The organism is Acinetobacter sp. ANC_7682 (genome assembly GCF_056779795.1).
Genome location: NZ_JBWYIQ010000021.1, coordinates 1 through 50,423, shown reverse-complemented (window position 1 = coordinate 50,423; position 50,423 = coordinate 1). Strand labels below are relative to the sequence as shown.

44 protein-coding genes, 1 tRNA gene, 1 pseudogene and 1 other annotated feature are annotated in these 50,423 nt (G+C 39.7%); of the genes and pseudogenes, 30 read left to right on the top strand and 16 right to left on the bottom strand.

What is annotated here, in order from left to right; all coding sequences use genetic code 11:
- Positions 1 to 220: pseudogene (locus AC1M9D_RS09590) on the top strand (hypothetical protein); the annotation flags it as partial.
- A 141-nt stretch (positions 221 to 361) separates the two neighbouring features.
- Here AC1M9D_RS09590 and AC1M9D_RS09585 read toward each other — a convergent pair.
- The 7 genes from AC1M9D_RS09585 to AC1M9D_RS09555 all read right to left on the bottom strand — a co-directional run bounded on the left by AC1M9D_RS09585 (position 362) and on the right by AC1M9D_RS09555 (position 10,148).
- Positions 362 to 1,777: an efflux transporter outer membrane subunit gene (locus AC1M9D_RS09585; protein WP_481612038.1), complete on the bottom strand. Its 1,416-nt coding sequence runs from the start codon at positions 1,775 to 1,777 to the stop codon at positions 362 to 364.
- A gap of 12 nt (positions 1,778 to 1,789) precedes the next feature.
- On the bottom strand, positions 1,790 to 3,766 hold the full coding sequence (locus tag AC1M9D_RS09580) for a MacB family efflux pump subunit (RefSeq protein WP_481610172.1): 1,977 nt from the start codon (positions 3,764 to 3,766) through the stop codon (positions 1,790 to 1,792).
- A 2-nt stretch (positions 3,767 to 3,768) separates the two neighbouring features.
- Entirely contained in the window at positions 3,769 to 5,121 is a 1,353-nt protein-coding gene (locus AC1M9D_RS09575) for a MacA family efflux pump subunit (protein ID WP_481612037.1), read from the bottom strand.
- A gap of 123 nt (positions 5,122 to 5,244) precedes the next feature.
- Positions 5,245 to 6,231 (bottom strand): DNA polymerase III subunit delta, encoded by a 987-nt coding sequence (gene holA, locus AC1M9D_RS09570; protein ID WP_035270157.1) that lies wholly within the window; start codon positions 6,229 to 6,231, stop codon positions 5,245 to 5,247.
- A gap of 6 nt (positions 6,232 to 6,237) precedes the next feature.
- Complete coding sequence (locus AC1M9D_RS09565; protein WP_035270158.1) at positions 6,238 to 6,801, bottom strand: LPS-assembly lipoprotein LptE; 564 nt, start codon at positions 6,799 to 6,801, stop codon at positions 6,238 to 6,240.
- 243 nt (positions 6,802 to 7,044) lie between these two features.
- A complete protein-coding gene (gene leuS, locus AC1M9D_RS09560; protein WP_481612036.1) occupies positions 7,045 to 9,666 on the bottom strand; it encodes a leucine--tRNA ligase in 2,622 nt (873 codons plus the stop codon).
- A gap of 122 nt (positions 9,667 to 9,788) precedes the next feature.
- Positions 9,789 to 10,148, bottom strand: a complete 360-nt coding sequence (locus AC1M9D_RS09555; RefSeq protein ID WP_180000565.1) for a DUF4124 domain-containing protein — start codon at positions 10,146 to 10,148, stop codon at positions 9,789 to 9,791.
- Positions 10,149 to 10,702: 554 nt separating this feature from the next.
- Between AC1M9D_RS09555 and AC1M9D_RS09550 the strand changes: the two genes are divergently transcribed.
- From AC1M9D_RS09550 to AC1M9D_RS09535, 4 genes are all read left to right on the top strand, one after another.
- Entirely contained in the window at positions 10,703 to 12,430 is a 1,728-nt protein-coding gene (locus AC1M9D_RS09550; protein ID WP_035265632.1) for an acetolactate synthase 3 large subunit, read from the top strand.
- Positions 12,427 to 12,918 carry an acetolactate synthase small subunit gene (ilvN, locus tag AC1M9D_RS09545; RefSeq protein WP_035265631.1) on the top strand — a complete coding sequence of 164 codons (492 nt, stop codon included), beginning with the start codon at positions 12,427 to 12,429 and terminating at the stop codon, positions 12,916 to 12,918. The genes AC1M9D_RS09550 and ilvN overlap by 4 nt, the downstream gene beginning before the upstream one ends.
- A 104-nt stretch (positions 12,919 to 13,022) precedes the next feature.
- Complete coding sequence (gene ilvC / locus AC1M9D_RS09540) at positions 13,023 to 14,039, top strand: ketol-acid reductoisomerase (protein WP_035265630.1); 1,017 nt, start codon at positions 13,023 to 13,025, stop codon at positions 14,037 to 14,039.
- Between the two features lie 73 nt (positions 14,040 to 14,112).
- Entirely contained in the window at positions 14,113 to 14,772 is a 660-nt protein-coding gene (locus AC1M9D_RS09535; protein WP_481612035.1) for a DUF2971 domain-containing protein, read from the top strand.
- Here the strand turns inward: AC1M9D_RS09535 and AC1M9D_RS09530 are convergent.
- A protein-coding gene (locus AC1M9D_RS09530; protein WP_481612034.1) for an IS3 family transposase occupies positions 14,769 to 15,988 on the bottom strand; the annotation gives its coding sequence in 2 pieces (ribosomal slippage) (positions 14,769 to 15,712 and positions 15,712 to 15,988; 1,221 coding nt in all). The genes AC1M9D_RS09535 and AC1M9D_RS09530 overlap by 4 nt on opposite strands.
- Positions 15,597 to 15,713 (bottom strand) — a sequence feature (AL1L pseudoknot). (Overlaps the previous gene by 117 nt.)
- A 100-nt stretch (positions 15,989 to 16,088) precedes the next feature.
- Here AC1M9D_RS09530 and AC1M9D_RS09525 point away from each other — a divergent pair.
- From AC1M9D_RS09525 to AC1M9D_RS09455, 15 genes are all read left to right on the top strand, one after another.
- The gene (locus AC1M9D_RS09525) at positions 16,089 to 16,544 is read left to right on the top strand and encodes a hypothetical protein (protein WP_481612033.1); all 456 of its coding nucleotides are present in this window, start codon (positions 16,089 to 16,091) and stop codon (positions 16,542 to 16,544) included.
- 159 nt (positions 16,545 to 16,703) lie between these two features.
- Positions 16,704 to 17,981 carry a glycosyltransferase family 4 protein gene (locus AC1M9D_RS09520; protein ID WP_481612032.1) on the top strand — a complete coding sequence of 426 codons (1,278 nt, stop codon included), beginning with the start codon at positions 16,704 to 16,706 and terminating at the stop codon, positions 17,979 to 17,981.
- Positions 17,982 to 18,136: 155 nt separating this feature from the next.
- Complete coding sequence (locus AC1M9D_RS09515; RefSeq protein ID WP_481612031.1) at positions 18,137 to 19,408, top strand: glycosyltransferase family 4 protein; 1,272 nt, start codon at positions 18,137 to 18,139, stop codon at positions 19,406 to 19,408.
- Between the two features lie 19 nt (positions 19,409 to 19,427).
- A complete protein-coding gene (locus AC1M9D_RS09510; protein ID WP_035265627.1) occupies positions 19,428 to 19,979 on the top strand; it encodes a phosphatase PAP2 family protein in 552 nt (183 codons plus the stop codon).
- Between the two features lie 111 nt (positions 19,980 to 20,090).
- Positions 20,091 to 20,291: a Fe-S cluster assembly protein IscX gene (gene iscX / locus AC1M9D_RS09505; RefSeq protein ID WP_035265625.1), complete on the top strand. Its 201-nt coding sequence runs from the start codon at positions 20,091 to 20,093 to the stop codon at positions 20,289 to 20,291.
- A gap of 109 nt (positions 20,292 to 20,400) precedes the next feature.
- Positions 20,401 to 20,832 carry a nucleoside-diphosphate kinase gene (gene ndk, locus AC1M9D_RS09500; protein WP_035265623.1) on the top strand — a complete coding sequence of 144 codons (432 nt, stop codon included), beginning with the start codon at positions 20,401 to 20,403 and terminating at the stop codon, positions 20,830 to 20,832.
- 122 nt (positions 20,833 to 20,954) lie between these two features.
- Positions 20,955 to 22,190, top strand: a complete 1,236-nt coding sequence (gene rlmN / locus AC1M9D_RS09495; RefSeq protein WP_035265621.1) for a dual-specificity RNA methyltransferase RlmN — start codon at positions 20,955 to 20,957, stop codon at positions 22,188 to 22,190.
- 56 nt (positions 22,191 to 22,246) lie between these two features.
- The gene (pilW, locus tag AC1M9D_RS09490; protein WP_481612030.1) at positions 22,247 to 23,047 is read left to right on the top strand and encodes a type IV pilus biogenesis/stability protein PilW; all 801 of its coding nucleotides are present in this window, start codon (positions 22,247 to 22,249) and stop codon (positions 23,045 to 23,047) included.
- A complete protein-coding gene (locus AC1M9D_RS09485) occupies positions 23,038 to 23,838 on the top strand; it encodes a helix-turn-helix domain-containing protein (RefSeq protein WP_481612029.1) in 801 nt (266 codons plus the stop codon). The genes pilW and AC1M9D_RS09485 overlap by 10 nt, the downstream gene beginning before the upstream one ends.
- Positions 23,839 to 23,856: 18 nt before the next feature.
- Positions 23,857 to 24,978, top strand: coding sequence for a flavodoxin-dependent (E)-4-hydroxy-3-methylbut-2-enyl-diphosphate synthase (ispG, locus tag AC1M9D_RS09480; RefSeq protein WP_092767631.1), 1,122 nt, complete (start codon positions 23,857 to 23,859; stop codon positions 24,976 to 24,978).
- 3 nt (positions 24,979 to 24,981) lie between these two features.
- Entirely contained in the window at positions 24,982 to 26,277 is a 1,296-nt protein-coding gene (gene hisS / locus AC1M9D_RS09475) for a histidine--tRNA ligase (protein ID WP_481612028.1), read from the top strand.
- 29 nt (positions 26,278 to 26,306) lie between these two features.
- Positions 26,307 to 27,008, top strand: a complete 702-nt coding sequence (locus tag AC1M9D_RS09470; protein WP_481612027.1) for a YfgM family protein — start codon at positions 26,307 to 26,309, stop codon at positions 27,006 to 27,008.
- Positions 27,008 to 28,156, top strand: a complete 1,149-nt coding sequence (gene bamB / locus AC1M9D_RS09465; protein WP_481595120.1) for an outer membrane protein assembly factor BamB — start codon at positions 27,008 to 27,010, stop codon at positions 28,154 to 28,156. The genes AC1M9D_RS09470 and bamB overlap by 1 nt, the downstream gene beginning before the upstream one ends.
- Positions 28,157 to 28,326: 170 nt before the next feature.
- Positions 28,327 to 29,739, top strand: a complete 1,413-nt coding sequence (gene der / locus AC1M9D_RS09460) for a ribosome biogenesis GTPase Der (protein ID WP_481587156.1) — start codon at positions 28,327 to 28,329, stop codon at positions 29,737 to 29,739.
- A 98-nt stretch (positions 29,740 to 29,837) separates the two neighbouring features.
- Positions 29,838 to 30,482 carry a 4'-phosphopantetheinyl transferase family protein gene (locus AC1M9D_RS09455; protein WP_481595121.1) on the top strand — a complete coding sequence of 215 codons (645 nt, stop codon included), beginning with the start codon at positions 29,838 to 29,840 and terminating at the stop codon, positions 30,480 to 30,482.
- 38 nt (positions 30,483 to 30,520) lie between these two features.
- Here AC1M9D_RS09455 and secF read toward each other — a convergent pair whose 3' ends face one another.
- From secF to queA, 7 genes are all read right to left on the bottom strand, one after another.
- Complete coding sequence (secF, locus tag AC1M9D_RS09450; RefSeq protein WP_481612040.1) at positions 30,521 to 31,498, bottom strand: protein translocase subunit SecF; 978 nt, start codon at positions 31,496 to 31,498, stop codon at positions 30,521 to 30,523.
- Between the two features lie 7 nt (positions 31,499 to 31,505).
- Positions 31,506 to 33,407, bottom strand: coding sequence for a protein translocase subunit SecD (gene secD / locus AC1M9D_RS09445; RefSeq protein WP_035265600.1), 1,902 nt, complete (start codon positions 33,405 to 33,407; stop codon positions 31,506 to 31,508).
- A gap of 53 nt (positions 33,408 to 33,460) precedes the next feature.
- A complete protein-coding gene (yajC, locus tag AC1M9D_RS09440) occupies positions 33,461 to 33,790 on the bottom strand; it encodes a preprotein translocase subunit YajC (protein WP_035265599.1) in 330 nt (109 codons plus the stop codon).
- A gap of 97 nt (positions 33,791 to 33,887) precedes the next feature.
- On the bottom strand, positions 33,888 to 35,018 hold the full coding sequence (gene tgt, locus AC1M9D_RS09435; protein ID WP_035265598.1) for a tRNA guanosine(34) transglycosylase Tgt: 1,131 nt from the start codon (positions 35,016 to 35,018) through the stop codon (positions 33,888 to 33,890).
- Positions 35,019 to 35,303: 285 nt separating this feature from the next.
- Positions 35,304 to 35,873 carry a LemA family protein gene (locus AC1M9D_RS09430; RefSeq protein WP_481587159.1) on the bottom strand — a complete coding sequence of 190 codons (570 nt, stop codon included), beginning with the start codon at positions 35,871 to 35,873 and terminating at the stop codon, positions 35,304 to 35,306.
- A gap of 32 nt (positions 35,874 to 35,905) precedes the next feature.
- The gene (locus AC1M9D_RS09425) at positions 35,906 to 36,940 is read right to left on the bottom strand and encodes a hypothetical protein (RefSeq protein ID WP_481612026.1); all 1,035 of its coding nucleotides are present in this window, start codon (positions 36,938 to 36,940) and stop codon (positions 35,906 to 35,908) included.
- A gap of 10 nt (positions 36,941 to 36,950) precedes the next feature.
- Complete coding sequence (queA, locus tag AC1M9D_RS09420; RefSeq protein WP_481612025.1) at positions 36,951 to 37,988, bottom strand: tRNA preQ1(34) S-adenosylmethionine ribosyltransferase-isomerase QueA; 1,038 nt, start codon at positions 37,986 to 37,988, stop codon at positions 36,951 to 36,953.
- A gap of 182 nt (positions 37,989 to 38,170) precedes the next feature.
- Here queA and AC1M9D_RS09415 point away from each other — a divergent pair.
- From AC1M9D_RS09415 to AC1M9D_RS09400, 4 genes are all read left to right on the top strand, one after another.
- Positions 38,171 to 38,257, top strand: a tRNA-Leu gene (locus AC1M9D_RS09415).
- A gap of 358 nt (positions 38,258 to 38,615) precedes the next feature.
- Positions 38,616 to 39,896 (top strand): sensor histidine kinase, encoded by a 1,281-nt coding sequence (locus AC1M9D_RS09410; protein ID WP_481612024.1) that lies wholly within the window; start codon positions 38,616 to 38,618, stop codon positions 39,894 to 39,896.
- 65 nt (positions 39,897 to 39,961) lie between these two features.
- On the top strand, positions 39,962 to 42,703 hold the full coding sequence (gene glnE / locus AC1M9D_RS09405) for a bifunctional [glutamate--ammonia ligase]-adenylyl-L-tyrosine phosphorylase/[glutamate--ammonia-ligase] adenylyltransferase (protein WP_481612023.1): 2,742 nt from the start codon (positions 39,962 to 39,964) through the stop codon (positions 42,701 to 42,703).
- 34 nt (positions 42,704 to 42,737) lie between these two features.
- A complete protein-coding gene (locus AC1M9D_RS09400) occupies positions 42,738 to 43,664 on the top strand; it encodes a branched-chain amino acid transaminase (protein ID WP_035265589.1) in 927 nt (308 codons plus the stop codon).
- A 36-nt stretch (positions 43,665 to 43,700) separates the two neighbouring features.
- Here the strand turns inward: AC1M9D_RS09400 and AC1M9D_RS09395 are convergent, their stop codons facing one another.
- The gene (locus AC1M9D_RS09395) at positions 43,701 to 44,870 is read right to left on the bottom strand and encodes a nucleotide sugar dehydrogenase (RefSeq protein WP_481612022.1); all 1,170 of its coding nucleotides are present in this window, start codon (positions 44,868 to 44,870) and stop codon (positions 43,701 to 43,703) included.
- Positions 44,871 to 45,038: 168 nt separating this feature from the next.
- On the opposite strand from AC1M9D_RS09395, the gene AC1M9D_RS09390 reads away from it, so the two are divergent.
- From AC1M9D_RS09390 to AC1M9D_RS09365, 6 genes are all read left to right on the top strand, one after another.
- Positions 45,039 to 45,809: a glycosyltransferase gene (locus AC1M9D_RS09390; RefSeq protein WP_481612021.1), complete on the top strand. Its 771-nt coding sequence runs from the start codon at positions 45,039 to 45,041 to the stop codon at positions 45,807 to 45,809.
- An 11-nt stretch (positions 45,810 to 45,820) separates the two neighbouring features.
- Positions 45,821 to 47,431: a glycosyltransferase family 2 protein gene (locus AC1M9D_RS09385; protein WP_481612039.1), complete on the top strand. Its 1,611-nt coding sequence runs from the start codon at positions 45,821 to 45,823 to the stop codon at positions 47,429 to 47,431.
- Complete coding sequence (locus tag AC1M9D_RS09380) at positions 47,428 to 48,402, top strand: glycosyltransferase (protein ID WP_481587165.1); 975 nt, start codon at positions 47,428 to 47,430, stop codon at positions 48,400 to 48,402. The genes AC1M9D_RS09385 and AC1M9D_RS09380 overlap by 4 nt, the downstream gene beginning before the upstream one ends.
- 235 nt (positions 48,403 to 48,637) lie before the next feature.
- A complete protein-coding gene (locus tag AC1M9D_RS09375; RefSeq protein ID WP_481612020.1) occupies positions 48,638 to 49,402 on the top strand; it encodes a glycosyltransferase family 25 protein in 765 nt (254 codons plus the stop codon).
- Between the two features lie 7 nt (positions 49,403 to 49,409).
- Complete coding sequence (locus AC1M9D_RS09370) at positions 49,410 to 50,201, top strand: glycosyltransferase family 25 protein (RefSeq protein WP_481612019.1); 792 nt, start codon at positions 49,410 to 49,412, stop codon at positions 50,199 to 50,201.
- Between the two features lie 11 nt (positions 50,202 to 50,212).
- Positions 50,213 to 50,353: a hypothetical protein gene (locus tag AC1M9D_RS09365; RefSeq protein ID WP_481612018.1), complete on the top strand. Its 141-nt coding sequence runs from the start codon at positions 50,213 to 50,215 to the stop codon at positions 50,351 to 50,353.
- Positions 50,354 to 50,423 lie beyond the last annotated feature (70 nt).

Here is a 50,423-nt window from a genome sequence, read left to right as displayed (position 1 = left end):
CGGAATTAGGTCGACCACTTACCCAAGTTACGCCTTAAATTTGGCTCAATTAGGGGCGCTTTGCATTTCAAATCTTTGTGCAACAAAGCCTGTTGGCTCTGAAATTGCTGATTCAGTCTTAGATTTTGCACAAGCAGTCAGAGCAATTGTAGAACATAAAAGAGCAACTAAATTTTGTTTGATCATCTTATTATTCAGCAAATTAAAGAAATTATATTAGATATCATAATAAAAGTATAAAAATAGAGAAAGTTCGGTTTTGTAATATTGTGATGATCAAATTTTTGGTATTTGTAGTTTGAAAGACAACTTGAAAATAGATCAGTTTAAAAAAAGCCCTTGCGGGCTTTTTTACTTGAAATCACGGTAACTGCTGAATCGGACTACCGCCCAAAGCCTGCAATAATGTGACATAAGCATTATACTGCGTCTGTTTGGCTTGAACCAAACTTAAACGTGCTTCACGTGTCGTGCGCTGGGCATCGATCAAATTTTTCAGCGCCACAGCACCATTTTTATAACGGACTTGGGTGAGTTGTTCTGTTTTCTCAGCGAGTTGAACATTACGTTCTTGTAAAGCGACTTGTTTGTCTATTTCATTGCGTGCAGATAACGCATTTTCAACATCGGCAAAAGCTTTGTATAAGGTCTGACGGTATTGAATAATTGATTTTTCATAATCCAATTCGTTCACACGTAAATCACGTTTCATGTCATTCCATTGCAAGAAGGGTAGTGTAAGACCCGCACCCAATATTGCAGCAGGATTAGACAGCACATTACTCAGCGAAGTGCTTGAGCCTCCAGTAGTTATACTACCTGTTAAATTAATCGAAGGGTAATAACTGGCTTTATTGGCATCTTTATTGGCAAGTGCTTTGCGTAAACGTAACTCGGCTGCTTGCAAATCAGGACGGCGCGATAAAAGCTCAGCTGGTAAGCCCGATTGAATTTGCGGTAGGGTAGAAAGTGGTAAGCGCTGTGGCTCCGAGATATTCAACTGTTGCACAGGTTGATTGAGCAATACCGCAAGAGCAGTTCGAGTTTCAACTTTTTGCTGTTCGATCTGGCTTAACGTAGCTTTTTGACTTTGAACAGCTTGTTCAGCTGACGTTAAATCAAGACCTGATACCGCCCCAGCTCGATACTGTGTTTGCACTAATTCATAAGTTTTCTGCGTACTCGCCAAATTTTGTTGAGCCACAGATAGGCGTTCATTAAGATATCCCAATTGCCAATACAATTGTGCAGTTGTTGCAATCAGGCTTTGTGCAGTGGCTTGTAAATCTTGCTCAGTCGCAAGCGCTTCCCATCGAGATGCTTCAGTTTGATTGGCCAATTTACCGAATAAATCCAGCTCATAGCTTAAGCCAGGATAGTTCAGTGAAATACCATTTGAAGAATCACCATCACCATCTAAACTAAAACGATGACCGACCGATGCACCTGCATTGCCAATACGCACACCTTGCTGACTTTCAGATTGCTTGGCTTGAAGGCGTGCTTGTTGCAAATTAATCCCAGCAACAGCTAAATCAGTATTACGGGCAATCACTTGTTCAACCAATTGGTTGAGCTGTGCATCACCAAATAATGTCCACCATTGATCATGAAAAGCCTGTTGGTGGATATTTTGGCTGTGTTGTTGGCTGTTTTGAAAGCCCTGTGGAATATCGGCTGCAGGAGCTTGATAAGGCGTTTTCACTACAGCCGCACAGCCGACTAAAGAGCCTGTTAATGCTAAGGTCATGAACAGTTTATGAAGTTGATTACGCATAGTTATACCTTATTATTCTCTTGACAGTGCATCGACAGGATTTAAACGAGCAGCATTTCGTGCTGGGATAAAACCGAATACGATCCCGATTAAACTTGAACAAACGAATGCAGCTATTATTGATGTGGTTGAATACGCCATTTGGAACGTGCCACCAGCAAAGTGTGTAATCAGCTGACCAATTCCCAGTGATAATAACACCCCAAGGATACCGCCTAAAATACAGACCAATACGGCTTCAATCAGGAATTGTTGCAAAATATCGCTTTGTCGAGCACCAACGGCCATTCGCACACCAATTTCTTGCGTTCGTTCAGTGACAGACACCAACATAATGTTCATGACACCGATACCACCAACGACTAAAGAAATCACAGCAATCGCAGAAATAAGTAAAGTCATTGTAGCGGTAGTTTGCTGGATGGTTTCACGAATACTGTCCGCATTTTGTGTGAAGACATCTTGAGCCCCATGACGTTGAACTAATAAATTCAAGATTGCATTTTCAGCAGCTGTGCTTGAATATTCATCTTTTACACGAACGATGATGCTTCTCACATTCGACTGTCCAAGCATTCGACTCATGACAGTTGAGTAAGGGAGATAGACATTGAGACTATCTGAATTACCCATTGCACCTTGTTGAGCATCTACGATACCAATAATACGACTAGGTACACTGCCCAATAGAATTACTTGACCAATAGGATCCGTACCATCGCTAAAGAATGTCTTTTGGGTATTGGTATCAATCACAACATCTTGGGCTTGTTCAGTAACACTATGTTTGTCAAATGGTTGACCTGATTTAAATGTTAAACCACGCACATAGAAAAAGTCTTCACTCACGCCATTGACTGTCGTGGATGCCTCTACATCTTTATATCTTCCCGTGACAGAACTATTGACTGAAGGACTTACACCATCTACGTAAGGCTGTTCCGCTAACGCATCAGCATCAGCAGGGATTAAGGTCTTGGCCTGAGAAGATCGGGAGTTATCACCAAAACCACGTCCTTGGTAGACCGTAATGGTATTGGTGCCCAAACTACTAATATTTTCTAAAATTTGTTTTTGTGATCCATTACCAAGTGCGACAACCGAAACGACAGATGCGATCCCGATAATGATTCCGAGCATGGTCAAAAAAGTACGCATTCGATGAGCATTCATGGCCAGAAGCGCCATGCGGAAAGCCTCACCTAAACGGTCTAAAGCTGAACGCCAAGACGATGTTTTCTTTTGCTCAGCACGAATCAATTCTTCACGTTCAAAGCCATCATCAATCTCAGGAACATTGGGTTCATCTGAAATAATATTACCGTCTGAAATCTCAATAATACGAGTCGCATTTTTGGCAACATTGTGATCATGAGTAACGAGAATGATGGTATGACCTTTGGCATTCAGTTCGCGTAAAATACGCATCACTTCAATACCGCTGTTTTTATCTAATGCCCCAGTAGGCTCATCGGCGAGAATAACATCACCGCCATTCATCAACGCGCGAGCAATCGAAACACGCTGTTGCTGACCGCCCGAAAGTTGGCTCGGGCGGTTTTGGGTTTTTTCACCTAGACCTAAATCGGACAAAAGCTGAACTGCACGATCATGGCGTTCAGAAGCATCAGCACCGGCATAGATCGCAGGGACTTCGACGTTACCAGCTGCATTTAAGTCACCAAGTAAATGGTAGCGCTGGAAGATGAATCCGAAATATTCACGGCGTAATTGAGCAAGTTCATCAGGTTCTAGCTCACGTGTTTCGCGGCCCTTAACCTTGTAGCTACCATTGGTCGGTTTATCTAAACATCCTAAGATGTTCATCAGTGTTGATTTTCCTGAGCCTGATTGACCTACAATGGCAACCAATTCTCCAGGATAAATCTCAAGATTTACCCCTTTTAGAATTTGCACAGTAGATTCACCAGCAGGGAATTCACGGGTCAGGTTTTTGACCTCGAGTAGAGGTGTTCTGGTCTGACTCATAATTACATTCTCATTGGACCAGCGCCACCACGTGCGCCACGTTTAGCTGAGTCATTTGATGAGTCAGAGCCATCAGCGATCACCACCTTATCGCCTAATTTTAAACCGCGTAAAACTTGCGCTGTTGCACGGTTATTTAGACCGATAAGAACAGGGGTCGGTTTGGCTGTGCCATCTGCTTGAAGTACGCGTACCATAGCCATGGAAGCTTTACCTTGATCGACTAATGCCTTTTCCTCAGCGGTTAATTCTAAACGCTTAGGACGATCAGCTGATGAACGTTCGGCACGCCCTTCACCACGAGCTTGTTCATTACGTTCTTGGGCATTTGAACCCGCATTTGCACCACGCTGGCGAGCAGGACGATTAGAGCTTTGAACAGCAGAAGATGGAATAGTCAGTGCATTCTTTACTTCATCTAACACGATATAAACCTGTGCAGTCATATCAATACGCAATTTTCCATCTTCATTAGGAACATCGAATAGAGCGTTGTAATACACAGCTGTACTTGATGAAGATGAATTTGAGTTGTTGGTTTCTGTATTGATTGAGTTAGGTGCAGGTTCAACTTGACGCAGTGTTGCGTAATGCTTTTTCTCGCTATTACCTAAAGTAGTGAAATAAACAGTTTGACCTTCCTCAACACGCATAACATCTGCTTCAGAAATTTCAGCCTTAACCGTCATGGTGTCAAGTTTTGCTAATTTCACGATGGTTGGCGCGCTTTGATTCGCGTTCACTGTTTGACCTTCTTCAGTCACAATTGCCACAATTGTGCCATCCATCGGAGCAACGATACGGGTATAGCCTAAATCTTCTTTAGTCGTAGCCAGTGATAAACGAGATTGCTCGATTTGAGCATTCATCGCGACGATATCGGCTTGAGCAGTTTTATAACTTGCTAATGCGGACTCATATTCGGCACGAGAAGTTGCATCTTGGGCATACATGGCTTTTTGGCGATTATATTCCGCCTCAACTTTAGTCAGATTTGCTTGTTTGACTGCCAATTGAGCCAACTGATTTTTAATGCTGGCTTCAGCTGTTTTTAGATCATTTTCCTGACGAACGGAATCGATTTGAGCAATCAGTTGACCTTGTTTGACTTGATCACCCAGTTGTACATACATTTTTTTCACCTGACCTGAAACCTGTGCACCAACGCTAACCATTTTGGTCGCTTCTAATACACCTGTTGCAAGGACAGAGTTTTCAATATCACCACGTGTCACTTTAGCGGTAATCAACTGAGGTTGCTCATCTTTAGGTTTAAAGAAATACCAAGCTAAAGCGATAGCTGCAATCGTAATGATCGCGATGATAATCAATTTCGTTGGTTTTATTTTTTGCATGGCGATATTGAAAAATGACGGAAATTAAGAGAATTATAATGATGAAATAAGGATAAAAAGTGTATTTTTCTTAAATAAAATCAATAATCATTTTTATAGTTATAAATAGACCTTGCTCGTTAACTAAGCAAACAAGGTTTTTCCACATAATTCAGCAATGGCTTGTTGCATGAGGTGTTCGGGATTTTCATTATTTTTGCCTTTGATGGCAGCATCGATTCTTAATAGCAATTGTGGCCATGTGAGAAATTGCTTGGGATTAAGACGTCTCAAGGCTTGTTGATAAAGACTGACTTTGGTTTTCCAGATGCCGAGTTGTAATGCATTTTGTGGTTGCTCAAAAAGTTGCATCAGTAAGCGCATTTCTTTGCTTACCGTCCATAATACTAAACTGTGTGGTTCGCCAGCTTCGACTAAATATTGGTATATTTTGATCGCTTGACTTAGGTTGCCTGAAATTAATGCATCGCTTAAGTCAAAAGTGGTATAGCGTGATTGATCTTGTAAGCATTCGAGCAAATGTTGCATTTCAAGATGCTGTACATCGGGGAACGTGTCTGCCAGACGCATTAAGCTGTTTTTAGCAGCCAATAAATTATGTTCGTGGTGGACTTCGAGCCATTGCCATGCATCTTGGCTCAGTTGAATCCCAATTTTATCAGCTTCTATGCTGAGTATACGCTGACGATCTTGCGCATAAGTTGCTGTAAGAGGAACCAAGACGCCATTGGCTTCAATCGTTTGAAAAAACGCCGACTTTAAGCTACTGCTATCTTGCTTAGGCATAATGATCAACAACAAGTTGTGTTCATTATGCTGGATATAATGCTTGAGTAACTTTAACGCATTGGCATCTGGCTTAATGTTGCCATGGACCTCTACTGCGAGATTTTGTGAAAAAAGAGAAAGGCTGTTGAGTGCATTAAATACATTTTTCCAATCAGCAACGCTTTGGATGTCATAGCGTTCTCTTTCCACGTGATTGATGATCCAACTTTGACGGAAAGCATCTAAAAGATTTTGCTCAAGTAAAGGTTCTTGACCATGTAATACCCATGCACCACGTGCTTCGTTTACACGTTTTAATGCTTGTAGATAATCTAACTTCATTCTGAGTTACGGATTTTCAGAGGCAGTAGGTTCAAAAGTTTGTTGCACAGGTAACAGTACATTTGCTTCTGCTTTTGGCAGACGGTTTGCAGCAATTTGACGAGAGATCTGTTGAGCGACATCGTCAATTAAGATTTCACTGAGATATTTATTTTGTTGATCATCTGTGTTCACGGTTGCAACATTATATTGATATGTACGTGTCGCAGTTAAAGTTCGAGGTTTTGTCACCAAGTTACCTTGACGATCTTCGATTTGGAAAGTCACAGAAAGTCTGAGTAGAACTTCAATGAGTTTGCCGTTGAGCTCATGGCGAATTGGCTTATAGTCAATGATACGCAATACATATGCATCGTTAGAGTTACTTAGTTGCACACCTGCAGCAGTGAGATAAACACTGAGTTTACGCTCTAAATCAGAAGTATTGGCAGGGAGTGCTAATTCAAGCTTTGTATAAGCCAGTGGCGTTGAAGTTGGATTGGTCCCTTTTAGATGAAATCCACAGCCGACCATAGTTGCGCTTAAGCCTAAAGTTAGAACAGCAATAGCTAAACGTTTGCTCAAATGCATTGTAGATCCTCTGTGTATTTCCTGAGACTCAGGATAAATTTTGAATATTCTGATTGTATGTGCAAAGCCCGTTGACTGGCAACGGGCTTTGTTTGGGAATTGTGAAATCCTTATATTCCCCTCTTTTTAAAAGAGGTGAGAAGCAATGCTTCGCAATGGAAATTAAATCCCTCCAAACCTCCCTTTCTTGCGCTTTGATCTAAAGCTGTGCTTTATATCTTACTCAGGGAGGCTTTAAGGTTCTTAAACCACCAAATTCACTAATTTATTCGGAACAACGATTTCTTTCTTGGTTGGACCTGTTAAGAATTGTTGTACTTCAGGCAATGCTTTTGCTTGCGCCAGAATGTCATCTTTCGATGCATCTACAGACACTTCAAGTTTGCCACGAAGCTTACCGTTCACTTGAACCACAATGGTTTGTGTATTACGTGTTAATGCAGATTCATCCACTTGAGGGAATAATGTTGCATTTAACTCGATACCAAACTGCGCCAATAACGTTTCACTTAAATGCGGTGCAAATGGAGCAAGTAAAGTTAAAAGCGTTGTAATAGATTCACGTGCAACAGCAATATCGTTGTCATCTTTCGCTTCAAACTTATTGTTTGCATTCAGAAGTTCCATCATCGCTGCAATTGCAGTGTTAAATGCATGACGACGTTCGATGTCATCACCCACTTTTTGGATGGTTTCGTGAGTCTTACGACGTAAGTCTTGAGCCGCAGTTGAAAGCGCAGCTTTATCAATCGCTGATGCAGTATTACCTTCTTCAAGGAAACCAGTTGCCAAGCGCCATACACGTTTTAAGAAACGGTTAGCACCTTCTACACCTGCATCAGACCATTCTAAAGATTGATCTGGTGGCGCAGCAAACATCATAAATACACGTGCCGTATCTGCGCCGTATTGGTCAATAATAGATTGTGGGTCGATACCGTTATTTTTCGATTTCGACATTTTTTCTTGACCGCCAACGATAACGTCTTGACCATCACCTTTGTATTTTGCAGATGTGATACGACCTTTTTCATCACGCTCAAGTTCGATGTCAGCAGGGTTGAACCACGTTTTCTTACCTGATTCAGATTCGCGGTAATAGGTATCAGCAAGTACCATACCTTGTGTTAACAAGTTGGTGAATGGTTCGTTGCCTTGCACTACACCTTCATCACGCATCAATTTGTGGAAGAAGCGTGCATAAAGTAAATGTAGAATCGCGTGTTCAACACCACCGATGTATTGGTTTACAGGTAACCATGTTTGACCTGCAGCAGGATCCACCATGCCGCCAGTAAAGTCTGGAGATGCATAACGTGCGTAGTACCAAGAAGATTCTACGAAAGTATCTAGCGTATCTGTTTCACGACGAGCATCGCCACCACAGCTTGGGCAAGATGTTTCATAGAACTCAGGCATTTTGTTCAGTGGGTTACCTGAACCATCAGGTACAACGTCAGTTGGAAGTACAACAGGAAGTTGATCTTCAGGTACTGGCACTTGACCACATGTTGGGCAGTTGATCATTGGAATCGGACAACCCCAATAACGCTGACGAGATACACCCCAGTCACGTAAACGGAATTGAACTTTTACATTTGCAAGACCTTGTGGTTCTAATTTTGCAAGGAAAGCATCAAATGCACCTTGGAAGTCTAAACCATCAAATTCGCCTGAATTGACCAATTTACCTTCTTTTGAACCGTACCATTCTTGCCACTGAGTCGCATCAAAATCATTATCATCAGCGCCTTTCGCATCAATGACTTGCTTAATGGTTAAGCCGTATTTGTTAGCAAACTCGAAGTCACGTTCATCGTGTGAAGGCACCGCCATCACCGCACCTGAACCGTATGACATCAATACATAGTTTGCGATCCAAACAGGAACTTCTTCACCTGTTACAGGGTGCTTAACTGACAAACCTGTTGCCATGCCTTTCTTTTCAGCAGTAGCGAGGTCGGCTTCTGCCACAGAACCCATACGGCATTCTTCAATAAATGCAGCAAGTTCAGGATTATTTTCCGCAGCTTTAAGCGCCATCGGGTGTTCTGCTGCAACTGCAACATAAGTTACACCCATTAAAGTGTCAGCACGTGTAGTAAATACAGTTAGGCCATCTGCATAAATTTCAGGATTTGCTGAAGGGAAGGTAATTTCCATACCCTGTGAGCGACCAATCCAGTTACGTTGCATCGTAAGGACTTGTTGTGGCCAACCGTCTTTGAGTGTGTCTAAGTCATCAAGTAATTCTTGCGCATAGTCGGTAATGCGGAAGTAGTACATTGGAATATCACGTTTTTCTACCAATGCACCTGAACGCCAACCACGACCATTTTCTACTTGTTCATTTGCAAGTACAGTTTGGTCTACAGGATCCCAATTTACCGTTGAAAGCTTACGGTAGATTAAGCCTTTTTTATAAAGCTGAACGAATAACCATTGTTCCCAGCGATAATATTCTGGTGTACACGTTGCAAATTCACGATCCCAATCAACCGCAAGACCTAATTTTTTAAGCTGATTACGCATGTAATCGATATTTTCGAAGGTCCATTTTGCCGGTGCAACTTGGTGTGCAATCGCAGCATTTTCAGCAGGTAAACCAAACGCATCCCAACCCATAGGTTGTAATACAGTTTCACCTTTGAGACGGTGGAAGCGGCTGATCACGTCACCAATCGTGTAGTTACGTACATGACCCATATGCAGTTTGCCACTTGGGTAAGGGAACATCGAGAGGATATATCGACGTGGACCTTCTACAGTGTCGGCAACTTTAAAGGCTTTGCGAGATTCCCAGTCCTGTTGAACTTGGGGCTCAATCGCACTGGCTTGGTATTCAGAGTCAATGTGAGTAGTCATATACGTAATACAAGAGAACGGTTAAAAAATTTAGCGCACAGCATAGCGCAAAAAGCACCTAAAAGTGAATTTTACAGACTGAAAATGGATGCAAAACTTAAATTAAGATCAAAAAGACAAATTCACTCATTTGAAACTTGAGTTTCGCTTAATGGAGCAGCATTTGTGTTTTGTGACTCAGTATTTGAAGCACTCTTTGTTTGCTGTTGCGTTGGTATCGTTTGAGTCTGTGAGGTTTGAGGAGCTTCGCTCTGGTTTGTATTTGTATTGACAGATGTTGTTGGTGCTTTCCAACCATACGTTTCAACTTTCCCTTTCTTTTTTGCTGATTTTGGTGGTGGGGTGGTGGTGTAGTGGGTTGAACCATTTTGATCGACCCATTTGTAATATTCTTTTGCCTGCACCATAGATGAACAAATAGAAACGAAAACGACCGTTGATGCTAAACAAGAAAGTTTTAAAGATGATGCTAGTGAATTCATGACTTCACCTATAAAGAAATAAGAGGGGAATGAGTTTTTTTACACGTTTATATCGCAGTATTTTGCGAGAAACTGATGAAGATTAATTGGTTTTATTTTAATCAAAAAAATCATTTTGCGTATAAATTGTTTTATATAAATATTAAAAATAAGTGTTTGAAATTTTTTTTATAAATCATCCAACCAAAAGTTATCGTTTGAAAAATAATCGGTTGGTAAATAAACAATAAAAAGGTTTCGGCAAACCTTGACTTTGGTCGTGAAAAAACTAAAAATGCTGCTCTAGTTTTATATGTTTTGTTCGATCACCCTTCGAATAAATATCATGGCTTGCAATAACGTTGTCTCTAAGCCGAGACAATGAAATAGCAGAAATATGTTTATCCCAACATGTTGAATATGCAGTCGCAACTCAAACGGTTGTGATCGAAAAATTTTATTATTGCAGCAAAAACGATGAAATATGTGTGCTATAACAGTGCATACAAACGAATGAATGAAACACGACTTATGTCTCCCATAACCGTCGTGGAAATAAGATTAGGGTGAATACGTTGGAACTTTTATCTGGTGGTGAAATGCTTGTTCGCGCATTGGCGGACGAAGGCGTTGAACATGTTTTTGGATATCCAGGCGGCGCAGTTTTACACATTTACGACGCGCTATTCAAACAAGACAAAATTAATCATTACCTCGTGCGTCATGAGCAAGCTGCTGGTCATATGGCAGATGCATACTCGCGCGTAACAGGTAAGACAGGTGTTGTACTGGTGACCTCGGGTCCAGGTGCGACTAACACTGTGACACCAATCGCGACAGCTTACATGGACTCAATCCCAATGGTGATTTTGTCTGGTCAGGTTGCAAGCCATTTGATTGGTGAAGATGCATTCCAAGAAACGGATATGGTTGGTATTTCTCGTCCAATCGTGAAACACAGTTTCCAAGTGCGTCATGCGAGTGAAATTCCAGCGGTTATTAAAAAAGCTTTCTATATCGCGTCATCAGGTCGTCCAGGTCCTGTGGTTGTTGATATTCCAAAAGATGCAACAAACCCTGCTGAAAAATTTGCATACGAATATCCTGAAAAAGTAAAAATGCGCTCTTACCAGCCGCCACATCGTGGTCATACTGGTCAGATCCGCAAAGCTATTGATGAATTGATCAATGCTAAACGTCCTATTATTTATACGGGCGGTGGTGTTGTTCAAGGCAATGCATCACATTTATTGACTGAATTAGCACATCTATTGGGTTATCCAGTAACCAACACATTGATGGGGCTAGGTGCATTCCCTGGTAATGATCCTCAATTTATTGGTATGTTGGGTATGCATGGGACATATGAAGCGAACATGACCATGGGTCACGCTGATGTGATTCTATGTGTTGGTGCGCGTTTCGATGACCGTGTAACCAATAATCCTGCAAAATTCTGTCCAAATGCGAAAGTGATTCACATTGATATCGATCCTGCGACGATTTCAAAAACAATCATGGCGCATATCCCAATCGTGGGTGCTGTAGAGCCAGTTCTTCAAGAAATGTTAGCGCAATTAAAACAGCTGAATATTTCTAAGCCGAACCCTGAAGCTATTGCGGATTGGTGGAAACAAATCAATGAGTGGCGTCAGGTTCATGGTTTGAAATATGAAAAACCAACTGACGGTACGATGAAACCTCAACAAGTTGTTCAAGCTTTAGATAAAGTAACGAACAGCCAAGCAATCATCACTTCTGACGTTGGTCAACATCAGATGTTTGGTGCGTTGTATTACAAATACACACGTCCACGTCAATGGATTAACTCAGGTGGCTTAGGCACGATGGGTGTTGGTCTTCCATATGCGATGGCGGCTAAGCTTGCATTCCCTGACCAACAAGTTGTTTGTATTACAGGTGAAGCATCCATTCAGATGTGTATCCAAGAGCTCTCAACATGTAAGCAATATGGCCTAAATGTTAAAATCTTGTGCTTAAACAACCGTGCTTTAGGTATGGTGAAACAATGGCAAGATATGAATTATGAAGGTCGTCACTCAAGTTCATATGTTGAGTCATTGCCTGACTTTGCGAAGTTGATGGAAGCTTACGGACATGTAGGTATTCAAATTGATCATGCGGATGAGCTTGAATCGAAGCTTGCAGAAGCAATGGCGATTAATGATAAATGTGTATTCATCAACGTGATGGTTGACCGTACTGAGCATGTTTATCCGATGTTAATCGCGGGTCAATCTATGACAGATATGTGGTTATCTAAAGGGGAGCGCACAGCATGAGACATATCATCTCTGTTCTCATTGAGAACGAATCTGGCGCGCTTTCACGTTTAGTGGGTTTGTTCTCACAACGTGGTTATAACATTGAAACTTTGAACGTTGCGCCAACAGAAGACCCAACAATGTCTCGTTTGACATTGACGACTTATGGTGATGATCACAAGATTGAGCAAATCACAAAACAACTCAACAAACTTGTTGAAGTGGTTAAAGTGGTTGACCTTTCTGAAGGTTCACACATTGAACGTGAATTGATGTTAATCAAAGTAAAAGCTTTGGGTTCTGCGCGTGCTGAAATTAAACGCACAGCAGATATCTTCCGCGGACAAATCGTGGATGTAACACCAACGACTTACACGATTCAAATCGCGGGTACAACTGAGAAAATTGATGGTTTTATTGATGCTTTGGCAGAGAATACCATTCTTGAAGTTGTACGTTCAGGTGTGTCTGGTATCGCACGTGGCGAAAAAGTTTTAACAATCTAATTTTTTATTAACAAATTCTTCCCTCCTCCGAGAGGAGGGGGTTGGCGAACCACATTAACATTCGCTAATCAAACGGAAGCCAAAGCATTTTAGCGGAGACAGCAATGCAAATTTTTTATGATAAAGACTGCGACTTATCTATCATCCAATCTAAGAAAGTAGCAATCATTGGTTACGGTTCACAAGGTCACGCTCACGCGCTTAACCTTAAAGATTCTGGCGTTGACGTAACTGTTGGTTTACGTGCTGGTTCTGCTTCTTGGAAAAAAGCTGAAAATTCTGGTCTTAAAGTTGCTGAAGTTCCTGCTGCTGTAGCTCAAGCTGACGTAGTAATGATCTTGACTCCAGATGAATTCCAAGCTCAACTTTACCGTGATGTAATTGAGCCAAACATCAAGCAAGGTGCTACTCTTGCATTTGCTCATGGTTTCTCTGTTCTTTATAACCAAGTTGTTCCACGTGCTGACTTGGACGTAATCATGGTTGCTCCAAAAGCACCTGGTCACACTGTACGTTCTGAATACCAACGTGGTTCAGGTGTTCCTGATCTTATCGCGATTCACCAAGATGCTTCTGGTAATGCACGTAACCTTGCGCTTTCTTACGCTTCAGGTGTTGGTGGCGGTCGTACAGGTATTATCGAAACTTCTTTCCGTGAAGAAACTGAAACTGACCTTTTCGGTGAGCAAGCAGTTCTTTGTGGTGGTGCTGTTGAATTGGTTAAAATGGGCTTCGAAACTCTTGTTGAAGCTGGCTATGCACCAGAAATGGCTTACTTCGAATGTCTACACGAACTTAAATTGATCGTTGACTTAATGTTCGAAGGCGGTATCGCGGACATGAACTACTCTGTATCTAACAATGCTGAGTACGGTGAATATGTAACTGGCGTTGAAGTAATCAACGAACAGTCTCGTGAAGCGATGCGTAATGCGCTTAAACGTATTCAATCTGGTGAATATGCGAAGATGTTCATCCAAGAAGGTGCGTTGAACTACCCATCTATGACTGCTCGTCGTCGTCAAAACGCTGCTCACGGTATCGAAGTCACTGGTGCTAAATTGCGTGCGATGATGCCTTGGATTCAAGCAAACAAAATCGTAGACAAAGAAAAGAACTAATTTTCTTATCTAGCTGATTTTTATGCTATAAAAAACCCTGCGAAAGCGGGGTTTTTTTTGTGGGATAAGAATAATGATTTTATATAAGTATGTGGGTTTTGAGGCGGGTTTAAAAATATTAGAGACAAATAGCTTGGGGTTTTCAAATCTAGAAGATTTGAATGACCCATTTGAATGTACAGGATTTGGTTTTTATAATTTAGATGTTCCAGTGTCAGTTGCTATTAATGCATTTAGAATTAATTTCTCAAGAAAATATGCGGTCTTGAGCTTAACAAGATCTGCCCTTAATCCATTAATGTGGGCACATTATGGTGATAGTCATAGAGGAATAGTTATTGGTGTAGATACAAAAAAAGCAGGTTTTGATGATGATAATAAATTTATTATACCTTCAACCAAAGGAGAGCTTAGATATTTAAAGACTGTTCCAAAAGGAGTTTTAAAAGCCAATATTGATGACCTAATGATTGTGGGAGATTCTGAAAACTTGAATTGGCGTACTAAGGAGGATTTATTGAAGCATGCTTTGCTATACAAGATGCAAGAATGGGCTTACGAGGAAGAAATCCGAATTGTAAAAAATTTAAGTTCTGTTGAGTTTGGATATCATTCTTCTAAGCTTACTGAAGCGATAATCGATAATCAGATTTGGAGAAGAGTTCAACTGGAAACACGACCAATTTATACTGAACCGTACCGGGTTTATCGGAGAGATTTTTATTTAAGTTAGGCCACCTGACCTAACGGATTAACCTTATCATAGTACATTGCTTCAAACTCAAATGGCGATACATAACCTAGAGCACTATGTACACGCTTTTTATTGAACCAATCCACCCAGTTTAATGTCGCAAGTTGTACATCTACTAAACCTTGCCAATCTGCTTTTAGATATTCAATCACTTCTGTTTTGTATAAGCCATTCACCGTTTCAGCCAAAGCATTATCGTATGAATCACCAGTCGTACCAACTGATGCTCGTAAATTTGCTGCTTCTAAACGATTGGTATAGCGAATGGAAAGATATTGCACACCTCTATCGGAATGATGAATCACGTGCTTTGGCATGCCTCGATCATGTAATGCTTGCTCCAATGCATCGAGCACCATATCTGTATTCATTCGTGTAGATACTTTCCATCCAACAATGGCTCGTGAGAACACATCAATAATAAAGGCGGTATACACCCAGCCTGAATTGGTTCGAACATACGTGAAGTCAGCGACCCACAGTTGGTCAGGATGATCAGCAGTAAAATTGCGTTTCACCAAGTCAGGTGCACGCTTTTGATCATCTCGGCTACGAGTAGTTTGTTTATTCTTACCGCGCCAAACACCTTGTATGCCTAGATTTTGCATCAATCGAGCAACCGTACAGCGTGCAACAATATAGCCTTCACGTTTCAATTGTTGCCAGACTTTACGTACACCATATCGACCCGAACTTTCTTTCCAAATTCGTTTCACTTGTTCAGCATGATGCACGTCATGTAAATCGCGTTTTGAGCGCTTTTCTGGGTTCTCGGTCAGATCCAACTGTCGGTAATAGGTCGATGGTGAAATCGGTAAAATTTTACAGATTGCCTCAACACCATATAGGTCTTTATTGTTATGGATGAAATCCACCATTATTTGTGTGGGCGGTCGAGCTCCGCCTGGGCGAAAAAAGCAGCTGCTTTACGTAGAATTTCGTTAGCGCGTTGCAGTTCTTTATTTTCACGTTCCAGTTGTTTTATGCGTTCTTGATCTGAAAGATGCTGTACTTTAACTGGATTTTGTTGATCCAAATATTTTTGATGCCAAACACGCAGTGTTTCAGGGGTACAACCTATCTTGGGAGCAATAGCAGTGATTGCAGCCCAATTTGATGGATAATCTTTTTCGGATTCAATAACAAGTTGAACCGCTCTTTCCTTGATTTCAGGGGTATAGTTTAATTTTTTCATCGGAGTAGTTTCTCAGAATGTTGAGTCTCCGACAAACCCGGTACGGTTCAGTTTTAATTTCTATGGCATATCTAAAGCTAACTATCCTTTCAAACGATTTATGACACGTATCGAGGTGTTTGACAAAGCCAATCAAAAAAGCATGCAAATACTTGAAGGCTTTCAAGCGTTTCCCAATAGTATTGGTTATATGGATGTGAATTTTGATGGTTACTATGATGTAGTGCTCTCTGATCTGTCAGAGGATAAAACGCTTCAAGATTGTCGTTTTATTTACTGGATTTATGATTCTGTTCAACAAAAATTTAACCGTGCAGAGCAGTACGAGCAAATCGTTGGATTTCCACTGTTACATGGTGATAAACAGCACATCGATTTTTCTAATGGACAGGTTTATGTAATTGTTGAAGGCATTTTGAAACCAGTTGCAGTTAATGCTGAACAAGAAACTAAACAATTAGAAGATCGGACATCATCAGAATCCTCTGTAGCACTTCAAGGGGAAAACTTGGAAAAACGGATTGAAGAACCACCAGTTAACTCTGGTCAAGAGTAAGCGAATGAGCTAGGCAGCGATGTAAATCGTGTTCAAGAGCAAGAGCCTTAAAATGTGAAAATCTGAATGAGCCTTATGACAAGGCTGTCATGAAACCATCATCATATTGACATTATGTTCTTATAAATTTTAGGCATAGCATGAATAAAAGGTGTGATGATGGCACTCCTAAATTTACAAGTAACACAACAAAAAAAATTATTTGAATTATTGGACATTAAAAAAAATCCGTCATTTGAGGATTTTATTCTTCTTCCTGATGCTGATCAGCCTAAACGACATCCTCAATTAAAAATTGCCATTGTGACTGAGACATGGTCACCAGAGATTAATGGTGTTGCAAACTCACTGATGAATTTATGTCTGGGTTTGCAGAAGCGAGGTCATCAAATTTTGTTGATTCGTCCCCAACCCAAAGTGAAATGTAAACGGTTTAAACCTGATGCAGAGTGTTGGGTGCATGCTCAGGCGATTCCGAAATATCCCACCTTACAGTTCGGTTGGCCACAGTTTTCTAAAATCTCAAAAGCGGTTGAGGTATTTCAGCCAGATATTGTGCATATTGTGACAGAGGGACCATTGGGATTTGCGAGTCTAATGGTAGCTAAGTCTCAGAATATTCCTGTTTCAAGTGGTTTTCACTCTGCCTTTCAAGAGTTTAGTCGATACTTTGATTTTCCTTTTCTCGTTAAACCTATCTCAAAATATTTAACATGGTTTCACAATAAGACAGACGTGACTTGTGTGCCAAGTTTAGATACACAGCATGCTTTAAAACAAATGGGAGTAAGCGGTGAGTTAAGGGTGGTGGGGAGAGGTGTTGATACCCAATTATTTAATCCGAATAAAAGATCGAAGTTATCGAGAGAGCAATGGACTGCAAATGAGCATACACGAGTGCTGATTTTCGTTGGTCGGTTGTCACCTGAAAAGGAAGTAGACCTTATTATTCGGACTTTTTTGAAAATGAAAGGTGAGGTTGAACATTATACTAAATTGGTCATTGTCGGAGATGGACCAGATCGAGTAAGGCTTGAAGCCCTTGCGAATCATCACCCTGATATTATTTTTATGGGAAGTTTGACTGGCGAAGACTTGGCTTGTGCATATGCCAGTGCAGATGTGTTTATCTTTCCAAGTCAAGTTGAAACCTTTGGAAATGTCGCGCTTGAAGCATTGGCAAGTGGCTTGCCTGTGGTGGCTTATGATTATGCATGTGCCAAACTGCATGTTGTGCACAATGAAACGGGATGGCTGATCCCTCTCGGTGATCTAGATATGTTCGAACGAGCAATGACAGCAACATTGAATCAACCCGATTTAAAAATAATGGGTGAGAAAGCGCATCTTGCAGTTGCTGCAACAGGATGGTTGAAACCTGTTATTGATTTTGAGCAAGCGTTATTTTTTGCTGTGCATCGTACTTTATTTCACTAAATTATTTTGAATTCGTAGTTTCTTGTCGCGTGTTTGAGGGTGGTCGGTGAATCAGTCATCTATTCTAATTATGACAAGTATTTAATGAAATCATCATCATAATGAAATGATCCATCTCTAAAGTAAAAGTATGAAAAAAATACAAAAGAGGTGTGATGATGGGAATCATGGACACTGTATTGCCTAGATCGACAACGCAATATGATCACCAGAGGCTAAAATTTAAAAATCAAAACTCCGATCGGGATGTATCGGTGCTTGAGCAATTGGGGCGATCTAGATTAAAAATAGCTGTCGTTACGGAGACATGGCCACCAGAGCTGAATGGTGTTTCATTGTCTTTACTACAGATTTGCAAAGGTCTACAGAAGCTTGGTCACAAAATTCTATTGGTACGACCTTCACAAAAACAAATATGTTCGGAATTTTCTCCGAACCGTGAGTGTTTGGTGAATGGTCAAACCATTCCGAAATATGCCCATATGCAATTTGGCTGGCCACAGTATGGCAAAGTGGCTAAAGCATTTGATGAATTTCAACCAGATTTGGTGCATATCGTGACGGAAGGACCATTAGGTTTAGCGGTACTTCAGCTCTCAAAAAACAAAAAGATTCCTGTGAGTAGTGGTTTTCATTCTGCTTTTCATGACTTTAGTCGGTTTTATGATCTTGCTTTTATGGTCAAGCCGATTCAGCACTATCTCAAATGGTTTCATAACAATACGCAATTGACCTGTGTGCCAAGTCAGGACTCGGCTGATGCGATACGTAGCTTTGGTGTTACATGTCAAGTTGAAGTGATTAAAACTGGGGTGGATGTTGAAAAGTTTTCACCTACTTTTCGAAGTGTGCAACTCAGACGACAATGGGATGCTTGTGAAAATACAACTGTGCTACTTTATGTTGGTCGTGTTTCACCTGAAAAAGAAATTCAGGTGTTAATTGATGCCTATTTAAAACTTAAAACACAAACAACGCGCAGATTTAAGTTGGTCATCGTGGGGGATGGGCCCGATTATTCGCGTTTGGTTCGTCAGAGCAAACATACCGATATCATCTTTACTGGAAGCTTAAGTGGTACAAATCTTGCTGAATCATTTGCAAGCGCAGATGTATTTGTTTTTGCCAGTCAAGTAGAGACATTTGGCAATGTCGTGCTTGAAGCGATGGCGAGTGCATTGCCTGTCGTTGCTTATGATTATGCTTGTGCTAAGCAGTATTTAGATGCGGAAACAGCATGGTTAGCACCTTTGGGTGAGCCTGCAACTTTGGTTCAATATATTGTTAATCTGCCCCAGAACAAACGCTTGCATGCAATGGGGGTGCAAGCAATGAAAAAAGTACAACAAGTCGGATGGCAACATCCAGTTCAACAACTCGAACATGCATTTTATCGTGTCGTGCAGCAGAAAACGCTCACGGCCTGAACGATAGGAGTAGAGTGAAATGAATTTTAAAAATACCAAAATAAAAATACTCGATCTTGATCTAAGAGGATGTCTCTATTTCAATAATCTATCGCATACACAAAGTATTGCGCTCATATTTAAAATTATTAGTCGGCTCGGAGATGGAGTTTTTTGGTACATGATGGTGGCGTTGGTGTGGCTACTGCAAGGACCGCAATACACTATTCAAATTTTATATATTGTTGTTGCTGCTTCGTTAGGTACGCTGATTTATAAAATTTTAAAAACAAAAACAGTACGTCCACGACCATACCAAGTTCACCAAGTTATTCATATTGGCGAAAGACCACTAGATCATTTTAGCTTTCCTTCTGGTCATACATTGCATGCAGTAATGGCAACAATCGTATTGGGTTATGTAGAGCCTGTCTTGCTGGTGATGATGATGCCATTTACCATTTTGGTTGCGTTGTCGCGCATGGTATTGGGATTGCATTACCCAACTGATGTTTTAGTTGGTGCCTTAATTGGGGCGACGGTTGCTAGTGGTATTATCTTGGCTGCTCCAGCATTGAATATCATATTGTGAGGGTATGTTGATTGCATGATAAGGCGTACAAAAGCAATATAATTGTACGTCTTGATTTGCTTTTTGCTAAAATTAAGCCATGAATTCACCAAAGATGATTTAGGAATAAGTATGGGTTTACGTTGGACAGACACCCTTGATATCGCAATTGAACTGTATGAAGCCCATCCAGATGTAGATCCACAATGGATCCGTTTTACTGATCTTCATGCATGGGTTTGTGCGCTTCCAGAGTTTGAAGATGATCCAAACAAATCAACAGAAGGATTGTTAGAAGCAATTCAAATGGCTTGGATTGACGAAGCTCGATAATTCATCGATCGAAAAAAACCATTTTTTTACACGCGAAAAGCAGATAATCGCGCATTATTCGGTATAATGCGCCAAAATTTTCATGTCAATTTGACTAAAGGAGCCAATCATGGCTATTGAACGTACTTTATCTATCGTTAAACCAGATGCAGTTGCTAAAAACCACATCGGTGACATTTTTGCTCGTTTCGAAAAAGCTGGTCTTAAAATCGTTGCGACTAAAATGAAACATTTAACTCAAGCTGAAGCTGAAGGCTTCTATGCTGAGCACAAAGAACGTGGTTTCTTTGCTGACCTCGTTGCGTTCATGACTTCTGGTCCAGTTGTTGTATCAGTTCTTGAAGGTGAAAACGCAGTTCTTGCTCACCGTGACATCCTTGGCGCTACTAACCCTAAAGAAGCTGCTCCAGGTACAATCCGCGCTGACTTCGCTGTAAGCATCGACGAAAATGCTGCTCACGGTTCTGACTCTGTAGCATCTGCTGATCGTGAAGTTAACTACTTCTTCGCTCAAACTGAGATCGCTCCACGTACTCGTTAATTCGCAGTATTCAAACCAGATAAGTGCTATACTGCTTATCTGGTTTTTTTATTTCTGAAAGATTTTATTGCTTGAAAATTGAGCATGTTCTTTTATCCCACATTATGGTTTAGGTAATACTCATGAATTCTGAAGTTGTCGCTTCATCCGTCAATTTAGATGAACAACAGCCCACTACTGTTCAAGTACAGCAGGCTGATACTGTACAGAAAGTGAATTTACTTGGCCTGTCACGTCCGCAAATGGAAAAATTCTTTGAGGATATGGGGGAGAAAAAGTTCCGTGCGGGTCAGGTGATGAAATGGATTCATCAGTTCTTCGTTACTGATTTTGCTGAAATGACTAATATTTCAGGGAAATTACGTGAAAAACTTGAAAAGATTTGTGAAATTAAAGCACCAGAAGTCGTGCATAAAAACTATTCTAAAGATGGAACACGTAAGTGGGTATTCCGTGTAGGTGATGGTGCGGGTTCTTTGGTTGAAACAGTACTGATTCCTGCTGAGGATAAAACGGGTTCGCGTAAAACCTTATGTATTTCATCACAAGTCGGTTGTGCTTTGGACTGTTCGTTCTGTTCAACAGGAAAACAAGGTTTCCAACGCGATTTAACACAGGCTGAAATTATTGGTCAGTTGTGGATGGCGAACTATTCCTATATGGAAGATGTGCCAGTTGCTGAGCGTGAGCGCTCTGTGACCAACGTGGTAATGATGGGTATGGGCGAACCATTATTGAACTATGACGCTGTGCTTAATTCAATGCGTATCATGCTTGATGATTTCGCCTATGGAATGTCTAAACGCCGCGTCACATTGTCAACGTCAGGGGTTGTGCCGAAGATAGATCAATTGGCTCAAGATATTGATGTTGCGCTTGCAATTTCATTGCATGCAACCAATGATGAGTTACGTAACGAATTAGTACCAATTAATAAAAAATATCCGTTAGAGCAACTCATTGCAGCGTGTCAGCGTTACATCACTAAAGATGGTAATGAAAGTGCACGTAAGCATGTCACAATTGAGTATGTCATGTTAGACGGGGTCAACGATCATCCTGAACATGCACAGCAGATGATTAAGTTGTTGAAAAATTTACCAAGTAAAATTAACTTGATTCCATTTAATCCATTCCCACATGCACCATACGGGCGTTCGAGCCGAAATCGCATCATTTCTTTCCAAAAAACTTTGTCTGATGCTGGTTTTGTGTGTACGATTCGTCAGACACGTGGGGATGATATTGACGCAGCTTGTGGTCAATTGGTAGGTCAAGTGGCTGACCGCACTCGTCGTGCAGAACAATGGAAGAAAAAAGTGCTAGAACGTAATGAAATTATGCGTTCACAAGGCTAGTTGTATCATTTAGATGTGAATGATTAAAAAGAGGGAGGCATCATTTGAGCAAGCCGATGTATAAAAAAATAGTCATGACGATGACAGTCGCTTTATCTGGATTGCTTTTCTTTGGATGCCAAACTACCAGTGGCGATACGAGCAAAAAAGATCCTGAGAAATCAGTGAAAGTTCGTACCCAAATGGCGGCTGAATATATTCGAACTGGGAATTTAGATGCTGCCAAACGTGTGCTTGATCAAGCATTAGAGGTTAATTCGCGCGATTCGACGGCAAATATGATGATGGGGGTGTTGCTTCAGCAAGAAGGAAGTGACATCAACATGCAACGTGCAGATCATTATTTTTCTCGTGCGATATCAATTGATCCTAAAAATGCGCAAGCACGTAACAACTATGGTACGTATTTGTATCAAGTGAAACGATATAATGATGCTGTAAAACAGCTTTCAATTGCAGGCGCAACGCTTGGATATGACCAACGTCATCGTGCATTAGAAAACCTTGGACGGATTTATCTGATTCAAGGTGATATACCGAATGCTGAAAAAACGTTCAAACAAGCACTGCAAGTCAATCGTGACTCCACTGTTTCAATGATAGAGTTGGCAGAGATATTTTATCTGCAAAAGAATAATATTGCCGCGCGTCAGCTATATGAGCAATTTGTACTCAAAGTTGGCCAGCAAAATCAAGGTGCGCGAGCACTCTGGATTGGTTTACGTATCGCACGTGCCAATGGTGATAGAACGGGAATGTATGTGCTGGTGAATCAGTTGCGTACTTTATTTCCAAATAGTCAAGAATTTCAACGTTATTTGCAATTACAGTTCAATACTGAGGCCGTATGGAAGTAAATCCTAATTCACAGCAACCTACTGGTTCAAACGTAGCACCTAATGCTTTAGGAAATATTCAACGCCCTGGCGAGTATTTGCGTCAAATCCGTATATCTCAACAACGTGATCTGGTCAAAGTTGCTGGTGATTTGAAAATGCCAGTAAAAACGCTTGAAGCGTTAGAGCAAGACGAATACAAATCTTTGCCAGAAGCGACTTTCATTAAGGGATATTATCGTTCGTATGCGAAGTATCTCAAAGTTGATGCCTCTGCTTTAATTCAACGTTTTGATGAAATCTATCAAAATGATACAGGTTTACTGCCAAATCATGCTTTGAACAATTCTCCAATTAAAATTATGGGGAAACTTCCTGGCTCGAAAAGTGTACGTAATCGCAAGTGGATTAAACGCATCGTGATTGCGTTAATTATTTTGGGCGTGGCTTGGATATTAATCTCCGCAATCCAAAAATGGGCGGCTAAAGGCGATTCGTCAAATACTGATACGAATCAGTCCAATAATGTCCAAATTCTGACCTTAAATAATGGTACAGGCACGACTGAAGCAGTATCAGGCGATACGATGAATCTCAGTTTTAGTCGTCCTACATCGGTACACATTGTGGACAGTACGGGTAAAGTTTTAGCAACTGGACGCCAATCAACTGCGATTAGTTTGAATGGACAGTCTCCATTCCAAATTCGATTAGATGATGCTCAAGCCGTTTCATTAAGTTTAAATAATGAAAATATTTCATTGTCACCATATACCGTAAACGGAAAAGCTGAATTCCGTTTATCACGTTAATGGGTTAAAGGTAAAACGATGATCGAGAATCCGATTCGACGCAAACCAACACGTAAAATTCGCGTAGGTTCTGTGTATGTGGGTGGCGATGCGCCAATCAGTATTCAAAGCATGACCAATACTGAAACTTGTGATGTAGCTGCAACAGTTGCACAAATTCAACGTTGTGTGGATGCTGGTGCGGATATTATGCGTGTGTCTGTACCGAGTATGGAAGCCGCTGCTGCTTTTGGAGAAATTCGTAAACAAGTGCAAGTGCCACTCGTTGCCGATATCCATTTTGACTATAAAATTGCTTTAGCTGTTGCAGATTTGGGTGCAGATTGTCTGCGTATTAACCCAGGGAATATCGGTTCAGAAGCAAAAATTCGCGAAGTGGTTGCTGCGGCTCGTCACAACGATATTTCAATGCGAATTGGTGTCAATGCAGGCTCTCTCGAAAAAGATATTCAAAAGAAATATGGTGAGCCAACAGGTCAAGCTTTGCTTGAGTCAGCAATGCGTCATATTGATATTTTAGATCGTTTGGATTTCCAAGAGTTTAAAGTGTCAGTGAAAGCATCGAATGTCTTTTTGACGATGGATGCTTATCGCTTATTGTCACAACAAATTGACAACCCGTTACATTTAGGAGTGACTGAAGCTGGAATTTACCGTACTGGTTCGGTGAAGTCGGCAATTGCACTGGGCGGATTGTTAATGGAAGGCATTGGCGACACCATGCGAATTTCATTGGCAGCGGAACCTGAGGAAGAAATCAAAATTGGTTTTGATATTCTTAAATCTTTGGGCTTACGTTCAAATGGTATTAACTTTATTGCTTGCCCAAGTTGTTCACGTCAAGAATTTAATGTCATCAAAGTGATGCAAATGCTTGAAGAGCGTTTGGAAGATGTACGTACTCCAATGGATGTATCTGTCATCGGGTGTAAAGTCAACGGTCCTGGTGAAGCTAAAGAAGCTGATATTGGTGTAGTGGGTGCAAGTCCACGTTCACTGGTGTATCGTAATGGTGAAAAGAGTCATTTAATTGACACAAATCAATTGGTTGATGAAATCGAAAATATGGTTCGTCAACGTGTTAACGAGCTTGAAAAAGCTAAATCAAAAGAGATTATTCGCACAGGTTTTTCTGAGTAGATCATGAGTTCAATCGTCGCAATCAAAGGTTTTAATGACATTCTCCCAACGCAAACCCCAGCTTGGAGACGTCTTGAACAGCATCTATCTGGTTTGATGGATGCCTATGGCTATCAACAAATTCGTTTGCCGATGGTTGAACAGACAAACTTGTTCAAGCGTTCTATTGGTGATGCAACGGATATCGTTGAAAAAGAGATGTATACGTTCTTAGATAAAGGTAATCCTCCTGAGTCTTTGACCTTACGTCCTGAAGGTACTGCGGGTTGTGTACGTGCTATGCTCGAACACAATTTGCTTCGTGGTGCGACACCGCGTGTTTGGTATATTGGACCGATGTTCCGTTATGAAAAACCGCAAAAAGGTCGTTATCGCCAATTCCACCAATTTGGTGTGGAAACGTTTGGTGTTGGAACTCCTGATCAAGATGCTGAACTGATTTTGATGACTGCGCGTCTTTGGAAACGGATGGGTGTTGCGGACAAAGTTCAATTAGAGCTTAATACTTTAGGTGAGTCAGATGAACGTGCAGCTTATCGTGCAGCCTTGGTTGAGTTTTTAGAATCACATAAGTCAGATTTAGATGAAGATTCGCAGCGTCGTTTAACGACGAATCCACTGCGTATTTTGGACTCTAAAGATGCAAAAACTCAAAGTATTTTAGAAAATGCGCCTAAACTTCATGACTTTATGGGTGAAGAGACGCTGGCACATTTCCAACAATTACAGCAATATTTAACCGATGCAGGTATTTCATTTGTCATTAACCAAAAATTGGTTCGTGGCTTGGATTACTATAATAAAACTGTATTTGAATGGACGACGACACATCTGGGTTCACAGGGTACGGTATGTGCTGGTGGTCGTTACGATGGTTTAGTGGGTCAGTTAAAAGGTAAACCAGATCAATCCGTTCCTGCGGTTGGTTTCGCAATGGGTATTGAGCGTTTATTGCTTCTTTTAGAACAAGTAGAAGACAATACACCAGTACGTGATTGTGAAGTATTTTTACTTGCAGATCCTGCGACGCAAGGTAAAGCTTTAGTTTTGGCTGAGCAAATTCGAGATCAACTTGAAGCTGCAAACAGTTCAGTGCGTCTGAAAGTTGGTTCTCAAGGCTCGATGAAAAGTCAAATGAAAAAAGCGGATCAGTCTGGTGCAATTTATGCCTTAATCTTTGGTGAGCGTGAAGCTGAAGCGCAACAACTTTCAGTCAAAGAGTTGGCTACAGCAGAGCAGACACAAGTAGCGGTCAATGACATTGTGCCGTTCATCATTGATAAACTATCTTCAAAATAAATTTAAGAACATAAGGAAAGGGCGATCATATGAGCGCAATGACTGACGAAGAACAACTGCATACAGCAAAGTCGTTTTTTAAGAAATATGGATCGGCGTTGATTACGCTGATTCTTCTTGCCCTGATCGCCTTTTTCGGATGGGAATATTGGAAGAAGAAAAACGTAGCAGAAGATCAAATACAGACTGCTAAAGTACAGCTCTTAGTTGATGAAGCGAAAGCTGCAACAACTGATCCTAAAGTAGCGACTGCTTTGGATGGAACTGCTGAAAAAATTGTAAAAGAAAATCCTGATTCGATTCATGCGGTTCAAACGCAATTTGTAATGGCAAAATTGGCTTATGATCAAGAGAATTATGCCAAAGCTGAACGTGAATTGAAAAAAATTGCAAACGCTCAAATCAAAGATGAAGGTTTACAACACATCATTAAGCTTCGTTTAGCGGATGCTCAACTGGCACAAAAAAAATATGATGAAGCTTTAAAAACACTGTCTGGTTTGACTTTGCCCGCTTTCAAAACAACTGTAGATGAAGCGCGTGGCGATATTTATATTGCTAAGAATGATATTGAAAATGCGAAAAAAGCTTATCAGAGCGCATGGGATAACTTAATTGCAACTAAACAAGAACGCCAAATCTTACAAATTAAACTCGAAAGTGTTGGCATATTAGTAGAAGATCCTGAAATTGAGCGCCCAATTTTAGATATACAAACGGATGAGTCTTAATGGATAGAAAGTATAAAATTTCTTTTGTTCTAGCGACATTGTCGTGTGCACTAATGGCGTGTACAAGCAATACGGTGAAAGAAGAAAAGGTGAAACCTAATCCGTTGCCTAAAATTCAGCAATCGGTGAGCTTAGCACCTATTTTTTCACATAATGTTTCAGCGACGGATGCTGCTGATCCATTGCGTTTGAGAATGGCGAATGATCAAGGTGTTTTATACTTTTTAGATCCTAAGGGACAGGTTTCTGCATATCAAGGTAAGCAGCGTGTCTGGGAAAAACAAGTTACAAAGCTTGGTTTAAGTTCAGGTGTTGAAGCGGCCAACGGATTAGTAATCGTCGGCAACAAGAAAGGTCAGCTGTTTGCTCTTGATCAAAAAACGGGTGATATCCGTTGGACTGCGCAATTAAGCGGTGCAATTTTGAGTGCGGCGCTTATTCAGACTGGTCGAGTGATCGTTGTTGCAAATGACGGTACGGTGTTTGGTCTGGATGAAAAAACAGGTCAACAAGTGTGGACCTATCGTATGCCAAACGAACAATTGAGCTTACGTGGTCAAGCTTCACCTGTGCGCTTAGACCCACGAACAGTTTTAGTGGCCTCGTCAAATGCATACGTATACGCAATTGATAGTCTCACTGGAACTTTGCGTATGCAAAGACGTGTGGCAGTCAGCGATGGTCGTTCTGATATACAGCGTTTAGTTGATGTGGATGCAGATCCAATTGTTGCAGGACAATTGGTTGTAACCACCAGCTATCAAGGTCAAGTCACTGTACTAGATCTAGTTTCACAACGTGTGATTTGGAGTGAAGATGCAAGTAGTATTAACCGTGCTGAAGTTGCAGGTCGCCAAGTATTCGTCACGCAAACAGATGGTAAAATTGTATCGTTTGATCTGGTGACGGGTCAGCCATTATGGAATAATGATCAATTGCTTAACCGTCAATTAAGCAATCCAGTAATGTTGGGTCAGTATTTAGTGGTAGGTGATTATGAGGGTGTACTCCACCTTGTAGATCCTAAAAATGGTCAACTTGTTGGGCGTGAAAAAACGCGTGGTGAAGTACGTTCGTTGCGTGTAGTGAACAATCAGCTTTACTCAGTGACACGTACAGGCGCACTTACAATTTGGCAGAATCGTTAATTTTTTCTCTGCTTATGGTAAACTAGTCGCTGAATACATATTTTAAGTTCGGGGTGTTGAATTTTCAGACCCCGACATTTTTATTTTTAAGTAGATGATTCGTCTAACTTCTTCCACAGTTTCTGATGTTCAGGCCAATTGAGTTGGCTGATCTTGTTAAAGGTTAATCTATGAAACCCGTTATTGCGCTCATTGGTCGTCCGAACGTCGGAAAATCAACGCTGTTTAACCAGATTACCAAAAGTCGTGACGCGCTTGTTGCAGACTTTGCCGGTCTTACTCGTGACCGTAAATATGGTGATGCAGTTTATCAAAATAAATCATTTATCGTTGTAGATACTGGTGGTATCGGCGAAAACGAAGGTGGGATCGACTCTTACATGGCAGAGCAGTCTAAAACTGCGATTCATGAAGCAGATATGATCATCTTTGTTGTTGATGCGCGTGCAGGTCTTTTAGCATCCGATGAACAGATTGCGCGTGAGTTGCGTTCACTCGGTAAAAAAGTATTTTTAGTTGCCAACAAAGTCGATGGTGTCCATGCAGAGGCAGCATTGGTTGAGTTCTTTAAGTTGGGTATGGGTGAACCGATGCAAGTGGCTGCCAGCCATGGGCGTGGTGTTCAACAAATGCTCGAAGAAGTGCTTGAAGATGTACCAGAAGATGACCTAAGTGAACAGCGTGATGAAGATACTGGGCTTCGTCTAGCGATTATCGGTCGTCCGAACGTAGGTAAGTCAACATTAGTTAATCGCCTGTTAGGTGAAGAACGTGTCGTTGCTTTTGACCAGCCTGGTACTACACGTGACTCAATTTACATTCCATTTGAGCGCGATGGTCGAAAATATACGCTCATTGACACTGCCGGTGTTCGTCGTAAAGGTAAAGTGGATGAAATGATTGAGAAATTCTCAATCGTAAAGACTTTACAAGCAATGAAAGATGCCAATGTTGTCGTTGTTGTTGTTGATGCGCGTGAAGGTATTGTTGAGCAAGACTTGCATTTGATTGGATATGCGATTGAAGCTGGTCGTGCGATGGTGATTGCGATCAATAAATGGGACAATATGTCAGAATATGATCGCAAACAATGTAAATTGGATGTTGAGCGTCGTTTTGACTTTATTCCATGGGCAAAAATCCATTTAATTTCTGCGTTGCATGGTACAGGTGTGGGTGAGCTTTATCCTTCAATTCATCGTGCATATGAATCTTCACGTTTGAAAGTATCTCCAGCGAAAATCACTGAGATCTTAAAAGATGCAACAGACGCGCATCATCCACCTAAAGTTCAAGGCCGTGCAATTAAAATGCGTTATGCGCATATCGGTGGTCAAAACCCACCTACGATTGTGATTCACGGTAATAAAGTTGATAAAACCCCAGCTGACTATCGTCGTTACTTAGAAAACGTGTTCCGTAAAGTGTATAAACTAGAGGGTACACCTGTAAAAATTGAATTTAAAACTTCAGAAAACCCATTTGAAGGTCGTAAATCTCAAATTGACGAGCGTACTGCGGCACGTAAACGTCGTTATGTACAGAAGTTTAAGAAAGCCGAGAAGAAGTTCAAACGCGGTTAATCAATTGTAAATTTAGTCCAGAAAGCCCAAATGTGAAGTTTGGGCTTTTTTTATCATGCGAATAAATTAAGATAAATGGAATCACTGAGAACGTTATTATGACCCGTCATATTCAAATTGATATTTCTAAAATTTCTTCTTTTTTTCAAGTTCCTGAAAATCTCACACGTACAGAAGAAATCAGTCTTAGAAAAAAAATGATTCACCAATATCGTAACTGCTTACTAGGAAGTAAATTAAATAAAACAATAAAAAATGAGGATATTGACCAAACGAAAGATGGAAAACCTTTTTTGAAAAAAATCTCAAACTTTGAGTTTAACCATAGTCATAGTCAACATTATTATGCTTTAGTTACATCACATCATATTCGAGATTTGGGTGTGGATATTGAAGAGCTGAATCGATCAATTCGATTCGAAGCCTTAGCCAAACATGCATTTCATCCACTGGAATATGCGATATGGGCAGAATTGGATTTTGATTCTCGCTATTGGTTTAAAGTCTGGACCATTAAGGAAGCAATTCTGAAGGCACATGGGATGGGAATCCGCATGAGCTTAAATGAGTTGAATACCAATGCCCATACCACACAAATGGGTGGGGTTTGTGAGCATCCAGTCTTAGGGGTATTTGCTTATCAGAATTTTGAAATCATGGATTGTATGCTGACAGTCGCATGGCGAAGTGAATATTCTTGCCGTGGTTTTGCAATTCCTCAAATTCAAATCACTCAACATTAAAAAAGCCCATCATTTGATGGGCTTTTTGTATTGAATGTTTATTGAGGAATTTCTTCTTCCTCTTCAAATTCAGGTTTTACTTGAACAATAAAGTCTTGGCGGTTCAGACCACGCCACAATGCAAAGGCAGTACCGATATAAATCGAAGAATATGTTCCGACAAAAACGCCGACAAACATTGCAATCGAGAACCATTTCAAACCATCACCGCCCATGATCATCATAGCAACGACCACAAGCAATAATGTCATAGAAGTGTGGATGGTACGACGTAAGGTTTCAGTCAATGCAATATTAATGACTTCAAGGGGTTCTGCACCGCGGATTTTACGGAAGTTCTCACGAATACGGTCAGATACAACGATGTTATCGTTTAATGAGAAGCCAATAATCGCAAGCAGGGCAGCCAGCACGGTTAAGTCAAATGGCCACTGCATCAATGCAAAAATACCAAGAGTCACGATAATATCGTGAAATAGCGATAGAACTGCACCCATTGCCAACTTGAATTCGAAGCGAATCGTCACATAAATCAGCATGATAATCAGTGCTAAAGCCACAGCACCTGCTGATTTAACGTAAAGTTCGTTTCCAACTTGACCACCAACAACATCCACTTTTGGAACAGTGACTGGATTATTGTCTAACTGAACTGCAGTGGTAATTGCTTTGGTTAAATCTTCCGCTTCAAGGTCTTCTTGAACAGGCATACGAACCATTAAATCTCGTTCAGAACCTAAGGTTTGAACCACAGCATCATTGAAACCCGCATTACTTAATGCTTGCGTAACTTCAGAGGGTTTTACAGGATTGGTATAATTCAATTCAGCTGCAACACCACCAGTAAAGTCTAGTCCTAAATTAAGACCTTTGGTCGCAATAAAGAAGATACTTGCAATTGTCAGGATGATTGAAAGCCAAGCTGCTGGTTTTGCAATCTTCATGAACGGGATAATGCGTTCGTTGTCTGGACGGCCGTACTGTTTTGATTCGAGTTGAGTATTTTCAGTCATGATAGATCTCCTAAATGCTCAACTTTTTCAAGTTACGTTTTTTACCATAAATGATCTGTACAATTGCACGCGTTACTGTAATCGCAGTAAACATCGAGCAAACAATACCAATCATGAGTGTCACGGCAAATCCTTTGATCGGACCAGTACCAATGGCAAAGAGAATAAATGCAACAAGGAATGTGGTTAAGTTCGAGTCAAAGATGGTGTTATAAGCTCGATCATAACCTGCAACAATCGCCTGTTTAGGCGATGCCCCCCATTTGATTTCCTCGCGTATTCGCTCGCAAATGAGAACGTTTGCATCCACCGCCATACCGATGGTAATAACGATACCTGCAATACCTGGCAGCGTTAATGAAGCACCGATCCAAGACATAACCGTCAAGATCATTGCTAAGTTGAATACTAAAGCGAAGTTCGCAATGACACCGAATAAGCGGAAGAATACCACCATCCAAATTGCGACCAAGATGAATCCAATTTGAGTAGATAGTACGCCTTTGTCGATGTTTTCTTGACCTAGGCTTGGACCGATAACACGCTCTTCAACAAAGTACATTGGCGCAGCGAGTGCACCTGCACGAAGCATTAAAGCTAGTTCAGCCGCTTCTTGAGGTGAATCTAAACCAGTAATACGGAACTGTGAACCCAGTACTGCTTGAATATTCGCTGCATTAATGACGACAGACTCAGTATATGGTGTGCGTACTTCAGTTTGTGCGCCTGTCTCAGGATCTTCAACGTAACTGATACGTTGTTTATTCTCAATGAACAGTACCGCCATACGCTTACCAACAGCGCTACGAGTCGCATCTGACATTAACTTACCACCTGCATTATCAAGGGTAATGTTAACTTCTGCTGTACCACTATCTTGTCCAAAGCCTGAAGAAGCATTTTGTACACGCTCACCCGTCAGAATACGATTACGGTTAAGTAAAAGTTCACGACCACTGTCTAAAGACTCATAGGCGAATACTTCTGTCCCTGGAGGTAAGGGTTGACCATTATATTTCCCTGAATAAGGATCAATATATTGATCATTTAGATCAGACACCAAACGGAATTCTAAGTTTGCTGTACGACCTAAGATACGTTTTGCTTCAGCTGTGTCTTGGACACCTGGTAATTCAACCACGATACGGTTGCTACCTTGGGTTTGAACCAATGCTTCTGCAACACCAAGTTCATTAATACGATTACGAAGTGTTGTTAAGTTTTGATCTAGCGCATATGACTGAATTTCTTGCTTCGTGGTGTCTGTATAGGTTAAACGAAGACTGGCACCATTTTCAGTTGCAAGTGCTTGTTGAGTATATTTATTGCCGTTACGACGAAGCTGATCCATCGCTGCTGCACGATCTTCATTGTTAGCAAATTGAACAGTGATCGCATTGTTATTTAATGAAAGACTATTGAATTTGATCTTGTTTTCACGGAATTCGCGTCGCAAATCAGCAGCCGAAGTTTCCATACGCTGCGCAATCGCTTTGTCCATATCCACCTCAAGGAGGAAGTGGACACCACCGCGCAAATCAAGACCAAGTTTCATTGGTCGTGCACCGATTTTCTGTAACCATTCAGGTGTTGTTGGTGCGAGGTTTAATGCAACAACATAGTTTTCACCCAGACCTTCACGTAGGATATCTTTTGCTTTTAATTGGGCTTCAGAACTGTCTAAACGTAGAAGGGCAGCATTTTGAGTAAAGCTGTTATTGTGGGATTGGATATTGTTGCTTTTTAATAGTTGCTCTGCTTTTTGAATCACTGTGTCATCAATGACAGAACCAGCTTTTGCACCAGAAATTTGGACAGCTGGTTCATCAGGATACAAACTTGGCAGGGCATATAATGTACTCACGACTAGTACAACTAGAATGAGTAAATATTTCCATGCTGGGTAACGCATTCGCTTTCTTCTTAAAATGAAAAAAGTCGTGCAGCTGCACGACTATTTTATAATTAAAGGTTATTTAGAGTGCCTTCAGGTAATACTGAAATCACGCTTGCACGCTGAATTTTAACTTCGTTGCCACGGTTTAATTCAACCACAGCGAAATCACCTTCGAGTTTAGTAATACGGCCCATTAAACCGCCCGCAAAAACGATTTCGCTGCCAACGCCTAAGCTCTCAACCAAAGTACGATGTTCTTTCGCACGTTTTGCTTGAGGACGCCAAATTAAGAAGTAGAAAATTGCAATGAATACCGCAATCATCAATAAGTTAGCAACTAAGCTTGGTTGTTGTGCAGCTTCACCAGCTGCGTGTGCAGTCGAAATAAAAAGGCTCATTTCATTTTCCTAAACTAAAAATATCAAAAAAGATGATAAAAAATCGGCTTGTTCAGCAATTTACATTGTCTTTTTGCTCAGCGCAAATACTGATGTATTAATCTTGCGGACAAGGTGGTACTTCAAGCCCACGGCGTGCATAAAAATCGTGAACAAAATCATCAAATGTTCCGTTATCTAATGCATCACGCATCATTTCTGCTAAACGCAAGTAATAACGAAGGTTATGGATCGTCCCAAGCATTGATGCAAGCATCTCACCACATTTTTCTAAATGGTATAGATACGAACGGGTAAAGTTGGTACAGGTGTAACAATCGCAATGCGGATCAAGTGGGCTTTGATCATGGCGGTATTTCGCATTTCGTATACGCACTAAACCGTCCGTAACAAAATAATGTCCATTACGTGCGTTACGAGTTGGCATTACACAGTCAAACATGTCTACACCACGACGAACAGCTTCAACGATGTCTTCTGGTTTGCCAACACCCATTAAATAACGTGGTTTATCCGCAGGCATTTGCTCTGGAAGATAATCAAGGACTTTGATCATCTCTTCTTTTGGCTCGCCTACAGAAAGACCGCCAATCGCATAACCATCAAAACCGATTTCTTTTAATCCATTTAGTGATTCTTGGCGGAGGTCTTCATACATGCCGCCTTGAATAATACCAAACAGAGCATTGCGGTTTTTTAACACATCATGATGTTGAGTCTTACAACGCTTTGCCCAACGCAATGAAAGTTGTAGAGATTTCTGAGCTTCTTCGTGAGTCGCTGGATAGGGTGTACATTCATCAAAAATCATCACGATATCTGAATTCAATGTATGTTGAATATCCATCGAAATTTCAGGAGAAAGAAAGACTTTAGAGCCATCAATTGGAGAGCGGAATGTTACGCCGTCTTCTTTGATACTACGCATTGCGCCTAAGCTAAATACTTGGAAGCCACCAGAGTCAGTCAAAATTGGTTTATTCCATTTCATAAAACCATGTAGACCACCGTGCTCGCGAATGACATCTAGACCAGGGCGTAGATATAAATGAAAGGTATTCCCTAAAATGACCTGTGATTTAATTTCTTCAATATCACGTGGGAGCATGCCTTTAACAGTGCCGTAAGTTCCGACAGGCATAAACATCGGTGTTTCAACGACACCATGTTCCAAGGTTAAGCGTCCGCGTCGAGCGCGACCAGACTGACCTAATTTTTCAAACTTCATAAATTGTCCAAATCGAGGCGAAAAAACAGTTCGCTGATTGATAGCGATAAAGCGCTCTATTTTCCTAGATTCGCGCAGTTTATGCTAGAAAAATTACATTATTCTTAACGACTTGGATTTTTGTTTATGAAAAATTACAAGAGATTCATGATCTTGCTAAACAATGAAGATATCTGTTTATTTTTCGCCCAGCTATACAGTTTTTAGCGTATCCTAATATGAATAAATCGTAATGGATAAACAACGTGATTCTCTAAGATATTGCCACTTTTTAAGGTGGAATCCTTATTTGAAATTAGGGCGATAATCAAAATTTTGTTGCGCTTGATGATCTGTAAATGGGCGAATAGGTTTCTTTGCGAGGCTGATACTGTTGATTAAGTTATTTGGAAAAATTTGAATCAAGTTATTAAACTCTTCGACATTTCGATTGAATATTGAAATTGCAGCACTGACATTTTCATTTTGCTCTTGAATGTCATGCATCATTTGGTTGTAAAGCTGATCAGCTTTGAGATCTGGATAATTCTCAACAACCACATTTAAACTTTTCATTAACGACTGACTTAGCGCTTCAATATGCTGAAGCTGAGCTACATCAGTTGATTGTGTATTGAGATTTAGGATTTGTTGGCGTAAGGCTGTGATATTTTCTAATGTTGATTTTTCAAACTCAGTGTATTGAGATAAATTTTGCTCAAGATGCTCTAATGTTTTAATTTTCTGACGTTCAAAATTTGCGACATCTGACCAAGCACGCTGAGAAGCATTCAAATATCGAACGATATTATTTCGAACCCATATTCCCCAGACAATAATCAAAACAAAGATGGAAAGAAAAATGAATAAGCCCATGCGCATTACCTAATATGATCGTTATATCGTTATTATGCGACTAAGTTTAGCATGCTATGTTTGAGTTGTTGATAATTTGGCATGGTTAATGTTCTTAAGTAACCGCGCAAAGCTGATATATTTTTGATCTCTTTGATTTCAAGTTTGTGTGTGACGTCAAATAAATCGCGATCTCCCAAATAACACATGATTTGGTCATGAGGGTGGAAAATTAAGTCGCCCTGGTGAATTCGATAAAATTCAATCAGTTTGAGTGTGGTTGATGGCGTCATGATCTTTGCGAGTTGTAAGCGATCTGTACCGTAAATCTGAACTTTTTTACGTAGCTCTAAATCACTGCTCTCCCAGCGCTCTATATATGGTGTGGAGAACCCCTTCTTTCTACTGGTTGTCGCTAATCCTAGTGGTGATATATCAAATACAAATACGCCCCAACGATGACGTTCAATTTTTTTTAATTTTTGTGGTGTTTTGTTTTGCTCTGGCAGATTGACTTCATCAATAAATCGGTAATGAAAAAGCATAACAGGGAAATCTTGGTTTTGAGCGTTTTTCCACGTGGTAGAGGCAAATTTTAAAATGTCATTGGCATGGTTGCCTTGGTTAAACAAAGGAAATTTTTGCCTTAGCTGACTTATGATCAAGGTGTTATGTCTATTTGTTCCAAGGTGTGATGGCGTTGAATAAGCTTCTATACCGAATTTAAAACCAATCATTCGCTCTTCAAGAAATGAAATCACTTCATGAATAGGTTTATTTGGTTCATAAATGATATATGCAATCAGGATAAGTATCGCCGCTGAGCTATATGCCATCCATTTTAATGTGTCAAAAATAGGAAAGAGCGAAAAAACAATGAATAGGATGGCAAGCGTAACTAAAAATTTAGGTATGCCATTGTGAAAAAAGAGTTGGGTATTTGAACCCCATGGATGTAATCCTTGCAGGATGTCATCAGAATGCTGAGCAGAACGTCCAAGAGCCCAAAGCCGATCAACACTGGCCATAATTTGCTTGTTCTTTCGGGTGCGAAGGTGAAGCAGTTGCTGAACAGAATCAATCGGCATAGATCAGATCCTAATCTTTTACTTGGTCAATCAACATTGCGTCACCATAACTAAAGAAACGATAGCGTTCTTTTACAGCATGTTGATACGCATTCAAAATATAATCACGATTGGACAGGGCTGAGACAAGCATTAATAATGTTGATTCTGGAAGGTGGAAGTTAGTAATTAAGCGATCTACTACTTTAAATTCATAACCAGGATAAATAAAAATCTGAGTATCACCAGTCCAGCCCTTCAGTTGGCCATCATTGGCTTGAGCCGCACTTTCAGTTGCCCGTGTTGCAGTCGTTCCGACGGCAATCACTTTATTGCCTCGATCTTTAGTCGCCTTAATCAACGCCATAGCTTCATCGCTGACTTGGCACCATTCACTGTGCATGATGTGATTTTCGATATCAGTGGTGCGTACTGGTAAGAAGGTACCTGCACCCACATGTAAGGTGACAAATGTCTTGTTTACACCTTTATCTTCAAGTTTTTTTAATAGTTGTTCATCAAAATGTAGAGACGCCGTTGGAGCAGCAACGCTAGCAATTTTTGTAGGATCATTAAATACGGTTTGATAACGAACAGTATCAATATCTTCTGCTTCTCGGTTGAAGTAAGGTGGAATAGGCAATGCACCATACTGATCCAATACATCTAAGATTGGTTTGGAAAATTCCACCACATAGAGATTTTCATGGCGCCCTTGAACCGTAACTTTAACCTCATCTGATCCGACAAAAAGCTCAGCACCTGGTTTTGGTGAGTTACTTGCTTTGATATGGCAATGAGCAATAAATTGATCAAGCATTCTTTCAACCAGAACCTCAATCGCACCACCCGAAGCACGCTTACCTTTCAAGCGAGCTTTCATTACCTTGGTATCATTGAGAACTAATAAATCACCTTCATTAAACAGGTCTAAAATATCGGTAAATTGGTGATCATCATACTGACCATCCGCCTTAAGATGAAGCAGGCGAGAAGCACTTCGTTCTTCAAGAGGGTAACGGGCAATAAGTTCGTCTGGGAGTTCAAAGCTAAAATCAGATAGTTGCATAAGAATATAAAAATGGAATCAGCAAAAATTTTGGCATTAGTATATGCTTTTTTTGCCCAGTTCGAGCTGAGTTTGGTGGTTAAAAAAGCATAATGCATGCTATTGATTTAAAAATAGGCGCTTGAGTCAGGTTATGCATTGACAAAGAAAAGAAAAACGATATTATACCGAACACAACCTTTCCCGAGGTGGTGAAATTGGTAGACGCGGCGGACTCAAAATCCGCTGTCAGAGATGACGTGTCGGTTCGAGTCCGACCCTCGGGACCAAATACTTAAAGGCCTTCAAGCATATTCAGACTTGAGGGCCTTTTTATTTCTTTTAAATAAATAAAGGAATTTTAAAATTTCAAATGAAGATTTGATGAATAATATAAGATAAGGATTGAGTAAATTTTATTTTAATAATAAATAGTTATGGTTTATTCAATCGATCTTCACTTGACGCTTACGTTTTATAAAGTACGACTCATGCTTTAGCTAGATATTCAGTCCTCAAAAATGCACTTTCTTAATATTTGAGAATGTATTAGTCTTGATGAAATAAGGTTTCATTTCTTTACTGCGAAATGAAAAAATAAAATGTAATCGATCATTATTCCCCTTTACTCCATGGCAGGATGTAGACATGAAAATAGAATTTATAGATGTCGATCAAGCTGATCAGCTCAGTGCCTGCAAAATGTCTCTTTTACTCGGTGTATCAACGCCAAAAAATCAACTTGAGAGTTTTTTAAGATTTGCGCGTGGCATTTTAAATGCGGAGTCAGCAATCTTAGCTTTTCATGATGAACCATATGTGTGGCATTCTTCTCCAAATGGATTTAAAGCTTTTAATGCCAATAAAAAAGCAAAATTATTACCATATTTCGCGGGTCAAACTTCGATCAGTCGTGATCATCCTAATTATTCATCTTTTTCAGCACATATTCATCAACTCGGAGTTGATCACGAGCGAATTATAGCCATTGATTTAAAAGTGAATGATGATTTTTCAATTGGTCAAGTGATTTTATTTGATAATCAGCACCAACCTTTTGATGATCATAATTTAGAACTGGTTTATGATTTTTCCATGAGCTTAATTCGTATATTAGAGCTTCATTCGGATTATGCGGAACTCAAAGAATTATATGAACAACAATCGGCGCTTAATTTCAGTAAAACAAAATTCTTTCAAATCATTGCACACGATTTACGTGCACCATTTCATGGCTTATTAGGTTTTTCTGATGTATTGGCCAATGAACGTGAAAGTTTGGATGAGGACAGTGTACAGAATATCGCTGAGTATCTACATGATACCGCTCAATCGACTTATAACTTATTGGAAAGCCTATTAAATTGGGCAATGGCTGAAGGCGGGAGATTTGTCTATCACCCTATTCAGTTTGAGCTTAAACAGGTGACAAAAATCGTTTTTGATGTTTTAAACACGGTGGCTGTGAAAAAAAATATTCAATTAATTGAAAGTGTGCCGCAAGAGTTAAAAGTCTTTGCCGACATTAATATGATCACATCAGTGATTCAAAACTTGGTATCCAATGCTTTGAAGTTTACTCATGTGGATGGAACTGGAAAAGTTTATATCGAAGCATCAAAATGCGATCAAGGTGTCGAAATTGCCATTCGCGATACAGGTTTAGGTATGACACCACAGCAAATTGAGAAGCTTTTTCAACCGGATTTGAAGGTATCTATTCGTGGTACATCTGGTGAAAAAGGTGCTGGTTTAGGTTTGGTGTTATGTAAAAGATTTGTTGATTTGAATCATGGTGAAATTTGTGTCAGTTCTCAACAAGGTCAAGGTACGACTTTTAAAGTCATATTACCTGAAGCAGACACTCATGCAGCGTTACCTGCCACCCCAAATACGAGTAATCAAACATCTTTGGAAAAAGTGAACTAAATAGTCCACAAATTGCGTAAGGACTGATATAAAAGAGTTTTAGATTTATTCAGGCTTTTTTTCAAATGAATGCTGATCAGTTGCAAAAAACTCTTAGAGCCAGTCAATACGCGGAACAAGTTTATAATTTACATCAAACATTATTAGAACAAGATTATTCATCTGATCAATTTAATAAATTTTTAAGTACTGAACAAATCTATCACATTGTACAAAAAGAACTTGCTGACATTCAGGATGAAAAAGAATGGATGCAAAAAATTCGAATTTTGCGAGCACGGTTAATGTTTCGGTGGATTTGGCAGGATGCGAACCGCCTCATTTCAGTTATTACATTGACTCGTGAGCTTTCAGACTTTGCCGATGCCAGTATTGATGCAGCCAAAAGCTTCGCTTATCGTCCATTGCAAGCCAAACATGGAGAGCCGATCGGCTATAACGGTAAGCTTCAAGACCTTATCGTGATTGCAATGGGTAAATTGGGGGCTCAGGAACTTAATTTATCCAGTGATATTGATCTTATATTTGCCTTCGATGAGCAAGGTGAAACCAATGGTCGTAAATGTATTGATGTTCAGCAATTTTGCATCCTTTGGGGGCAAAAAATTATTTATTTGTTGGAACATATCACCGCAGATGGATTTGTATTCCGAGTGGATATGCGATTACGACCATGGGGTGATGGTTCAGCACTTGCAATCAGTCATGCGGCACTCGAAAAGTATCTCAGTCAACATGGGCGTGAGTGGGAGCGTTATGCATGGATAAAGGCGCGTATTGTTACAGGAGGAAAGGAAGGGGATGAGCTTCTGGAAATGACTCGACCTTTTGTATTCCGCCGTTATGTGGACTACACTGCTTTTGCAGCGATGCGTGAAATGAAAGCGATGATTGAGCGTGAAGTTCAACGTAGAAATATTGAAGATGATATTAAACTTGGTGCAGGTGGTATTCGTGAAGTCGAGTTTATCGTTCAAGTTTTCCAGTTGATTTATGGTGGTTCAAAACTTGAGCTACAAGACCGTCAATGTTTAGTGAGTCTACATCATTTGGGGGTTGTTGGATTACTTGAACCTGAAGTGGTGGATGAGCTTGAAAATGCTTATTTATTCTTGCGTCGTGTGGAACATGCCATTCAAGCGTTGAACGACCAACAAACTCAATCACTGCCTACAGAACCTGACCAAAGAAATCGCATCGTAGAGACACTTGGATTTGAGAGTTGGGATGCTTTCTTAAATGTTCTCAATGATCAGCGCGCTATAGTAACTTATCAGTTTGAGCATTTAATTAAAGAAAAAGAAGTAGATCCATTGGTTGAAAGCTTTAGCCAAATAGAGCAGCAATTGAATGAAGTTTTAGATGAGTCTGCTAAAAATTTGGTTCGTGAGTTTTGGTATGGACATGCCATCAAAAAATTACCCGCTAAAGCAGTTAATCGTTTAAAAGAGTTTTGGCCTCATCTGATTCAAGCTGTTCTCGAATCGGATAATCCACAAGTCGCTTTGGTAAGACTCATGCCACTGGTTGAATCTGTGATGCGGCGAACAGTCTATCTAGTGATGTTAATTGAAAGCAAAGGAGCATTACAGCGACTCGTTAAAATGGCGACTGTAAGCCCATGGATTTGTGAAGAGTTAACCCATTATCCAGTTTTACTTGATGAGTTTTTATCGATGGATTTTGAGCTACCTAAACGCCAAGATTTGGAGGATTCACTCAGACAGCAACTGCTGCGCATTGAAATTGATCAAGTGGAAGATCAAATGCGCGTATTGCGCCTATTCAAAAAATCAAATGTTTTGACTGTAGCAGCAAGTGATGTATTGGCTGAAAGTCCACTGATGCGTGTGTCTGATGCGCTCACCGATATTGCTGAGGTTTCAGTTCAAGCGACCTTGAATTTGGCATATCAAATTACAGCCAAAAAACATGGTTACCCAGTAGATGCAGATGGTCAACGTTGTTCAAAAAATCATATGGCATTCACTGTCATTGGGTATGGGAAATTAGGCGGTATTGAACTTGGGTATGGTTCAGACCTTGATTTAGTCTTTATCCACTATATGGATGAACAGGCAGATACAGATGGCTTGAAACCAATTAGTGGTTTTGAATTTGCGATGCGTGTTGGGCAAAAGCTCATGTCGCTGATGACAACCCAAACTTTAGATGGTCGAGTGTATGAGATTGATACACGATTGCGTCCTTCAGGAGAAGCAGGGCTTCTCGTTACAAGCCTTAAGGCTTTTGAGCAATACCAACTTAAAAATGCATGGCTTTGGGAGCATCAAGCGATTGTTCGTGCGCGTAGTATAGCGGGTGAGCAAAGCTTAAGAGAAAAGTTTGAGGAATTACGCTGTCGTATTTTAACTTTGCCTCGAAATGAAGAAACGGTAAGAGCAGAAGTGCTAAAAATGCGTCAAAAAATGAAAGACCATTTAGGCTCATCAAATGAGCAAAAAAAAGATGGAATTTTTCATTTAAAACAGGATGCAGGTGGTATCGTTGATATCGAATTTATGGCACAGTATGCAGTATTAGCATGGAGTGGGACGAATCCTGATCTCGCCCATTACTCCGACAATGTACGAATCCTTGAGGATGCCGCAAAAACTGGCTGCTTATCCAGCGCCGATGCGACAGCATTGATTCAAGCTTATCTCCGTGAACGTGCCGAGAGTCATCGTTTAGCCCTTGCAAATCAATCCATGCAAGTGAGTGCTGCGAATTGGCTCGATACCCGTAAGGTCGTTTGCAAGCTATGGCAAAGATTAATAGATCCAACTGCATCAGTAGTTGGATAGAAATGACTGTGTATAAAAATTTGGAGTTTAGGTCATGAATTTGGCTGATCGTGATGGTTTTATTTGGCAAGATGGACAATTAGTTGATTGGCGTGAAGCAAAAACTCACGTCTTAACACACACTTTACACTACAGTATGGGTGTGTTTGAGGGTGTCCGTGCCTACGAAACTCCGAATGGAACGGCAATTTTCCGTTTAAAAGAACACACTAAACGTCTTTTAAACTCTGCCAAAATTTATCAAATGAAAGTTCCGTTTGATCAGGCGGCATTAGAACAAGCTCAAATTGATGTGGTGCGTGAAAATAAATTGGCTTCTTGCTATTTACGTCCAATTATCTTTATTGGTTCGGAAAAGCTAGGTATTGCAGCGACGGATAATACAATTCATGCAGTGGTTGCTGCGTGGAGCTGGGGCGCTTACCTTGGTGAAGAAGCAATGGCGAAGGGTATTCGTGTAAAAACTTCTTCTTTTACACACCATCACCCTAACGTGACGATGTGTAAGGCGAAAGCATCAGGAAACTATACGCTGTCTATCTTGGCACACCAAGAAGTTGCGCACTCAGGTTACGACGAAGCAATGTTACTTGATCCACAAGGTTATGTGTGTCAAGGTTCAGGTGAAAACGTATTCTTAGTGCGTGATGGCGTGATTCATACCCCTGATATCGCTGGTGGTGCTCTTGATGGTATTACTCGTCAAACGATTATTACGATTGCGAAAGACCTTGGATATGACGTTGTAGAGCGCCGTATCACACGTGATGAATTCTACATCGCTGATGAGGCATTCTTTACGGGTACTGCTGCTGAAGTAACGCCAATCCGTGAATATGATGACCGTCAAATTGGTGAGGGTGTTCGTGGTCCAATCACAACACAAATCCAAAAAGCATACTTCGATGCCGTACAAGGTAAAGACCCTAAATATGCTCACTGGTTAACATATGTGAAATAATTAATGCTTTGAAAAAGGACTCAATTGAGTCCTTTTTTAATCATCTTTACCAAAAATATCTCTGGTATACACTTTATCTGCAACATCATTTAGTTCATCGCAATGACGATTACTAATAATTAAATCTGATCTTTTTTTAAATTCTTCCAGTGTTTTGATGATTTTTGAGTTTTGAAATTTTTTCTCTGAAAGCGTTGGTTCGTAAATAATGATCTTGATTCCTTGCGCTTTGAGACGACGCATAACACCTTGTATTGCTGACGATCGAAAATTGTCTGAACCACTTTTCATGACCAAACGATATATCCCAACAACGCTAGGGCATCTTTCCAAAATAGACTGTGCAATAAAATCTTTGCGAGTACTATTCGCATCTACAATGGCTTGAATTAAATTGCTTGGAACTTGGTCGTAGTTGGCGAGTAATTGTTTAGTATCTTTAGGAAGACAATATCCGCCGTAACCGAATGATGGATTGTTATAAAATTTACCAATACGAGGATCTAAACATACGCCCTCGATCATTTGGCGAGTGTCCAATTGGTATATTTGAGCGTAAGTATCTAGTTCATTGAAGAATGCAACGCGCATAGCTAAATAGGTGTTTGCAAAAAGTTTGATTGCCTCTGCTTCTGTGGAGTCAGTGAATAAGACTGGACAATCTATTTTATAAGCACCTTCTATGAGCATATTTGCAAATTGATGTGCTCGTTCTGAATTTTCACCCATTATAATTCTTGAAGGATATAAGTTATCCAGCAATGCTTTTCCTTCTCTCAGGAACTCGGGTGAAAATATAATATTTTGTGTTTCAAATTTACTTTTTAGTTGTTGGGTGTAACCTACAGGAACTGTCGACTTGATAATGATCGTCGCTAATGGATTAATACTTAAAATCTCAGTGATCACAGATTCAACACTTGAAGTGTCAAAATAATTGGTTGTAGGGTCATAATCAGTTGGCGTCGCAATAAGAATATAGTCTGCCTGAAAATACGCATCCACAGTATTAGTTGTTGCTTTAAAGTTTAATGATTTATTGCTTAGAAAATCAGAGATTTCTCTGTCTTGTATAGGTGAGATTTTCTTGTTCAATAAATTTACTTTGTTTTGATCAATGTCTAAGGCGGTGACTTCATGGTGTTGCGCTAAAATCATCGCATTTGAGAGACCAACGTATCCAGTGCCGACAATAGTAATTTTCATTATTTTAGTTCAAGCCAGATTAAATTTAATTTGACAAAATAGGGTTTCTAAGACGTGACAATTTAATGAAGATTTGATTTCAATTTGAGCGAGTTTGAATTCTTATCGTTCAAGAATATTTTAACTCTGTGGTATGATGCAGCTATTGATTCGGTGGAATAAAACGGCATGTCAATACATGAAAACAATGTCTTATTAGAAGAAGAGATTGCACAAGAACAGAACATTGTTTTGTGTATGAAGTGGGGAACCAAATATGGTTCTGAGTATGTGAATCGTCTTTACAATATGGTGAAACGACACACGACTGTTGATTTCCAGATGGTTTGTCTCACTGACCGTACAGAAGGAATTGATCCAAATGTTAAATGCTTTCCTATTCCACCGTTAGCATTGCCTGAAGGTGCGCCTGAGCGTGGTTGGAACAAACTTTCAACTTTTGAGCCTGATTTATATGGCTTAAAGGGTAATGCGCTATTTTTAGACTTGGATGTCGTTATCGTTGATAATATGGATGAATTCTTCACTTATCCAGGTGATTTTCTAATTATCCATGACTGGAAACGACCATGGCGAATCACAGGTAATAGCTCAGTATACCGTTTTAAATTGGGCGCTTTCCCTGGATTATTACCATATTTTCGTGAAAACTTTGATGAAATTCGGAAAAAATTCCGTAATGAGCAAGCTTATTTGTCATGGTATGTAGATAAACATGCTAAGCAAACTTATTGGCCAGATAGCTGGTGTAAAAGTTATAAATATCACTGTTTACAAAAAATCCCAATGGCGTTTTTTAAGCCACCAGTAAAACCTGAAGGTGCTAAAATTATTATTTTCCATGGTGAGATTAATCCACCTGATGCAGTTAATGGTGGCGGTGGTAAATGGTACCGCTATGTGTTGCCAAGTCAATGGATTAAGGATGCTTGGCGCTAAACATGGAAATGTTGAATAGACAAGAAAGAGCATACCGTTTATCTGTTGTGATGATGGTAAAAAATGAGGCTGAAAATTTAGCAGTTAGTTTACCTGCATTGCGTGGTTGGGTAGATGAAATCATTGTGCTTGATTCTGGAAGTACTGATCACGGACGTGAACTGGTCGAAGCTGCTGGCGGTCAATGGTTTGTGAATACAGATTGGCCTGGTTTTGGTAAACAGCGTCAATTGGCGCAAAGCTATGCGACTGGTGATTGGATTCTAGCGTTGGATGCTGATGAAGAAATTACTGAAGAATTAAAGCAAAGCATTTTAAAAGTTATCCAAAACCAACCTGCAAATATCGTTTATGGAATTAAACGCGTTGATTGTGTTTTTGGACATGAGATTGACAATCGTTATTGGTCAATAAAAGCGCATTGGCGTTTATATCCTAAATCATTTCAATATAACGATAATTTAGTGCATGAATCTATTGTTTTGAATCAAGCTAGAACAGAAACATTGAATGGATTCATGTTGCATCATACTGCACCTACACCAGAATTTTTACTCAGCAAAAGACTCCAATACGCGAAAGCGTGGGCAGTTGATCGTTTTAATCGTGGAAAATCAACTTCATCATTTGCAATTTTACTGCATGCATTCTGGGCATTTATAAAACAATATATTGTAGATGGTCGTTTTTTGAAAGGCCGCTATGGTTTTTTATACTCGTTAATATTTGCGCAATATACTTTTAATAAATATGCAATTTTGTATGATCTACATCATAACAATGCCGAAGGAAAGTTTGTTGCTGAACATCAAGCATTGCAGAATCTAACTTCAATCGAGCTTGGGACAGAAAAAAGATCCACTTTATCATTGGTGATTATTTTAAAAAATGAGTCAAGACATTTGGCAGATTGCTTAGATAGTGTGGTTGATCTCGTGGATGAAATCGTCATTCTAGATTCAGGAAGCACGGACAATACTCGAGAAATTGCTGATCGTTACGGTGCAAAATGGTTTGTAAATACTGATTGGAAAGGTTTTGGTAAGCAACGTCAATTGGCTCAAAGTTATGCCACTCAAGATTATGTGTTTGTTCTGGATCCAGATGAGCGATTGGATCAACCTTTACGTGACTCGATTGCAGAAATTCTAAAGCAGCCAGTACAGTATGATCGAGTGTTTAGTTTGGCGCGAGTGAATTTATTCTGTGGTGTTGAAGTTCAAAAACGAGGCTGGTACACCGACAAACTTGCAAGACTTTATTCACGTGAGCATTTTAAGTATTCAGATTTAGAAGTGCATGAATCTTTAGACCAAAAAGGAGTTTCAGCACAATGTTTGCCAGGTTATTTGGCTCATTTGACCAACGATGATTTACACCATTTCTTGCTCAAAAATGTTCGATATAGTCATGATTGGGCAAAAGATAAGTTTAAAAATGGAAAAAAAGTCAGTTTAATTGCCTTAATATTTCGATCAATATTTTCATTTATTCGAGAATATATTATCCGAGGTGATTTTGTTGGTGGAGCATATGGATTATTTTTGGCAATCGCTTCGATGGGATACACCTTTAATAAATACGTGATGCTTTGGCAAATGAATCAAGAGAAGAATAAATGAATATTGTAATCGCAAATATGTCGACGATTCCAGTTTTTGCTTACGGTGGAACGGAGCGAGTTATTTGGGATTTAGCAAAAAAATTAGTCGAGTTCGGTCATAAAGTCACATTTATCGTCCCGAAGGGCTCAACTTGTGATTTTGCAGAAGTTATTGAAATTGATCCTTTTAAATCTTGGAATCAATTAATTCCTGAAAATACAGATATCGTTCATTTTCAATTCCAACCTAAAAACCTTGAAATTGATATACCTTATGTTGTGACAGAACATGGTAATGCTCAAGTGGGTGATTTGTTAGATAGAAATACTATTTTTGTTTCAAAAAATCATGCAGAGAGACATCAGTCGAACAGTTTTGTTTATAACGGCCTCGATTGGTCAAATTATGGTAATGTGAATTGGAAAGCCAAGCGTGATTATTATCATTTCTTAGGTAAAGCGGCTTGGCGTTTAAAGAATGTCAAAGGTGCGATCAATGTTGCTTTAAAAGCGAAGCAAAAATTAGATGTATTGGGTGGTGACCGCTTTAATTTTAAACGAGGCATACGCTTAACATTTTCTCCAAATATTCGTTTTCATGGTATGGTGGGCGGTCAAGAAAAACTCGCACTATTAAATGGTTCAAAAGGTTTGATTTTTCCAGTGCGTTGGCATGAACCATTTGGTTTAGCGATTATCGAAAGTATGTATTTCGGGTGTCCAGTTTTTTCAACGCCTTATGGGGCTATTCCAGAATTAGTTCCTCATTTTTGTGGAAAACTTTCACCTCAAACCGATGAGTTAGTCGATGCTATTTTGAATCAGAAATATGATCCTTTACAGTGCCACGAACATGTTAAAGAATATTTTAATGCTGAAAAAATGATGTATGGATATTTAGAAAAATATCAAATGGCTGTTGAGGGTAAAGCATTTAATTATCAAGCTCCATCATTATTGAAAGATAGCACTCATTTAGATTGGCATTAAAAATGCTAAACTCTCATGTAGTTTTTAAATGTATTGCAAATGTTCTAATGTGTAATTAGACAAACTAGAAAAACTAACTTTTATGGATAGATATTTTTTTAATTAATCTAAATTAAAGTATAATGTATATGTTTTTTTCATACTAGAACTGTTGAATGTGAAATTTATTAACAACCATAATCTATTAACTTTTTTTATTTTATAAGCTTAGTAAAAAGTAGATCCCCAATTTTATATGAAGAGTTTTGTTATAAGTTTACCTTCTGCTCATGAGCGAAGGAGTCATATCACTGAGGAATTTCACGCAAAAAAAATTGATTTTGAGTTTTTTGATGCTCTAACTCCCGATTTAGCCTACGAAATTATAAAATCCGATTTTGCTTTTTTTGACCTGACTAAAATTAGTGAAGGTGAATTGGCGTGTGCATTGAGCCATATTACTGTTTGGAAGAAAGCGCTGAATGATGGTTTGGATTATGTTGCGATCTTTGAAGATGACATTTTTTTAACTGAAGATGCATCATTATTTTTAAAGGATAGTAGTTGGTTAGAACAAAATATAGATATTTTAAAGATTGAAACTTTCTTCGAGAGAGTAATTTTAAAAAAATCAAAATTAAGTAAAGAAAAACATGTAATAAGTGAGCTAAAAACAGATCACTTTGGGGCTGCGGGATATATACTTTCGAAAAAAGCCATAAAAAATATTCTAAACTATATTCAGCATCAAACAACGTTGAAACCATTGGATCACATACTATTCTCTGATTTGCTTAAACACAATGATTATATTGTTTATCAGTTGGAACCTGCCATTTGTATACAAGAGAAAGTTCTCAAGCAAGAAATTACGCTCGTTAGTTCGCTAGATGCTTTCCGCAACAATTTTAAAGTACCAAAACAAATGTTGAGCATTGATCAAAAAATCAAACGAGAATTTCTTCGTTTGATTCATAAGTTGAGGCTATGTTTGTTTGCTAGAAAAGTAGAGTTTAAGTAGCTGAATTATGAGAAATTTTGTTATTAGCTTAGAGACTGCTAAGAGCCGACGTGAACACATAAGCATTGAATTCAATCGTCAAAATGTTGGTTTTGAGTTTTTTAATGCGATTACACCTGATTCTAGTCAGAAATCGATTAACTTATTAGATCTAAATTTTCAAAAGACAGAGCTTACAGAAGGTGAAATAGCTTGCTTATTGAGTCACCTCACTTTGTGGAAAAAAGCAGTTGATGAGCAATTTGATTTTATTACTATATTTGAAGATGATGTTTACCTGGGTCAAGAGAGTCATCTACTTTTAGAGAATTATAATTGGATACCAAAAGATACACATATAATCAAACTTGAAGTTTTCTCAAAAAAAATAAAAATGGCTTATCAAAAGCAAGCTATAGTACCTGGTAAACGAGCGTTGTATCAGCTGAATGGTATACACTTAGGTTGTGCTGGCTATATTTTATCTAGAAAGGCTTGTGAACAATTATTGCAATATGCTCGAAGTCTTGATGAAATGGTGGCTGTTGATCATATAGTTTTTGAATTATTTGATCAGTCAACTCAGTATACTCCATATCAATTAAGTCCTGGGTTGTGTATTCAAAGCGATATATTAAAGCCTACACAAAAAGAAATTTTTGAAAGTAGTTTAGAGCAGAATCGTCGTAAGCGTTTTGATATTCAAGTACAGCATATCAAGCAGAAATTGACGTTTAAACAAAAGGTTGTACGGGAGTGGTTTAGACTCATTCAGCAACTGTTGGATGTATATCAGCACCGAACAATTAAGTTTAAATAGGAAAAATATCGATGGGTGATGAGAAGGTTATTCTAGCTGCTGCTACAGGTTACAGTGTTTCTCAAATTTTAGCGTTCATAAACTCTTTAGATCATACTGGATTTGATGGTGAACTTGTTTTAATCATTTATGGCTTTGTTGCACAAACCTAGCATCAAAAGCTTATTCAGCAATATAATTTCAAAATGAATAAGCCTGCCTCTAAAATCTACCGTACAACCA

Coding starts and splice junctions, on each gene's coding strand:
- bamB (WP_481595120.1), top strand. CDS start 27,008: ATGGATAGAAAGTATAAAATTTCTTTTGTTCTAGCGACATTGTCGTGT.
- glnE (WP_481612023.1), top strand. CDS start 39,962: ATGAATGCTGATCAGTTGCAAAAAACTCTTAGAGCCAGTCAATACGCG.
- ilvC (WP_035265630.1), top strand. CDS start 13,023: ATGCAAATTTTTTATGATAAAGACTGCGACTTATCTATCATCCAATCT.
- AC1M9D_RS09520 (WP_481612032.1), top strand. CDS start 16,704: ATGGCACTCCTAAATTTACAAGTAACACAACAAAAAAAATTATTTGAA.
- AC1M9D_RS09575 (WP_481612037.1), bottom strand. CDS start 5,121: ATGCAAAAAATAAAACCAACGAAATTGATTATCATCGCGATCATTACG.
- AC1M9D_RS09535 (WP_481612035.1), top strand. CDS start 14,113: ATGATTTTATATAAGTATGTGGGTTTTGAGGCGGGTTTAAAAATATTA.
- rlmN (WP_035265621.1), top strand. CDS start 20,955: ATGAATTCTGAAGTTGTCGCTTCATCCGTCAATTTAGATGAACAACAG.
- hisS (WP_481612028.1), top strand. CDS start 24,982: ATGAGTTCAATCGTCGCAATCAAAGGTTTTAATGACATTCTCCCAACG.
- AC1M9D_RS09510 (WP_035265627.1), top strand. CDS start 19,428: ATGAATTTTAAAAATACCAAAATAAAAATACTCGATCTTGATCTAAGA.
- yajC (WP_035265599.1), bottom strand. CDS start 33,790: ATGAGCCTTTTTATTTCGACTGCACACGCAGCTGGTGAAGCTGCACAA.
- AC1M9D_RS09525 (WP_481612033.1), top strand. CDS start 16,089: ATGACACGTATCGAGGTGTTTGACAAAGCCAATCAAAAAAGCATGCAA.
- AC1M9D_RS09430 (WP_481587159.1), bottom strand. CDS start 35,873: ATGGGCTTATTCATTTTTCTTTCCATCTTTGTTTTGATTATTGTCTGG.
- AC1M9D_RS09470 (WP_481612027.1), top strand. CDS start 26,307: ATGAGCGCAATGACTGACGAAGAACAACTGCATACAGCAAAGTCGTTT.
- der (WP_481587156.1), top strand. CDS start 28,327: ATGAAACCCGTTATTGCGCTCATTGGTCGTCCGAACGTCGGAAAATCA.
- tgt (WP_035265598.1), bottom strand. CDS start 35,018: ATGAAGTTTGAAAAATTAGGTCAGTCTGGTCGCGCTCGACGCGGACGC.
- AC1M9D_RS09585 (WP_481612038.1), bottom strand. CDS start 1,777: ATGCGTAATCAACTTCATAAACTGTTCATGACCTTAGCATTAACAGGC.
- AC1M9D_RS09410 (WP_481612024.1), top strand. CDS start 38,616: ATGAAAATAGAATTTATAGATGTCGATCAAGCTGATCAGCTCAGTGCC.
- AC1M9D_RS09515 (WP_481612031.1), top strand. CDS start 18,137: ATGATGGGAATCATGGACACTGTATTGCCTAGATCGACAACGCAATAT.
- AC1M9D_RS09395 (WP_481612022.1), bottom strand. CDS start 44,870: ATGAAAATTACTATTGTCGGCACTGGATACGTTGGTCTCTCAAATGCG.
- AC1M9D_RS09380 (WP_481587165.1), top strand. CDS start 47,428: ATGAATATTGTAATCGCAAATATGTCGACGATTCCAGTTTTTGCTTAC.
- secD (WP_035265600.1), bottom strand. CDS start 33,407: ATGCGTTACCCAGCATGGAAATATTTACTCATTCTAGTTGTACTAGTC.
- AC1M9D_RS09365 (WP_481612018.1), top strand. CDS start 50,213: ATGGGTGATGAGAAGGTTATTCTAGCTGCTGCTACAGGTTACAGTGTT.
- AC1M9D_RS09455 (WP_481595121.1), top strand. CDS start 29,838: ATGACCCGTCATATTCAAATTGATATTTCTAAAATTTCTTCTTTTTTT.
- iscX (WP_035265625.1), top strand. CDS start 20,091: ATGGGTTTACGTTGGACAGACACCCTTGATATCGCAATTGAACTGTAT.
- AC1M9D_RS09425 (WP_481612026.1), bottom strand. CDS start 36,940: ATGCCGATTGATTCTGTTCAGCAACTGCTTCACCTTCGCACCCGAAAG.
- AC1M9D_RS09485 (WP_481612029.1), top strand. CDS start 23,038: ATGGAAGTAAATCCTAATTCACAGCAACCTACTGGTTCAAACGTAGCA.
- ilvN (WP_035265631.1), top strand. CDS start 12,427: ATGAGACATATCATCTCTGTTCTCATTGAGAACGAATCTGGCGCGCTT.
- ndk (WP_035265623.1), top strand. CDS start 20,401: ATGGCTATTGAACGTACTTTATCTATCGTTAAACCAGATGCAGTTGCT.
- AC1M9D_RS09565 (WP_035270158.1), bottom strand. CDS start 6,801: ATGCATTTGAGCAAACGTTTAGCTATTGCTGTTCTAACTTTAGGCTTA.
- leuS (WP_481612036.1), bottom strand. CDS start 9,666: ATGACTACTCACATTGACTCTGAATACCAAGCCAGTGCGATTGAGCCC.
- pilW (WP_481612030.1), top strand. CDS start 22,247: ATGTATAAAAAAATAGTCATGACGATGACAGTCGCTTTATCTGGATTG.
- AC1M9D_RS09400 (WP_035265589.1), top strand. CDS start 42,738: ATGAATTTGGCTGATCGTGATGGTTTTATTTGGCAAGATGGACAATTA.
- AC1M9D_RS09375 (WP_481612020.1), top strand. CDS start 48,638: ATGAAGAGTTTTGTTATAAGTTTACCTTCTGCTCATGAGCGAAGGAGT.
- queA (WP_481612025.1), bottom strand. CDS start 37,988: ATGCAACTATCTGATTTTAGCTTTGAACTCCCAGACGAACTTATTGCC.
- AC1M9D_RS09370 (WP_481612019.1), top strand. CDS start 49,410: ATGAGAAATTTTGTTATTAGCTTAGAGACTGCTAAGAGCCGACGTGAA.
- AC1M9D_RS09580 (WP_481610172.1), bottom strand. CDS start 3,766: ATGAGTCAGACCAGAACACCTCTACTCGAGGTCAAAAACCTGACCCGT.
- AC1M9D_RS09555 (WP_180000565.1), bottom strand. CDS start 10,148: ATGAATTCACTAGCATCATCTTTAAAACTTTCTTGTTTAGCATCAACG.
- holA (WP_035270157.1), bottom strand. CDS start 6,231: ATGAAGTTAGATTATCTACAAGCATTAAAACGTGTAAACGAAGCACGT.
- AC1M9D_RS09390 (WP_481612021.1), top strand. CDS start 45,039: ATGTCAATACATGAAAACAATGTCTTATTAGAAGAAGAGATTGCACAA.
- ispG (WP_092767631.1), top strand. CDS start 23,857: ATGATCGAGAATCCGATTCGACGCAAACCAACACGTAAAATTCGCGTA.